Raw genomic sequence first — 57,397 nt, 5'->3', positions numbered from 1 at the left:
GATCAGGACAGGATACCTTCACAGGATATTCAAGCTTTTTTTCATAGATCCACATACATATTCCCCCCTTTAGTACTCAATTTCCCATGGCCACGGATCTTCCAGCCAAGCCCACGGATACTGACTCTGAGAAAAACCAAAATTGGTCATCGGACCATATACGCTCTCAAATTGTCTTTTCATCATCATCAATTGTTGGCTATAGCTGTTAAACTCCATTAACGCTCTTTGGTCTGTGGGATGAGTATCCAAGTACAAATTCAAGTCAATACAGGCAAACTCTACTTCCTGTATTCTTCTGAGCATTTCTACTCTTTCTTTTTCCATAAATTTTCCCCCTTATATTACAGCTAACTTCCGACTACAGGATCATAATAAAAAGGCGGCCATGGTTTTACCAGCTCTGGGAACAGCGTTCCTACCTCCAAGGCTACCGGCAGCGGATATTTGACGAAATAGCATTGATAAGGCACATAGGCTCTAGCAAGAATGACTCTAAGCTTTTCTATTTCTTCATTTAGAGCCGCATCTTCAAACATAGGATCATAGCGTTTCAATTGTGCTTCCCCCTTTAATATTATTTTCTTGCACTACCATAGTATTCAGTTTTTGGAAATTGGAAACTCTATTCCTTAAATTAAAGCTTTTAAGCAAGAAAAAACAGCCTTTTGTATAAAGGCTGTTACTTGTAGTCAAAGTCATCATATAAAGGCAGATTCATGGTTTCATAAGTCCTCTTTGATTCTTCTGCATATTCATCCAGTTTTCTCAGATTTATCAACCAGAGGTAAATCACAAAGGGTATAAACAAGACCATCAGTATTGGAATCTGTGCCATCAATATAAAGTTAAAGATTCCGTGAAGCAGAATAGGCATGATTAAGGATCTACGCAAATAGACTGACCGAAACTCTTCATTCCGAACAAATCGGGATAACGACAAATAATAACCCATTGTCACACCAAACAGCATATGAGCCGGTACTGACAATATGCCTCTGAACAAGCCTACTTGTGGGTTAGCAGAAAATCTAAAAACTACATACATGATATTCTCGATAGTGGCAAAGCCCAGTGCAGAAAAAACGGCGTATACAATCCCATCTAATTTCTCGTTAAATGCACGGTGATAATAAGCATTATGCAGTACCACAGCTCTTTTAAAATATTCTTCAGTAAAGCCTGCTACGATAAATGCAGTGTAAGCTGCTCCCAATACACCTCCAAAAATATTAAAAGAGATTAGGAATCTCTCTACAATAGCTGTAGGAATTACCGATAGGCACCCAAATACAAATACCTTTAGTAAAAGATGAATAGGCTCCCGGTCATAACGATCTGTCAAATATATGGCCAAAGCTAGAGCAATTCCTGGGGCAATGGCAATCATAAACAATCTTGTCATTTACTCTACATCCTTTCATTGAAAGCAGTATATCTAGTATTTGTAAATTGTGTATAATTTACAAACGGTATTTTTTTCAATTGCTCTTTTACTCCTTATGAAACCATTCGCTTTGAAGTATGGCCATTTTTATTGTATCTGTATATTTACCATGGATAAAAAAATCCTCCCGCAGGACACCTTCTACCTTGAAGCCACACTGTTCATAACATCGGATGCCTCTCTCATTATAAGCCCGCACAGTTAGTTCAATCTTATTCAGTCCTAAACGGTTAAAGGCGTATTCTAACAATAATCCAATGGCTTCTTTTCCATAGCCTTTGCTATGATTTTCTTCTTTTGCAATGATGATTCCCATTACAGCCTTTCGGTTTTTCCAATCTATTTGGAACAAATCGATTTGTCCGATATACGCCTCCGTATCTTTATCTGCAATCACAAAACCACATATTTCTTTATTGCCAGGCGTGAGCATCATATCTAAAAATCCCTCTACGTTTTTATCCGTATGGGGAAATAAAAATATATCTGAAAGCATATCGGTTATGTTGGCATTATTTACCCACTGCCTTATGTGTACAAAATCATCCCTTCGATATTCCCTTAAAACAATCCTTTTACCATAAACCTTCGGCATATGATTTACCCCCTTATTCTTTTTACATTACCCCTTCTTTAGGCCGCTACCCGTGAGTGGCAGTACACAAATATCCTCCCTACTAAAGACCCGTTGTTCCATCAATTGCCGGTAGCCTGCTATTACAGTGGCTGAGGTAGGCTCTGTATAGATTCCCATTTGATATAATGTTTGAAGCCCCTCTTTTACTGCCTCATCGGATACCACGATGAAATCCCCTGCAGTCTCTTGAACGGCTTTTAAAATTTGCTCTCTACGAATAGGTGTGCCTACGCTGATTCCCTCGGCGATGGTGGGCAAAATAACACCTGCCTCCATATTATGGTGTGCATGGTATAGGGGTGCACAGTTGGCAGATTGTACTGCATAGATTTTAGGCATTTTTCTACTCTGTCCTAAATCGACCAATTGCTTAAAGCCATAGTATACACCTAGCAGCATAGTACCATTGCCACAGGGCACAATGACCGCATCAGGAGCTTTTTGGCCCAACTGTTCCCAAATCTCAAAGGCTAATGTTTTTGTTCCCTCAAAAAACAGAGGATTATAGCTGTGACTTGCATAATAGGTATGCTCAGCGGCGGACAAAACAGCTTCTGCCGTTTTATCCCTACTGCCTTCGATCTTTACGATCTCTGCTCCGTAGGCAGCTATTTGCTTAATCTTGTTCTCAGAAGTTGCAGCAGGCAAATAGATGCTGCATTTGATTTGGGCTGCTGCACAGTATCCTGCTATAGAAGCTCCCGCATTCCCTGAAGAATCTTCTACTACGTCTTTAATACCCATTTCCTTCATTTTGCTTACCAGCACAGCTGCACCCCGATCCTTAAAGGAGCCGGTAGGAAACATAAAATCGAGCTTAATATATATAGATTTACCGGCTAATTCTCTTTGTATCAACGGTGTCATACCCTCCTGGAAATCAACGATGTTTTCCATATGTTCGATGGGCAGCATGGCTTTATATCTCCAAAGGGATGGATTATCTGTGTCAATTTGAAAAGTCAAGTTATCATAGACTACGTCAAAAAGTCCTCCGCATTCACATTTCCAATGATCTGCAGATATTTCGCAGATGTTTTCACAGCTTATGCATTTATATTTTGCCACAAGATCACATCCTTCTTGGATTTAAAGGTTACATTCATTATTTCCACCTTCCTGTGAAAAATCCTGCTCTATAGACTAATTCTGATTATAAAAGCAAATACTAAAATATATTGCTAAAGGAGGCTCAAATCTATGAAGACACCTAATAACCACGACACCGACGTAAATGGCTATCTCAGTGAGTTAATCCGTAGTGATAAAAAGCATGCTGCTACAAAGGGCTTAAATCTGGTAAATAACAGAGCTAGATTTTGCAGCGAGTGTGTAAATGATGCTGCGGAAAAGTTAGACATTACCGTATAAATCAGTAAAGGAAAGCCCCTTAGGTGCTTCTCATTTTGAAACACCCATGGGGCTCTTAAATGCTTAATATTTTTCATTAATGTAGCTGTCAATAATAGATTTCTTCTTTCCCTCCAAAAACACGCCTTCATTCTTCAAGCGCTCTAAAAGCCAAGTACTCTTAGAATGAAAAATTACATTCTCATAATCCTTCAAAACAATTTCAAACAGCTTATCCTTTAAACCCGGAGATTTCACTTTTACAAAATAAGCCTCTATATTTCTAAAATCCAGAAACTCCAATAGCTTCATAGTTGACCGGTCCTTCTGATAATAGTAGTAATTGGAGTCCTCCAGAAATTTTTCCGCAAGTCTTGGGTGTTTTTGCTGAAGCTTAACATCCTTAGCCTTCATATAACAGTATTTTGCCAGCATATTAAAGTACTGGTAGTTATATAAGCCCTTTTCGAAAGAATCAATCCTTCTTTCAAAGGGTTTTAGGTTTAATTGTTGAATAAAGTTATAGTGCTCCTCTAGAAATTCTCGTTTGGATATATCACCTTTTTTAAACTGGCGGATCAAGGATTCCCTGTGTTTGAAGAATTTATCGAAAACATTTTCCTGCACTCTGTAGACCATTTTTAGCACCTAATTTCGCTTTTAATAAATATCTCATAAAATCCCCTATAAAATAAAATCTTGCTACTATTATACTATTCATATTATGTATACTGCAAATAATATTCTATGATTTCCCAGGGCTGGTTAAAAGTGTTCTCCATTTTCATAGTATCTATGCTTCTCCAATGGCTGAAAAAATAGATCTACTTGTTCATAGCCTGCCCGATGCAAATATTCTGTTATCACCCTTGCTGTTTTATCCTGGACGGACTGGCCCCGATCAAACCAAAGGACTTCTACAAATGGGTACCCTTCTGTAATCTCTCCATCCTGAATAAATGTAGAGGGAATATGTTCTATGGTAAAATAGTCTCTGGGGCACCCTATGATTTCCGTCAGATCATCAATCATTTCTTTACTGATGTTACATACTTTTTCAACGGCTACACCTCTAAACTTGATTTGCGGCATTTTTTCACCTTCCTTAATCTATTTATAGTTTGTCCTATTTTTAAAATACTACAGAGGAGGATTTAGATATGCAGGATTTTACAGGCAAAATTGTTATCGTTACCGGCAGCAACCTGGTAATTGACGGGGGTATGACTGTAAAGATGATTTACGAGCCATAGTCCATTACAGGCAGTCATCGATTAGATATTGGTGGAGTATGTTGCTGCATCGGATTCTTTCCTGACTATCATATTCCACCAGAAGTCTTACCTCCGGGATCTGCAGCAAAATCTCCCATCCTTTATATATACCCTTAATAAAGTCCTTCCTTAAGTCCTGAAGACGATCTAGAAGCGGGCAGTGGTGAATTTGCTCTTTTTCAATTACAAGGGTTAATTTTCCCTTCTCTAAATGAGGTTCAAAAGGATATGATCTGCATTGTATCGGCCGCAGTTCCCGAAAACATCCCTGTTCTTTATCACAATGGAAATAATACAGAAACTTTACCCTAGGAGGAATATAATATATCTTACTGCTGTGTCTTTCTACCTTCAGCCGATGCTCCAGCGCTGTTCCTTGATATACACTTTCAAACTCCTGAGGCATGAGGTAGATCCCTATTCTCTCACCTGTTTCTGTTTTATTCCTGCAGCAATGGCTGTTGCATAAGAGCCCACAATCTTCCTCCAATACCTTCTCCCCCATATATTTATAAGCTTCTAAATAAATTTTATCATAACTCATGCTTTTTCCTCCCAGTAAAGATACCTATATAGATTATACACAAAAACTCCTGTTTGCACAGGAGTCAATAGGTTTGAATTCCATACTCTTCAAATATTTTTCGGATACGCTTCATTTGATCCTCAGTAGGTGGATCTACATGCTCCAATTCATAGGCAAGGCCCATTTCCTGCCACTTGCTAATCCCCATTTTATGGTAAGGAAGCAGTTCTACCCGCTGTATATTATCCAGTGTCTTTAAAAATCTACACAGTTTTTCGATATCTAACGGATCATCGGAATATCCCGGAACCACTACATATCTGATCCATACGGGAATATTTCTATCCCTAAGATGTCTGGCGAAAGCCAAGGTTTTATGATTCTCAACTCCGGTTAAGGCCTTATGCTTTTCATTATCAATATGCTTAATATCCAATAATACCAAATCGGTGTAGGGTAAAAATGCTTCCCCCTTATCAAGATCACAATACCCAGAGGTATCTAAACAAGTATGGATCTCCTCCGCCTTGCATAGCTTGAACAGCTCTCCCAATACCTGCCATTGCAAAGTAGGCTCCCCGCCTGATACCGTAATGCCGCCCTTGGAAAATTTAAAATAGGGTTTATATTTGATCACATCGGCTATGATCTCCTCAACGGTCATAAGTTCCCCCACATTCTTCTTCCAGGTATCACAGTTATGGCAGTATTTGCAGCGCAGGGGACACCCGGCCAGAAATAGAATATATCTGATTCCCGGCCCGTCCACTGTACCGCAGGTTTCTATTGAATGAACCCTCGCTTGGCTTGGCATAATTATCACTCCATGGGAATTACATTTTTTCGTGGAAAGTACGATTAATTACATCCATCTGCTGTTCTCTCGTCAGCTTGATGAAGTTTACGGCATAACCTGAAACTCGAACAGTTAGCTGAGGATATTTCTCCGGATGCTCCATTGCATCCAACAATGTTTCTTTATCAAATACATTTACATTAATATGATGTCCATCCTGACTAAAATATCCGTCCAATAACGCTGCCATGTTATCTACCTGTCTATCTGTATCCTTGCCTAATGCCTTTGGAACAATGGAGAAGGTATAGGAGATACCGTCCTGGCTGTGCTCATAAGGCAATTTAGCTACAGAATTCATTGATGCGACCGCACCCTTTTTGTCACGCTTATGCATTGGATTTGCTCCCGGAGCAAAAGGCTCTCCAGCCTTTCTGCCATCTGGCGTATTGCCTGTCTTTTTGCCGTATACAACATTGGAGGTAATGGTTAATACACTCATGGTTGGTATAGAATTTCTATAGGTCGGGCATTTTCTCAATTTATCCATAAATCGTTTTACAATATCCTTGGCGATTTCATCAGCTCTAGGGTCATCATTACCGTAGGCAGGGTATTCGCCCTCTACAATATAGTCAACGGCTAAACCTGCTTCGTTACGTACTACTTTAACTTTCGCATGCTTAATAGCAGATAATGCATCAGTTACTACTGAAAGTCCTGCAATTCCGCAAGCCATCGTTCTTAGTACATCTCTATCGTGAAGAGCCATTTCAATTCTTTCGTAAGCATATTTGTCATGCATATAGTGGATTACATTTAAAGTATTCACATACAGTTTTGACAGCCAATCCATTAAAACCTCAAATTTCTCCATTACTTCTTCATAATTCAAATATTCGGAGGTAATTGGTTCGAATTTTGGGCCCACCTGCTCTCCCAGCTTCTCATCTACTCCGCCGTTGATCGCGTAAAGCAGCGCCTTTGCCAGATTTGCTCTCGCTCCGAAAAACTGCATTTGCTTTCCTATACGCATTGCAGATACACAGCAGGCAATCCCATAATCATCTCCCCAATATTCTCTCATCAGATCGTCATTCTCATACTGAATGGATGATGTCTTAATAGATACTTTACTACAGAACTTTTTGAAAGCTTCCGGCAGATTTACGGACCATAGTACGGTCAGATTTGGTTCTGGAGCCGGACCTAAATTGTATAATGTATGCAGCATACGATAAGAATTTTTTGTTACCAAAGTTCTTCCATCAATTCCCATGCCTGCGATACACTCTGTCACCCATGTGGGATCTCCGCTGAATAGCTCATTATAGTCCGGTGTTCTTAAAAATCGAACCATCCTAAGCTTCATAACAAAATGATCCATCATCTCCTGGATCTCAGATTCTGTATAAACGCCGCTATTTAGGTCCCGTTCCATATAGATATCCAGGAAGCTTGATATTCTGCCGATACTCATAGCTGCACCGTTTTGCTCCTTAACAGCAGCAAGATATCCAAAATAAAGCCACTGAATCGCTTCTTTCGTATCCTTTGCAGGCCGGGAAATATCAAAGCCGTAGTCTTTCGCCATTTGTGCCAGTTCTTTTAAAGCTTTAATTTGTTCTGCAATTTCCTCTCTCAGACGAATAACATCTTCCGTCATAGCATCCATTTCTAAAGATGCTAACTGTGCTTTTTTATCTGCAATCAAACGGTCAACTCCATATAGTGCTACTCTTCTATAATCTCCGATTATTCTTCCTCGGCCATAGGCATCTGGCAATCCTGTAATTACACCGGTCTTTCTAGCCATTTTCATTTCCGGTGTATATACATCGAATACCCCTTGATTATGAGTTTTTCGATATTTTGTAAAGATTTCTTCGATTTGAGGATCTACTGGATACCCATAGGCTTCACAAGCATCCTTTACCATTTTATAACCCCCATAGGGCATAAGAGCTCTTTTTAATGGTGCATCGGTTTGCAATCCAACAATTGTTTCCAATTCTTTGTCTATATATCCAGGCCCATGGGAAACAATAGATGCAATCGTTGTTGCATCCACATCCAAGGTACCGTTTTTCTTTCTCTCTGCTTCAAACAATTTAAGTACCTGTTCCCATAGCTTTAAGGTTTTTTCAGTAGGCACTGTTAAAAAGCTTTCATCCCCTTCATAGGGTGTATAATTACTCTGGATAAAGTCCCTAACATTGATCTCTTCTTGCCACTTTCCAGCTTTAAAACCATTCCACACCATGATCATCCACTCCTTATATAATCATTTCTATTCATTAATAAGTTTTATTAAATTTAGTATATAAAAAAAACTTCATCTTTATTGTGATCAAAGTCACGCTAATTGAAATTTTTTCTCAATGTATACAGTATACTTTATGGGATAATCTTACATGATTCTTCCATAAAAATCAATAGGTTAACTTATTTTCATAATTTTTTCATATTAATCTGTTATTATCATGATTGCGCAATAAAAAATACCGGTTTATGCTTCCGGTATTTTATTTTTATCATCTTTTTTTTTGCATACCCCCAAAATCTTAGTTAATGCGTTCATCAACCTTTATGTCGGATATGCATTCTTGCCTTATCTGCAACTTTTATCTTTTTAAACTGGTTTTTAGCCTTCTCAATCTCTTCTTCCAGCTTACTTCTACAAGACGGACAATACTTATGGTGAGCGGACAAAAGAAGACACCCGCAACCCTTACATTCGATATGAATGTAATCATTAGGGATTTCTACTAACCGTCCCTCCCGCACAAAATTATTAATAACATGATAGGGAATCCCCAACTCTTGTTCCATTTCAAAAGAGGTTGCTCCAGGATACTCCGCTAAATATTCTTTGATCTTATTAAAAACCTCATCAATCCTTTTAAAGCACTTCGGACAATAATCATATAATGCATTTTCTGCAATGATATCCTTGCATTTTTTGCAGGTTCTGATCTTCGTACCTATATGGGCCTGATTACGCTGTTTCATCATTCACCTCTGCATCCTCTGACTTCTTTGTAGTCTGATCCTCAATACATATATCGTCAAATCTACGACCTTTATAAATATGCATTTTTTGCCTTTATTCTACTATCCTTAAGGGCTTAAAATCCAAGAAATCACAAGAAGTCAAATAGTACTGAACCCCTTTGTGGATTCCTTGCAGGGCACCCCGGAATCCATCACTTCCGTGGAGATGCCCATATACTACCTTTTCAACACCGTAGGCTTCATAAATTTCTGTGAACCCCGAGGGCTCCATTTTATCATTGGTTGGCGGATAATGGGTCATTACAATAATTTTGTTTTTTCCCGTACCTTTAGTACTTTCCAGGGATAGCTTTAATCGCTGCAATTCACGGTTATATACCTTTTCATCTTGCGCATCAAACTTATATGGATTGGCACACAACCAGCCCCTTGTACCGCAAATAGAATAGTCTCCGAATTGAAATGAATTGTTTTGCAAAAAGAACATGTTTTGAAAGAGATGATTCAATTTCGTAACAGATCCCCACCAATAATCATGATTGCCTCTCAACAGTACCTTTTTACCCGGTAGTTGGTGTATCCACTGCAGGTCAATCATAGCTTCCTCCAGCCGCATAGCCCAGGATATATCCCCCGGGACTAGCACTAAATCTTCATCCCTAACCTGTGCTTTCCAATGATATTCAATTTTTTCATGGTGGTTTTCCCAATGAAGACCAAATACACCCATAGGTTTTTCCACGCTGCCGCTCAAGTGTAAATCCCCGATTACATATATTTTCATAGCATCACCTGCTTGCAGTTTTCAAATTTCTTAATTCTTATATGTATTTTTTCCGATTTAAGATACAATAGTATAGACAGATCAAAATTGTTTAGGAGTGGTAGTTTTGACAAAATTAATTTGGAAGCCGGGAACAATGATTTACCCTATCCCTGCTGTTTTAGTGACCTGTGGTGACAGCATAGAAAACTATAATATTATTACGATTGCCTGGACAGGTACTGTATGCACAGACCCGGCAATGACTTATATCTCCCTCAGACCGGAAAGACATTCCTATGGAATCATTGAAAGGACAGGAGAATTCGTCATCAACCTGACTACTGAGGCATTGGTAAAGGCTACAGATTACTGCGGTATCAAGTCCGGCAGAAATGTTAATAAATTTTTAGAGATGAAGCTGACGCCGGAGCCTGCCAGCAAGATAAAAGCTCCTCTTATAGGAGAAAGTCCGGTAAATATCGAGTGTCAGGTTGAACAGATAATGAAGCTGGGTTCCCACCACATGTTCTTAGCAAAGGTTTTGGCAGTAAATGTAGATGATGCTTATATGGATAACAAAAACAAATTTCATCTGGACGCATCTAATCCCATCTGTTATTCCCATGGACAGTATTATGGACTTAAAAAATCCCTAGGGGGCTTTGGTTTTTCCGTTGCAAAAAAGAAAAAGGGTTCTAGAAAATAAGGAGGTGGAAAATTTCCATCTCCTTAATACTAGTCTTGACTTCCCGGAGGAAATGCCTTCGGAATTTTTAATTTTGTTATTTCACCACGATCTACAATGTTAATAATCAACTCTTGTATCACCTCTGGGTGATCGGTAGAAAAATCAGAAAAAAAGATTTCTTTTTCTTCTCCGACCTTTAAAAGCTTTATGGTATCCATTTTTGTAACAGTAGTTTTAGGCTGTGCTTTAGGATAGTTTGCATAGCTGGTTTCTAGCCTTGCTATGGTTTTAATATCCGAGAGATCCTCTTCAGTATTATTTTTTACGGTTACGGCTACGCTAAACTTACCGTAGATTTTCCCCTCATTTTCGCCTTCTTTATACATTTCATCAGAAATCAATCGAATCTCCCTGATTGATAGGTCATACTTGGTTTCCAAAGCTATAAGCTCTTGGTGGAGACGGTTAATATTCTCATCCTTTTCAGCAAGTTCTTCCTCCAGCTTATTCTTTTCCTGCAGCACCTGCTCTTTTTCCTGCTGCAGCTGTATAACCTGATCATTTAATTGGTCAATCTTAGCGCTATTACATCCTGACAGCATTGCAACCATAATCCCACAGATAAAAAGTGAAGCTATTTTTTTCATTTGTTTTCCCCCTACGCAGTTCAGATTCAATTAGTCGAAGGCCTGATATCTTGCTACTACATACTTAATGGTATGAAGCAGCTCCTTTAAGTCACCTACATTTCCCTTTTCCCACAGGGCCTCAAATTTCTCCTGAAATTCTCTTGCCTCACCCTTTCTGCCAATCAAGTTCAGCAGCTGGATATTGTTTACAATGCTGGAAACCGTATTAGACTTGACTTCAAAGAGCTTTTGTGCATTGATAACCTCATCTCGTATTTCCCACATTTCTTCATCTAACCGATGGGCAGCCTCTGCCGCTTTTTTTAAACGTTCTCTGATTTTCTCGGGGATATTTTCTTTATATTTATAGTGCAGGGAGTGCTCAATCGTAGCCCAAAAATTCATGGCCAAGGTTCTAACTTGAATTTCTGCTAATATTTCCTTCTCTCCATAGGCTGTTTGAACAGGATATTGAATAATGACATGATAACTCCTATATCCGCTTTCTTTTTGATTATGTAAATAGTCTTTTTCATATACGATTTTCAAATCCTTACCATCTCTTTGCCGTATAAGATCAATCACTCTATAAATATCATCAACAAACTGGCACATAATCCGAATACCCGCAATGTCTTCGATCTTTTCCTCAATCTGATCGTCAGGTACATTGTATTTTTTTGCTTTTTCAATAATGCTGGATACCTTCTTCACCCGGCCAGTTACAAACTCTATAGGGGAATACTCATTAATTTCCCTTAATTCGTTCCGAATTCCTTTGAACTTAACTTTTAACTCTTCCACAGCTTGCTCATAGGGAATTAATATTTTGTTCCATTGTCGGATTTGCAATTTGATCCCCTCCTACTCCATATTCCAAATACTATTTTACCATTTTTTTTGATAATTGATAACAAGTTTTGGAGCAAAACCAATTTTGATAAGAAAAAAGTCTTCTTCTAAGCTTTAGAGGAAGACTTTTGATGAATGAATTGGGGAGCTCTATCATCCTATTGCTGGTTAATGCTAATCCTTAAACTGTAATCTACACAGTTTATCTTACTATACCCAGATAAACAATCAGTGCGCCAAATAAAATACCTGCAAATCCTAATATCAACAGATCTCTAAATAATCTTCCCTTATCTACATCATCACCTGCAGAAGCCATTGCCAATGCTCCTAGTGTAGATAACGGGGAATTGGTTACCACATGGGCCCCAAGAATAATAGCGGATACCAAGGTTGTTGGTGCAATATTAGCTCCCAGATTTTCAATTAACCCGGGTACAGCTGGTATCAGCGTAGGCATTACTACTCCTGAAGCCGATGAAACAGCAGACATAAGACCACCGATGATCGTCATGATAGGCGCTGCGGTTCTACCGGTCATAAAGGCAGAAAGGGCATCTGTCAAGGTAGTGATTCCCCCGGCAAGGCTTACTACATTTACTAGAACCCCTACACCACAAACCAGCAGCAATGTAGACCATGGAACATTGTAAATCGCATCCTTTTCCTCTGCTGCATGAAGCAACAGCAGCAATGTAGCACCAACAAATCCTGCAAAACCTAAATGGGCTTTAAAAACAATAACAGCGACAACCACCAGTAAGATTACGGCAATGGTCAGCATTTGCTTATTATTAAAGGCCTCTAAGGCAGTCCTCGTTGTTTCTGTTTTAGAGGCAAGCTTGTATCCTCCTAAGATGATGTACAGCACGAGAGCAATCAACAGCTGTGCGATCACCATATTGTAAAAGATGCTCATCCCTACATTTTCCAATCCAATGCCGGCAGAAAGGGTTCCTGCGATAATCCCTGTAGGGGCCAAAGGCGATAGACCTCCTGCATTTGAGCCTGCAATAACCATCCCTGCCATCAGCAGGTGACTAATATGTTCTTCTGAAGAAATACTCATTGCAATCGGAAGCAGCAATGCACAAACTGCAATATTTCCCGGCCCAATGGCTGCTATGATTGTAGCTAATATAAAGAATATGATGGGTATTAATTTCTTATTTCCACCGGATAATCTGGCACTTTTTCTCGCTAACAGTGCCAGTGTTCCATTTACCTTCGCTACACTGAATAATAATGTAACCCCTAGTAAGATGAAGAATAAGGAGTTAGGCCATCCGTTAACCAGTGTTTTAAACTTACCAGCGGGGTCTGAAAGAGGAACGGCCTGCTGTGTTTTCTCATTCAGCTCCGTTACAAAGAATCCTAAAATATAGGCACCTGTAATACTAACCAACCCTGTATTGATACCTCTTTTGAAACCAATAAATATCGCAATGATTAATGCGAGCAATGATACAATTGCTATCATTTTTATTCCTCTCTTTCCTTTTGTATTTCTTTTCACAGGTTCTGCCACTTCATATTTTCATGAATTTTTAAATACATAGCGATTTTTGCCTTTCGTGCCATTTTCTTATGGTGAATCCTTCATTTTTGGGATACTGGTATTATTTTAAACTTATTTCAATGAAAGTATGTACGTGAACTTCGCTTTACCTGGTCTTTATAGATTAATCATTAGCGTTTTTCATAAAAAAAATTCCTCATAGTTCTATGAAGAATTTTTTTATGCTTTTTATATTTATTGAGAATTTGGTATACATAGTTTTTGCCCGATGAGCAGAGCATAGGGATTGATTCTTGGATTTGATTCTGCCAGAGCCTCAACGGTTATATTATATCTTCTCGCAATGCGATAGAAGGTATCTCCCCTTTCTACCGTATATTCGGTAGTGTTCGGCGGGCATTGAACCGGCGGCGTTGCCAGCGGAATACATATGATTTGCCCGACAGCCAAACGGTCCGGATCTATTGCCGGATTTGCTTCTATTAAATCATCTAAGGAGACGTTAAAGAAAAGTGCAATTGCAGATAATGTGTCACCTTGCTTTATTGTATAATAATTTCCTTCAGGACAGGCTGGGTAAATCTGCTGTCTGGGTATGCAAATGCTTTGGCCAATCATTAACCGATTTGGATCTACAAAGGGATTTGCTGAAACAAGGGCTGGTATGCTGGTGTTATATCTTTGCGCAAGATTATAGTAGGTATCTCCTCCCCGTATCACGTAGGATATTGTTCCCGGGGGGCATTGTATGTTATTGGCATTATACATATTTTCACCTCGCAAATTTCGTTTACTATAAGTATATTCTAAAGTTCCGGTTATGTTCTTTGGTCCTCGCAATAAAACCTGAATGACCTAATCATTCAGGCTTATATGCCCCTTTCTCTAAGTTGTGTAAAAGTCTCTAAGGGTAATAATGATGATCGTCCTTACGATTTCCCCCATCTGTTTGTTGGGGATGCTGTATCCCTGCAGTTCGCTGATAATATTTAGATTAGAAACCTCCAGCAGCCTATAGATTTCTTCAGCTCTTCTTCGAATGTTTCTAGGTGGTTCACCAGCAGTGCTATTTTTTAATGTGAATAACACAATGGCTCTTACCATAGAATTGGCTATGCTGGCAGTTACGCCATAACGGTCTAACTCTGCAAATATAGTGGTTTGTTCCCTTATCAAATTCGTGATCCTAATGGATCTTTGTTCAATAGACTCTGGCGGTCTAACGGGTCCTGCCATTCTGGTCAACACAAATTCAATGAGCGCTGTCAGCAACCTTGGGATTTGCGGCATAGGGATGCCATAATTCCGCATCATCATGATAACCCATGAATGTTGATTTCTAAGCTCTCTGTATAAAGCAGATGCCTTTTGTGCTATATTTCCACTATATTTCGCTTCGTTGTTTATTGTAAAGGTTACTACAAAACGAATTAAAAAAGCTGCTGTGTTTCTATCTATGCCAAAGTTCTCTAATTGGCTTTGAAAGCTTACAAACTCTGTTTGAACCTGTTTTGTAAGGTTGTTGATTTGATATTCCGCCTTTACTTCATCAGACTGCTCTGCCAGGATCTTCATGTCCTCAGTTTGAGGAACAATAGCCTGCGGGTATATATAACCGGGCATGTATCCACCATAGTAAGTATAGGGATACATATTATAGCCATAGGAATAATCATTCATCGGAACACCTCCTTTTTCTATTCACTTCCATAATATGAAATGGAGTAGAAAAAGGTACATCTTCCGTGTCAATCTATACAGGTTTATTCATTAGATCTACCTTCGCTGCAAAAACAAAATCGCTTTCTGATAATCCGTCTATTTTGTGGGTATATACCACCAACCTGACTTTCCCCCAACTAAGATAAATATCAGGATGGTGCCCTTGAGCTTCAGCCAGCTCTCCGATCTGATTTGTAAAATCTAAAGCCTGCCGGAAATTTTTAAAGTTAAACTCGCGCTGAATGTGGTGTTCATCAACAACTTGCCAGCCAATATCCAGCTGCCTGTGAAATTCTTTTAGTTCCTCTCCCCTTAATGGCGGTGTGCCTATCGTGCAGGGAATGCATTGTTTCGATGCCAGCTCACTCATTCTAATCCCTCCTCATAAATGTTTATTTATCCCTTTAGTAAACCTATTTTTTCTATATCCATATGAAGACAGTTACTAAAGAATTCTATCTATAGAATTAAAAATACCCTCGGATTTTCATTCATAAACAGTTCCAAGGATAAAGAGCAAGCTGGCTTTGGTGAAGCAGCTTGCTCTTTATCCTTGGAATCATCTGGCCTCCAATATGTGTAGAAAGCCTGACTGGCTTCCTAAGTTTGCAAATAAATAATCGGGCTCATGTTTTCTTAGTTCCTCTATATCATGACTGCCTGTAGCTACAGCTATGGTTTTCACGCCGATTGCCTTTCCACATCCTATATCTAAAGGAGTATCCCCGATCACATAGATATTTTCCGTCTGAAAGGAAACCTTATAATAATCTTTGCTTCTATCAATAGCTTGTTCAATGATTTGCCATCGTTCCAGAGCAGCATCCCCAAAACCGCCTACTGGCAGATATGGATTCAAGCCTTGGGGTGCCAGCTTAATCCGTGCCCCTCGCTCAATGTTCCCTGTACCTAAGGCATGGTATACATGAGAAAATGCTTTTGATTGTTGAAAAAAGTCATTTATCCCTCCGATGGAAACAGCAGCATTGATACTACTCATTTCTTCTGCTAATATTTTACAGTAGGTATCAAAAAACAGATCTAAGTCAAAGCCCCTGATATGGTGGAGGGACAGGGCATCTCTCACAATCCATGCATCCAAGCGCCCTGACATTTCTATGTCTTGAAATCCGTCTTTTATACCAAACAGCTGAAAAAAGGCTCTATCCATTGCTCTTCTGCCACAGCCGTTGCTGTGGATCAAAGTCCCATCAATATCCCAAATGAGTAGCGTATTTTGCAATACAAAAACCTCCCGTTGCATCTATTTCCTTTAATAATTTATTATATCATTTTCGGGAATATTTCCTTGTATTATTTTCATAGACGAGAATAATAAATATAATCTATGATTAGCGTGTCATCTATAGGGGTAATCTATAGATGAGAAAACATTGAAGGAGGAGTATAAATGAAGTTAAGAATTGAATACTGCACCGGCTGAGGTTATCTGCCAAAAGCCATAGGTTTGGCTGAAAGTATTTTAAACACTTTTAAAAACAAGATTGAATCCTTGGAATTGATTCCTTCCTCTGGGGGAGTTTTTGAAGTAACATTAGGAGAAAATCTGTTGTTCTCTAAAAAGGAACTGGGAAGATTTCCTGATACCGGTGAAATAGAAAAAATGCTATAGGAAGGCGTTCTACCCGCCTTTTTATAGCATTTTTTACTTGCAGGATGCTACAAAAGCTTTAAAAATCGATAGGTATTCCGGATATTTGTCGATCATCATTTCCGGATGCCACTGAAGGCCTATTACAAATCGCTCCCCCACAAGCTCCATCCCTTCTATCAGACCATCCGGTGCCAGCATGGTCCCTTTGAAATCCTTGCCTAATTTCTTAACTGCCTGATGGTTGAATCCATTAACGCCCATCCGTTCTTTGCCGAATATTTCATAGAGCCTGCTGCCTGGCTGTATATCCACAGGGTGGGTTGGATGGTATTTAGGCGCGATATTTAATGTATGGTTAAAGCCCTCTGGCCGTTGGCTTTTTAAATCCTGATAAAGGGTTCCGCCTGAAGCTACCGTTAACAGTTGTATCCCCCTACAGATTCCTAATACAGGTAAATTCATTTCATATAGCACTTTTTTTGCTAATGCAACCTCCTGAGCATCCCGGACCGGGTTAGTCTTTCCCAATCCATACCGTGGCAATTCTCCATAATACTGTGGATCAATATCAGAACCACCGGAGAATAGTATCCCATCCAACCTCCCTAAGATGGGTTCTAGGGTTTGGGGATCTTCTACAATTGGTATAATGACAGGGATGCCCCCTGCCCTTTCGATGGCACGGATATAATCGCCAGCCAGCAGCTGCCAATCCTGTCCTGCAAAACCAAGCTCCGTCATTATACCAATATTTTCATTGGTCGAATGGTTGGTACAAATACCGATAATAGGTCTCATCTATTTTCCCCCTTTGTGTCATAAATGCTTAAGTACTTTGAATATTCTATTTATCTCAGCTTAATCCTTCTTTCCTTCATCATCCATGATAAAATGCTTTACAGCTTTTCCGTTTAGATAATCGAACTTTTTTCCCTGGTAGCTGTCTAAAGCTTCCATTCTTTCATCGAGCATATCCTTAATCTTCCACCAGCTGGTTCCCCAGTTGCAAAAAAGGGTGTTCTCTTCCGGTGCCCTGCCGATAATTCTCTGCAGTACAATTTCTGGATTTAGGTACTCAAGAAAGCTTATAACGCGATCTACATATTCCTCAAGACTTATCAGCGTCAACTCTCCCTTCTCATACTGCCTGCCCATTTCTGTTCCCTTAACAATATAGAGAGAGTGCAGCTTAACCTGATCAACACCTAAAGCAGACAACACTTTTGCGCTCTCAATCACATCCTCTGCATGGTCCCAAGGCAGATTTAGGATGAGATGTACACAACTGCAAAAACCGTATTTTTTTATTCTAAGCATTGCATCGATAAATTCAGCCAAACTATGCCCGCGGTTTATTTTTTTCAGTGTATGATAATTCACACTCTGAAGCCCCAATTCAATGGTTATATTTTTATTTGCCCGATAAGACAAATCCTTCAGATACTGAAGATAATCATCATGAATACAATCGGGACGGGTAGAAATAGCAATTTCTACCACATCCTTTAAAAGAGCTTCTTCCATATAGCGCTTAAAATCTCCAAGAGCCAGATAGGTATTCGTAAAATTTTGAAAGAAAGCAATAAATTTTTCCGCCTTATACTTTTTACGTATGTATTCTATATTTTGATTCAATTGTTCAACCACAGAAACCCTATTACACAGACTTTCAAAACCAGCTCCTTCTTCTCCGCAAAATATGCAGCCCTTTATACCGGATACTCCATCTCTATTCGGGCAGGTTACAGGAAGATTTAAAGGGATTTTATAAACTTTTTCCCCGTATTTCTCTTTTAAATATTCTGAATAGGTTCTATATCTAGCCTTCATCTCCATAATACTTCTCCCCTTGCTGCTGTTTTTCCTATTATTATCAGCTTTACATGTCTTCTTATCCCTATTGTGTAAATTTCCTCTAAATCTGATTGTAGAAAATACATGCCACTAAGGGACCTCTCTTTCATCCTTTAGATATCTCTCTTAGTGACTGTAATAAATAAGGTGTATAAAATAAGTGCATCCCAATAGGGATGCACAAAGACTATACCACTTTTTTCTTTATTTTTACGGGAACAATTTCAAAACCGATCTCATCTCGCAAACGTTTTCCCAACTTACTTACAATATTGTTTTCTTCGCTATTTTCCTGAGACTCCCCTAATACAATTGTATCAATATTATGCTTTTCTGTTAAGTCCTTTAAGGTCTCCAGCACATCCTGGGAACGTACAACCGTTAGATTGGCGCCGTAGGATTTAGATTTTTGAAACAGGTATTCTAAGGCATCGCCTTCTTTTGTTTTTCCGAGGAAATTCCAGCCTTCCTTTGCCACATGAATTACGAATAATTCGCCATCAAATTCATCCCTTAATTCGGCACCTCTTTTAATCAGCCTTTCACATGTTTTCTGTTGCGTTACACATACCATAATATTTTTTGGATTCTTCATTTTGAGGCCCCTTTCACCTTTACTCATCTTCTTAATACCCAGATTTTCGTGTTTTATTCTTCAATCTTCTGTGGTCTAGGGTCAATTCTATTATACTACAATGGGCTACGCCTTGCTACAGAATTGATGTATTATACATAATACTTGAAATCATAAGACCACTCTATAATTTTATGGTAAGAAACAAATAATATGCTATACTATCTATTGAAAATGTTTGTTTAAGGAGGTAGAGCATGAAACGTTATACAAAAGTCGTCGAAATGATGGGGTATTATTTTACTAAGGAATTAGAAAAGAAAAAGCATCATAAGAATAAAATCCGCGAAATAAAAGAGGAGACTGTAGCAAAGTTCTTCTTAGAAGGGGACACTGAAATTCTAGTGTATTTTGATGAGAGTGGAAAGGAAATCTTGATCACGCAGGAGAGCGATCCCCAGGAAATAAAAAAATACTTAGGCGAGAAATTCTTAGAAAAATAAGCTGATCCCAAGATCAGCCTATTTTTTAAATCCAAAAAACAATTTTTCAAAATCGTTGCTGCTTTGGTCGGTCTTATACATATCTACATTGGTGATTTGCCAGCCTTCCTCGCTGTCTAAATGATTTTTCGAAAAAATTAATACTTCAACAGGTTCTGCCAGCTTTTCTCCGTTAATTTGCTGCTGATATAAGGCCACCACCCGAAGCTGGCCATAAAGGGTGTGGTCTTCTTCATTAAAGGCCATGCCCGTATCTTTTATTTCAGTGATTTTTACCTCTGAAGTAATTTTTTGTTTCTCTACCAGCTCTCTATTTTCATCATAGTTGTCAAAAATATAGGCCAGTCTAAAATTCACATCAAAAGCTAAGCCTAATCGGCTGGGTTCATAGCTGGAATAGTGAAAGCTCTGCCAGCTCTCAAATACCCATTTCAAGGTATCGGTCATATCCTTCTTCATTTCCTCAATATCTTCATCATGAGTATGATCTGCTATACTTTCAAGTACCTCTCCCGTATATCCGTTTAGCATATAGGTTTGGTTTACCTTTCCATCCTTGTCGGCTATAGTAATCTCCCAGATAGGTTCTTCCTCCGTAGGCTCATGCATTCCCTTTATTTCTATCTCTTTTCCAGCTTCCTTAAGGGCTTTAATTTCCGGCAAATTCATTACAGCCCCAATGGCTTCCTCTTTTGACAGCATCCCTTTTATATCGGTCTGCAGGGTTCCCTGATTTGGTTCTAACCTGTTGCTGCATCCCCCAATGGAGATACTCCATACTAAAATAAAAATTATCCACCAGCGCTGACTCATTTTTTTCTCCTTATTTATTAAGATTTTTTCTGCGAAATTATCTCCTTATCACATAAGAGCTAATATACACATGTCCCGGAAACACTTCGCAGGCTAATCTTTCAAAGAAACCTTCAATACCCTCTTCCAGACAACCGATTGATAAATGCTGCATAGCAATCCCAACATCAATACGATACAGGCAGCTGTCTTCAGAAATTTTTGGTGAAACACCGGACTTGGCATAAATATCAATGCGGCCTTCCCTGAATATGAACCGCCAGGGCTGAAGATTCACTGCGGAAGGCGCCACTCGGACCGCTTCCATGATAGACTTCCACTCCGGATGCTTCTCCATATATTCTACAACACTTCCATTCAAATCATTCCAAAATGCAAACTCTTCTATTTTTTTCCGTTTTGCAAATCCTGCAAAAGTACGAAGTCCTTCACCCCATATTCCTCTTTTTTCCTTTCCAAAGGCAACGAGCACTACAACTTTTTCATCCTTTTTTATTTCTACCACATTCTGAATCAATTTTCTATCAAAAAATCCTCCAATCCAGCAAGTACCAATTCCCAGTTCTGTCAGCTTCAAAACTGCTTCTTCAACAGCAAACCCTACGTTCTCATGATATCCTTCCTTCGTTTCGGAAATTACTGCAAGATAGTGAGGCGCCTTTATTTTTCCATAACTCCCTAGGAAGCCGCTCATAACTGCATGTATCTTTTCTCCATTTTCTACCAGTTCTATTCTCATAGGGATATGGTTATATAAAAGTCCTACTTTTTTTACAATCCTATCTACCTTCATCAGCATTTCTGCCGCTAAGGGCTCCTCCATATATTGGCGTACAGATTTTCTTTGAAAGCACTGTTTATACATTATAACTCCCCCTAATCCTATTCTCAATCCTTAGTTCTACAACAAAAGCCCAGATTCCTTTTTATAAGAAAAAAAGCCTCCACAGCACATCTGCAGAGACTCTTGATATTTTATAATCTTGTTACGTTAGCGGCTTGTGGTCCTCGGTCCCCTTTAATAATTTCAAATTGAACTCTTTGACCTTCTTCCAGGCTCTTAAAGCCTTCTCCTGTTATTGCTGTATAATGTACAAATACATCGGGTTCACCGGGCACTTCGATAAATCCAAACCCTTTTTCATTATTAAACCATTTTACAGTTCCTTCCTTCATTGCTTAAATGCCTCCTATACCTTTCAAAATAAATAGTAGTTAATAAGTTATACTTGATTCTAGTATAACCCAGTTCTCTAAATTTAAACCTATTCCTCAAAATGTTTCATAGTTTTTGAAGGAATTTAGAGTTTATTTTTCTTTCAAAATGAATTCCACAGCATCCTCAGTATCCTCAATGCAAATGTTCAAGTCACAAATATTTATTTCAAAATTCATAATGTGGGAATGCAAGTCTATATTCTTTAAAAAATGAATCGTAGCCTTTTTATTGTATGCCTTTTTGCAGTACCGTATCAATATCCCTCGTGCCTGAGGCAGTTGTATTCTTGAAATTCCTAAAGCCTCAAGGGAAATGAGCTTAAGATTGATACTTCTGTTGGATAGATCAATAAACAGATCGATATCTCCAGTTTCCTGATCCTCTCTTAGAACTCTAGCAGGATAATCGCTATGAATTTGTAAAGTTTGTTCCTTGTTGTTCACTAGTGTTTCTTCCTTCCATGATCATGATTTATCCATTATTGTAATCGTAAAAACAGGGCTTATTCGCCCTATTTTATACTACCGCATATTCTTTCAATTCGTGAGGCAGATTTGAAGGCTCGCAGTGGAGGGAGACAACAAAATCAACACTATGATTTTGGGAAAGCGTTTCGATCTGATCAATGATTTTAGATACATTATCAATGGAAACATCGGCAATTTTTAAAAGACCATCAATAAAAATGACCTCAATATCATGATCCTCTGCTATCACGCCGCATAAAAATCCCAGAAAACTCTTTTCATCGTTTACAGGATATTCATGCAGGCTGATAAAACGAATCGCATGCTTGAGGTCATACATATGGCGGTTGTCATCATCAAGGAACACTACATTGCCTTTTCCGTTGTTCACTAGCTGATTTGCCATGTCTATCATTTTTTTTGTCTTGCCGGTACCTTTTCCTCCGGTAATTAACTTAACCATTTTAATCTCCTCCTTTGGAATTGTTGAGCAATGTTTAATTTTTATTGAATTCAAAATATTCTTTCCTTACAATATTCGCCAACTTTTTTAAAACTCCTTCTCATTTCATAATATTCTATGAGGGAAAATTGCTCACCATTCCAAAGGATTTTAACACTCTCTCTGTTCTTTTAGGTATCTTCTCCTTAGCTGTCCACAGGCCGCATTAATATCGCTGCCCAGCTCCCTGCGGATCGTTGCCTCAATTCCTTTTTGCTTTAGAATTTGTTGAAATTTCTTTATTCCTTCTTTATTGGGCGCTGTATATTCCCTTTCACTGACCTTATTTAAGGGAATAAGGTTTACATGACAAATCAAGGATTTTAATAGCTCACCCAGTTCTCTGGCATGATGTTCCGTATCATTGACATTTTGGATCAGTGCATATTCAAAGGTTATTCTTTTATTAGTTTTTTCAATATAATACCGGCAGGCCTTTATAAGCTCTTGGAGCGGATACCGCTTATTTACAGGCATCATCTGACTTCTCAGCTCATCATTGGATGCATGAAGGGATATGGCTAAGGTAACCTGTGGCTTTTGATCGGCTAGCACCTTAATTTGAGGTACAAGACCGCAGGTCGAGATGGTAATATTTCTTAGGCTAATATTCAGTCCCTCCGGATGATTAATAATGTCTAAAAATTTCATTACTTCCTGGAAGTTATCAAAAGGTTCTCCACTTCCCATCAGTACGATATTCGAAATCCGGTCTCCCAAATCTTTTTGCACTATTAAAACCTGATCCAGTATTTCCCCGGCACTTAAATTCCGAATAACGCCTTCCAGGGTAGATGCACAAAAGCTGCAGCCCATTCTGCAGCCTACCTGGCAGGACACACAGAGGGTATTTCCATAATCATAACGCATCAGCACACATTCAATGATGTTTTTATCCTGCAATTCCATAAGATATTTTCTCGTGCCATCTACCGTTGAAACCAGCTTATCTGCTATATGCATCTGACCTAAATAAGCTTTTCCCTCAAGCTTCTGCCTTAAAGCCTTCGATAAATTCGTCATCTCGTCAAAGGACCGGACGCCTTTATGAATCCACTGAAAAACCTGTTTCGCACGATAGGCCGGCTCTCCAATTTCTTTGAAAAAAAGCTCTAATTCCTCTAGTGTACAGCTTTTCAATTCTTTATGCTGCATCATAAAAAAACTCCTTTGTCGGTTCATTAAGGAAAGCCCTAGTGGTATCCCTCTAAGGCTTTATTCATACTCTTCCTTCTTATCTTGAATTTCTTCATAGGTACTGTTTAATTCTGTTTTATGTATTGTCAAAATCCTTTCCAGCATTGTTTCCATACCTTCCCGAGAATCGGTAAAAGGAAAGGCAATCTCCCAAACAGGATTAAATTCTTCTTCTACTTCTACGATTGAACGGATTTCCTGACCAAAAACTTCTGTATCGTAGTAATCAAAAACTGCTTCATATTCCCAATCTTCCAAGTCTCTATCTGTAGTTAGGCGAAGATGTACTGTTCTTTCACCCTCCTGGTCTGTAAGATAGATGGAATCAATATACTGTCCGCCTTCCATGATCCTATAACTGCCGATTTCTTTTGTCAGATAACCTGTGTCCTGTTCCTTTTCCATTAGCATGACCACCATCGGTTCCATGTTATTTCCCCCTAATCAACATCAAAGTAGGAATCATATTCCTCTAAGACTCGTTCAAATTCATCGTCATCCTCAACAACTACATATTCTTCTTTGCCATCCACTTCTACAATCTTATAAACATAGGCGTCATCTTCTTCTCCTAATGGCGCTAATAAAGCATACTTGTTGTCTTCTAGATTGATGATCTCTACCAATTCAAAATCAACTTTCTGTCCATCTTCATCAAAAAAGCTTATTATCTGCTTATCTGTCATCTTTCTAATCCTCTTTCCCTACTGCCAAAGCAGTTTAATTTGATTTTTATTTACATTATTTCAAAATTACCGCAATTTTATAAGCCATTTATGAAATAACTATGGGTCTATCTCTATGGCTCAAAAGTACTGCTTGGTAATGTATGCTATTCTATTATACCCCATTTTTCGAGTTTTTGTGATAAATTTTACAATCACCCTTTTTGTTTCAATGATTCCTCGGACAAACTTTTCATTTTTGAATTCAAATAAACTCCGCTGATAATGATAGCTGCACTAAACAGCTTAAACATCGTTATTTTTTCATGAAGAATAAGTGCAGAGAGAATAATTGAAAAAACTGGAACCAGATTAATAAAGGCAGCTGTTTTACTGGCACCAATAGCCTTGATAGACATCTGCTGTACTAAATATCCAATCACCGATGCAAAGATTGACATATATAAAACAGCACTCCAACCCTTCCAAGTCACTTCAGGCAAGTAGACTAAAGGTCTTTCCAATAATACGAAAGGAAACAGCAGTATTAGGCATACTAAAAAACTGTAGGAAGTTAAAATCAAGGGTGAATAGCGATGCATTACCTTCCTGCTGATCACCGAGTATACGGCCCAGCATAATACAGCTAAAAGCATCAGAATATCTCCTTTATTGAAAGAGAAATCCGCTAATACAGTAAAATTACCATTGGTTATGGTAAGTACTACACCGGCTAAAGCAATCAAAACTGCTCCCAGTCGTTTCACGCCAAAGCTCTCATTAAGAAAGAAGGCCGCCAGTATGCTGGTAATCAGGGGATTTGTAGCACCAATCATGGAGGAATTTACTGCTGAAGTATATTGTAACGCAGAAAAGAAAAGCACATGATAACCGAACATGCCAATGAGTCCTAATAGAATGATTGGACCCCAGTCCTTTCCCTTTAGGCGCCACTCCTTTTTTTCATAGCCAATCATAATCACAAAAATTACAATAGTAGCAAAAAAAAATCTAAAAAAGGCCAGCGAAAAAGGAGGAAACTCTTTAACACCAATTTTTCCAGCGATAAAAGCTCCTGCCCAAAATATTGTGGACATTATCATCAACCCGTAAGTTTTTTTATGCTCTCCTTCCACATTGATCATCCCCTTTATCAGTTTACATATACTTACCCTGTGGTCAAAAGGTTTACAAAAAAAGTTCCTATTCCATAGGAACTTTAAGGACATTAAGATCTATAATTTGTAAATTGGAGTTCTACACCAAAATCTTTTAATTTTAACATCTGGATAACTTCCTGAAGAACATCCTTATCTTTTCCGGTAACCCTTACCTGATCATCCATGATCTGTGCCTGTACCTTTAGCTTAGAATTCTTTATAGCTGCCACGATCTCCTTACCCTTTTCCTTGGATATTCCTCTTTGTATTTTAATGATTTGTCTTGCCATACTGCCGCCAGCCGGTTCGATTTTTCCGTAATCCAGGGATTTAAGGGGAACATTTCGTTTGACAAGTTTCGTCTGCAGGATGTCCACAATGTTTTTAATACGAAAATCATCTTCAGCAGTTATTTTGATCTCTTCCTTATCCAGATCTATTGTTGCCTTGCTTCCCTTGAAATCATATCTTTGAGCCAATTCCTTTTTTGCTTGGTTTACTGCATTGTCTACTTCCTGAAAGTTTACTTCTGATACTACATCAAATGAACAACTGCTAGCCATAATTTACCTCCTTACAGTAAAGCTTTATCCTTCCTAGTGATTCAATTACTATTGTAATAAATATTTCCAGAAAAAACAATCCTTATCCAGTCTAACAAGCAAATAAAAAACTTTTACCAGCACTCCCCAAGATGTATTTTTATAAGCCTTATTTAAGGAATGCATGAAAACAGTTTTTGATGTCTTTGCATTCATCGGACTTATAAAGACTCCCTCTCGGAATGCTGATAAAAGTTTTTAGCCTTATATTCTATAAAAACCTAATCCTACTCTGCTAGAAAAAGGTCTGCAGATATTCATTCTCCAAGGCATCCATTCTCTCTCCCACAGCTTGGCTGTTCATCTCCGTTCTCAATTCTAAATATATCTTATCGCCTACCTGGGCTCCTGCAGGAATCATTTCAGCAGGTACCACCACTTTGTAATTCCGCTCTGTAAGAATGACCGCCGTATTATCTTGCATTTCTTGCAAAACAGCTAACATATTTTTATCTCCTTTCCGATGTCTTTGCTTTATTTTACCTCAGAAGATAAAAAACATGCAGGTTAAAGAATGAAACGCAAAAAAATAATCATCACTGGCATTATAAGCTGCATAGCTTTCAACAGCCTATAAACCAATAGCATTTCGAAACTCTTTTACAAAGGTTCTGCTGACAGGGATCTCATCCCTGCAGTTTTTCATCCGAACAACAAAAGTATTGTTAAACCATAGGCTTATTTCATCAATGTTTTCAAGATTTATGATAAATGCCCGGTGAGTCCTGAAAAACTTTTCTTTGGGCAGTTTAACCTCCAGTTCTTTCAGATTCAAATGGACAAAAAACCGGCCAAATTCTGTTATAATAACGCTCTGACGCCCCTCAACCGTTACATACAATATCTCTTGAAAATCAATAATTTTAATCTTCTCCTGATCCCATACGGCAATTTTATCCATGAGCTTTAAATTCACAAAACAATCCAACATTTTTTCCTGATTGTAATCATAGGAAGCCAGCTTGTGTGTGCAGCCTTTTCGAAGTCTTTGTATCGTTATGTCCAACCGTTCCTCACTAAAGGGTTTCAATATATAGTCCACTGCATTTGCTTCAAAGGCTTGAACCGCATATTCATCATAGCCCGTTGCAAATACAAAAAAAGAGGTTCTTTTCTCCGAAGAAAACGAAAAGCTGCAGCAACCCCATCCAGGTTTGCCATATGAATATCCAGAAAAACTGCATCGGGCTTCAGTGCTTCTACAAGACCCTCCAGATCCTCACCGTCATAGCCTTCTCCCACAACTTCTATATCCTCATACTTTTCCAGAAGAAATCGCAATTCCCGTAAGGCTGGAACTTCATCATCAATGATAACAACTCGCATTGTTTCTCCTCCCCTCTACAGTGCTGTTGGTATACGAATGGTTACTTTCGTACCTTTTTGAGGCTCACTTTCTATGATTAAGCCCGACCTTTCCCCGTAAATTCCCCTAAGTCTTTTGTCTACATTTCTCATGCCTATCCTTTGATGAGCAGCCGGATGATTGAGCACAGATTTAATCTTTTCAGCACTCATCCCTATACCATCATCGGTTATAGTAATGATCGTTTCTGATTTATCCTTTTTCGCATTTATAGTGATCGTACCGCCGGTTTTCTTTGGCAGTAGTCCGTGCTTTACTGCATTTTCTACAATCGGTTGAATGATTAAGGGCGGCAGCTGGCAGTTTATATGATCTTCTATGTGATAGATAACCTTCATCTTGTGACCAAAACGGGCTTCTTCAATGGCAAGATAGGATTGAATGTTTTTGATCTCGGAGTGAAAATCAATAAAATCCTCTACCTTCTGCAGATTATTGCGAAAATAATTTCCCAGATGGATTAATAGTTTTCTTGCAATATCTGCATCTGTTCTAGTATAAGAAACAATGGTATTTAATGCATTAAACAGAAAGTGAGGATTGACTTGCGCTTGCAAAGCCCTTAGCTCAGCCCTTTCTAAAAGCCTCTCCTTGTTTTCAGCCTCGCTTATTTCCAGTTGCGTTGAAAATAATTGTGCCAGTCCTAAAGCAAGCTGTATGTCCACCGAGTTTATACTATTCTCCCGGTCCTTATACAATAACAAGGTTCCTGCTACTTGATCATTCATTCTAAGAGGAACCGTAATGGCTGCCATCAATTCACAGGCTTCTCTTCGACACCCTATCTCTTCCCTGGTTTGCGATATGGTATATTCCCCTGTACTCAATACTTGCTTGGTACTTCTGTTCATAATCTTATCCTTAGGGCTGTGATGATCCACTCCAGTTCCTATATGGGCTAAAATCACTTCCCCCCTTGTCATCGCCACAGCTGAAACATGATTCACCATATGATAAATAATCTCCACTGCCTTTTGTGCATTGTCAAAATCCAAGCCATGTCTTAAGTAAGGGAGTGTCTTATTGGCAATATCAAGAGCCAGCTGGGCCGTGGAGGCTCCCACCTTATCCTGCTCATGAAAAATATTATCCAAAATAGATATGAAAATAGCTACACCAAAGGAATTTACAGCAATCATCGGAAATGCAATGATGGAAACCAGTTCTTTTGCGGCTTCAAAGGGCTTTGCCAATAGAAGGATCATTAGGAATAAAAAAATCTGACAGACCAATGCAACCACAAAAGCATAGGTTCCTTTATTTTTCATTTTTAGGAAGTGGGGATTCAGCATTCCACTCAAAGTTCCCGCCGCAATAGTTGTTAAAGCACTGGCAGGCGCAACATATCCCCCCATATACAGGCGGTAGAGGGCTACCACTAAACTGGTTCCGATACCGACTTCTGCTCCTCCAAGCAGCCCTCCGGCCACCACGCCGGTAATACTGCTGTTGGCAATGGCATTTTTAATAGGTATGCCGTAATAGGCCCCAATAATACCGAATATTGAAAAAATAATAGTCAAAAAAAACTTATCTTTTGAACTAAGACTATTTTTCAGCAGTATGTTTTTGAAGAGTTTGATTTTAGAAAGCAAAAAAGCAATGACCAAAATCATGGAAACCTTATTGGCTAGCTGTACGATAATATCCAATACCAATTTACTCACCCCTCTTCAATTTCCATTTTATCATATCTCTTTCATTGAAGATACGGGTAATCTAGCTCCTTGGCAAAATCAGGTTTTCCGTAAAAAAAAAGGATCAGACTTGATCCTTTTTCAGATATTATATTAACTGGTCCTCGAAAATGGTTATTGGATAGTCATCTCTTAACTGATTGGCATGCTCCACAACCTTTTTGTTTTGCATATTCTTTTCTAAGTAACTGATAATTTGACCCTTTACTTGCTCATAAGGGATCACCGATGCTTCCTTCTTATCTTCCACTTTGATTATATGATAGCCAAACTGTGTTTTTACCAGATCGCTAACCTGCCCTGACTCCAGTTCAAAAGCCGCATTTTCAAATTCCCGAACCATCTTCCCTCTTTCAAAATACCCCAGATCGCCTCCCTGCCCTCTTGATGGACATTCAGATAATTCAGCGGCCGCCTCTTCGAAGGATTTTCCACTCTTCAATTCTGCTAAGGCTTCCTTTGCACTCTCTTCATCATGGATCAATATATGTCTTGCCCGAACCGATTCTCCTTGCTGAAACTGATTTATATGGGATTCATAATATGCTCTGGCATCAGCCTCTTCTACAGTAACACTCTTCAATAACTGATTAATAGCATATTGCTTTAGCAGATTTTCTTTGAGTGCTTCTAATTCACTTTGATAGGCTGAGTCTTTATCTAATCCCTTATCCTTTGCATCAAGATATATCAATTCTTGCATAATCATTTCATTCAATAAGTACTTCTTTCCCTCAAATGTGTTAAATTGAGCGGCTTGCTCTCTAGGTGCATATTTTAAGGCAATATTTAAATCTTCCTGGGTAATCTTTTTTTCTCCTACTGTTGCTAAAACCTTGTTCTCCATTATAAATCTCCTTTAAAAAATATTTTTCCTTATCATACCATACTTTCCCTGGTAAGTCTATGTTGACGTATTTTTCTTCTCTGTATTCTCTTATAAGATGATCCGGATCTATTTTAGAAGAAAGTTTCTCTTTTGTAAAAACTCCTTCATATGGGGTCTTGTTTCATTCTGCATCTTTTCTGCCATTTGTTCCGTCCACGTATCCGACCGCTTTCCTTTCGTTCTGCGAGTATAATAGTCACTGATTATCTTGTCATAAGCTATGATCTTGTCTATATCCTCTGAATCCTCATATTTTTCCTCTTTATAAACCACAGCCATAGGCAGTCTTGGTTTTTGCTCCGGATCTTGATCTGGATAGCCTAATGCCATACCGAATACCGGATATACATAATTGGGCAGCATGAGCATCTCACTTACTTTCTCCGGATGATTCCGGATACCTCCTATATATACGCCGCCAAGCCCTAGGGATTCTGCAGCGATCATTGCATTTTGTGCTGCCAAAGCCGCATCCACTGTTGCCATAATGAAGGATTCAGTATATTCTCCAACCATGTCAGTTTGATGCATACGGCAGGCATGCTCTAACCGATGCAAGTCTGCACAGAAGACGAGAAAAACGGCACAACTCTCTATGTAAGGCTGTTCTCCACATAAAGCTGCCAATCTCTTTTTTGTTTCCGATTCCCGAATGCCAATGATGCTGTAGGCTTGAACAAATGTAGAGCTCGATGCCCACTGAGCTGCTTCAATGATCTCACTTAAACATTCCTTTGAAATATCCCTAGTAGTAAATTTGCGGATAGACCGGTGCGCCTTTAGTAGCTGAATAACTTCATTCATAATGTTCCCCCATTTTTTATTATAATTAGGCTTATTATACCCTAAATGCTGCTGATATGATAATAAAATTTGTATTAATTCAGCTTTTTTCTTTGTCTCTCCCAGATATCATTGTAAAAAGTCAGCATACAGCCTGCAGTTGTTCTTGCTGCTAAGGGCAGGGTACATTTTGCAGTCCGATAATATCTTAGCTCTGTATCGGGTATTTCCTTAAATTTTTTGTAAACCTTTAAGGCGACTCTAGCATTAAAGCGGATATATTCTTCAATTGTATGAAGCCGATAAGTCCCATGCTCCACTTTGAACTCGTTACAATATTGGTAGGTTCTTTTCACAAAATTCTCATATTGTCTATGGTTGTCCAACAGCCTTATATTTGCATGCTGTGGTATCGTCATATCCTGTATGATGTGCAAGGCTGCTCCTAAATAAAAAAAGGATTTTTCAGGTTCCTCTAAGCCCCAGAGGTCAAGAGCTTTTTGATAATACTCCTGTCCTAGCTTCATGGCATTCTGCGCACCGTACATTCCCTTTTTTTTATGAGGATTGTAGAAATGCCCGCTGCTTTTAAAGTCCTGATCTGCCCAAACCGCCCCATCATTCATTGGCATAATGAATTTCCCCAAAAAATCATAGGCATTGGTGTAATGATCATTTCTTAATATTTTCAAGGCCTGAATATTGAGAAACTTATGAACCTTGCATTGGGTTTTTATAACAGCTTTCTTAAAGGGATTTAAGATCAGGAAGGATGCCCTTAAAAGGTTCCCATAGGTTGACTCAAGTACGTTCATATGCTCACCTCATCTATGCTTATTTTAAATTAGTATTTGTCATTTTTATAAGAATAGACAAAAAACTTCTAGGGTCTCCTAGAAGTTTAAGGTTTTCAGTTATGGCTTTCTTATTTTGTAATATCTACCTTCAATGCATTGTTAAAACGGTTAAAATAGTTGAACACGCCTATGACGCATGCAATTTCGATAATTTCACCTTCATCAAAGTGTTCCTTGAGACGATTCCAAAGGGCTTCGTCTACATTATTAGAATCTGCCGTCATTCGCTCTGCAAATTCTAAAGCCACCTTTTCTCTCTCCGTAAATAATTCCGGATTATCTTCCTTATCTGCCATCGCATAAATGGCTTCTTCTGACACCCCGAACTGTTTTGCCAAAACAGTATGAGATGCCAGTCAGTATTCACATTGATTCATTTGAGATACCCGAACACCCACCATTTCCTTTAAACGAATATCTACTGTTCCTGTATTCAAGATTGTAGAAAAGTGCTTATAAGCTGTTTTCAAAAGTTCCGGCCGATGGGCTAATGTTCTAAACATATTAGGGATATTGCCCCGCTGTCGTAAAAAAGCTTCAAATATCTGCTGACTCTCCTGATCTACCTCTTGTGGTGTCAGCGGCTTTATTCTTGCCATGAATATTCCTCCTTTATTAATTAAATATTATTTACGTCTATGCTAAACTGCTTGCTAAAGATGCCATTGGGTTTACGATACAACCAAAATGTCATATAATAAAGGGTGTCCATGACGAAACTAGGAGGTTCTTATGCTTCATATAAAACAGCTATTGATATTCCTTTTGTTGACCTTCACCCTATTATTTTGTATCATTCAGTGGAAAATTATCGTCACACCTTATCAGGTAAAACCGGTGCCGTCAGACGCAATCATTGTGCTAGGCGCCCATCTTTGGGGAGATCAGCCCAGTCCTCTGCTCCAGTATCGTCTGGATCAGGCTATGGAGCTTTACCATACGGGTTATGGAAAAAAAATCATTGTCAGTGGAGCCCAAGGGGATGATGAAGTCACTACAGAAGCCAAAGCAATGGCCGCCTACCTTACCCGACAGGGAATACCCACAGAAGATATACTCCTTGAGGAAAATTCCTACAATACCTTTCAAAATCTGAAGTATAGCAAAGAAATCATGGAAAAAGCAGGCCTTCGTCATGCTATCGTTGTCACAAACACCTTCCATTTGCACCGGGCCCTTCGTATAGGGAAATACTTAGACATCGAAATCAGCGGCAGCGCTGCAAAAATGCATCCCTATATCAGCACTAAGATCAAGTACCATGTACGGGAGTTCTTCAGTGTTTTAAAATTTTTACTATTACGACGCTAATTTCAATAAAAATGGGTGCCCTTGCAGCACCCTTTAAATTTTTTTCCCTTTCTCCGCAAGAAAATTTTTCAATTTCTCTACCGATGTATTCATTACCAGTTCTTCCGGCATATCGATTTTGCGAAACATCTCCAATACGGTGTCAAATTTGCCTACATCATAGCTTATATGCGCATCACTTCCTACTACGACTCTGCAGCCCAACTCCTTTGCTTTTAATGCAATTGCTGTGCAGTTGTCTTTGCTGCCCTCCCTCACATGAAAAGAACTGTTATTCACTTCAATCAGCACATTCTTTTCTTTTGCAGCACGAACCAGATGATCCACATCGATTGGATAACGGGGATTTCCCGGATGTCCGATAATATGAATATATTTGTTTGACATTGCTCCAATTAGAGCCCTTGTATTTGCTTCTCTGGTTCCCGGTTCTATACAAGCGTCGTGGAGACTTGCAATTACGAGATCCAACCTTTCCAGTATATCATCCTCCAGGTCTATATTTCCTTCTTCATCAAGGATATTGACCTCCGCACCTCTCAAAATCTCTACCCCGTTAATGACTCGGGGAATCACCTTAAGATTCCAAAAATGATAGATATGGCAGGTTCCGGGAAGCTTAGGAGCATGGTCTGTAAGTGCCATTAGCTGCAAACCTTTATTTTTAGCTGCTTCTGCCATTTCCTGAATGGTGCTGTAGGCGTGACCGCTGGTTATACTATGGGTATGGGTATCTAATACAAATTTCAAGCCAAACTCCCCCATTCCTTTATTTTAACAGTCTATTTTCCAATGCTTCCCTTAAATCTTCATATCCAGGCTTACCTAATAATGCGAACATATTTTTTTTATACTCTTCCACTCCCGGTTGGTCAAAAGGATTTACTCCCAGCAGGTATCCGCTGATTCCGCAGGCTTTCTCGAAGAAGTAAACTAACCTTCCGAAGTTATAGGCATCTGCCTCCGGAATACGGATAATCAAATTTGGAACCTGTCCGTCGGTGTGGGCCAGCAGGGTACCTTCAAAGGCTTTCCGGTTGACAAAGTCCATCGTTTTTCCGCTGATAAAGTTAAGTCCGTCCAGATTGTCCGGATCTTCTAAAATGCTAATCTCTTCCTTTGACTTTTCAACCCAGATCACAGTCTCGAAAATATTTCTTGTCCCGTCCTGTAAAAACTGTCCCATGGAATGTAAATCTGTAGAAAACTCAACAGAAGCTGGGAAAATTCCTTTCCAATCCTTGCCTTCACTTTCTCCGTAAAGCTGCTTCCACCATTCCGCAAAAAAACGAAGGGCTGGTTCATAGGCAGCCAGTACTTCTATGGCCTTTCCTTTTCTGTAAAGAATACTTCTAACAGCAGCATATTGATAGCAGGGATTCTCCATAAGTTCTTCCTTTTTGTACTCCTGGCAGGCATCCTGTGCACCTTTCATGATACTTCTGATATCAATGCCCGCAGCAGCTATTGGCAAGAGTCCTACAGGGGTTAAAACAGAGTATCTGCCTCCCACATCATCAGGAATAATAAAGGTTTCATATCCCTTATCCTCTGCAAGCTTTCTTAAGGCCCCTTTGCTTTTATCTGTAATGGCATAGATTCTCTTGCTAGCCTCTTCACCGTACTTTTCCTCCATAAAGGCTCTTAGCAATCGAAAGGCAATAGCAGGTTCTGTAGTTGTTCCCGATTTTGATATGACCACCAGGCTAACTTCCTTGTCCTTGATCAAATCTAATAATTGTCGATGATATGTACCGCTGATATTTTGGCCTGCAAAGAAAATTTGCGGTGCTTGCCTTTGGTCCCCAGGCAGAAGATTATAAAAAGAGTGGGCCAGCATTTCGATTGCAGCTCTTGCACCAAGATACGATCCTCCAATTCCTATTACGATTAGGACTTGTGAATCTTTTTTGATTTTTTCTGCAACCCTTACTACCCGTTCAAATTCCTCTTTATCATAATTCAGCGGGTAATCCACCCAACCCACATAATCATTGCCTGCCCCTTTTTTCTCATGGAGCAGCCGATGCATCTGCGCCACAGGCTCCTTTAAGTAATCCAGCTCATGGGTTCCGATTTGTGATTTCGAATAATCTAATACAATCCTATTCATCCTATCCCTCCTATATAATTTCTCACAGTATTTCCCTTTGCATGTGACCCCTACTGGTGTACGCCTAAAAATGCAGCCCCAATAATTCCCGCTTCATTTCCCAGCTGGGCTAATGTAATGTCCCCATAGTCAACACTTTTACAAAAGGTTAGCTTTTTTACCGCTTCTCTCAGCGGTATCAAAAGAGCATCCCCAGCCTTCGATACTCCGCCGCCGATTGTAATACAGTCTGGATCCAGCATATTATGGATATTCGCAATACCGATAGCCAGATATTTAATCGTTCGGTCTACGACCTCTATAGCCAGCCGATCTCCCTTTTGTGCACAGTCAAAAATCGCTTTGGCCGTGATATTTTCGATATTCCCCTCTACCATATCTAAAAGCTCTCTGCCCTGAGCACCCTCTCGTAAACGCTTCTGTGCATAGCGGATCATGGCCGTAGCAGAAGCAAAGGTCTCCAAACAACCATTTCTTCCACAGTTGCACGCATAGAAGTTTTCACCAACGATCGTATGCCCGATTTCCGAGCCAGCCCCATGGCTTCCGCTATAAGCCTTGTGATTGATAATAATTCCGCCGCCTACTCCAGTACCAAGGGTTAAAAAAACAGAGTTGGCTAATCCCTTTGTAGATCCGGATACACTTTCAGCCAATGCGGCTACAGTCGCATCATTCTCGACAAAAACCGGTTTGTTAAAATGATCCCGGAGCATCTTTCCTATCGGTACATCATACCAGGATAAATTGGTACAGTAGATAACCTTCCCCGTTTGTTGTTCTGCAATCCCTGGAATTCCGATTCCTATAGAATGGATCTCACTTACAGATCTATTTATCTGCATCATGCCTTCCTCGATTTGTTCAATAATATCCTGAACGATGGATTGATATGGCCTGCTGGGAATTGTGGCTCTACTATTTTGAAACAGGATATGTCCTTCCTGATTGACAATACCAACTTTAATGTTGGTACCGCCTAAATCCACACCGATCAACATTCCTAACCCCCCTTAATATGTAAATGATCATCACTATTATAGCACATCACCATAAAGCGATAAAGAATTCATTGTTAATTAGACCATATGTAAAGGAGCAGATGTTTACTGCTCCTTAATAGTTTTTATTACTAGTAACCCTTTTCCAGATCTACCACATTTAACAAAGGAGCTCCCTTCTGAAAACGGGATAGATTTTCATATATGATCATAAATCTTCGCTCGTTTCGCATTTCTGAAACCCATGAATTATGGGGTGTAATCATTACGTTACCTAAATCCCATAAAGGATTTTCCGGCGGCAGCGGTTCTTCTTCAAATACGTCTAAGGCCGCTGCTCGAATTTTTCCTCTTTCCAATGCCCTTATCAAAGCCTCTTGTTCTACAATACTGCCCCTAGACACGTTAATAAAATAAACCCCTTCTCTCATAGCCTCAATCCGTTTCTGATTGATCAGATGGTGAGTACCCCCAGTATAGGGTATCGTCAATACTACAATATCACATTTTGCTAACATTTCATCCAATTCTTCTATGGGATAGCAGCGCTGAAAATACGCTGTTTGGGTCCCCTTGGTATTGACACCCAGCAATGTGGCGTCAAAGCCCTGCAGCCGCTTTGCAGCCTCATGAGCAATGGTTCCCGTACCGACAAAGCCAATGGTCTTCCCATAAAGCTCCAGAATATTGGTATCAATCCTCCACAGCTTGTTTTGCTGTTGCAGATACAGCCCTCTGCTGTTTTTTAACATCTCCAGTATTTTCATGACAATCCACTCGCCTATAGGGATGCTATATCCCCCACGGTTATTGGACAGAATAATCCCACTATCCTGAATATATTCCAAAGGCACCTGATCGATTCCAATGCTGGAAAGCTGAATAAGCTTTAATTGCTTCATTTGACGCAAATCTAGCCGTGAAAAAGGGTTGTAGCACACCAGGACGTCAGCATCTTCTGTAGTTTTGTTTACCTCAATCTCATTCTCGTGGACATAAAGAATCTCATACCCTAACTGTCGAATACGATTCATTTTTTCCTGACCATAATCATAGGTAAATAGTACCTTCACAGGGATCCTCCTCTCACAAACCTAAGTGTATATCTATAGTTTTATAAGGGTGAATTTTTTTGTTGCTGACCTCTTCTCCGATTTCTTTGAATAATCGCTTTTACGGGTATTACCTTACCTCCAATGATATCTACAGGTACTACTTCGATATTCAGCTGCTTCATCATTTTATAAAGGACAAACTTTTCTCTGTCCCTTACAATATTCATTACGCTGCCCTCTCGATGCATTCTCCCGGTTCTTCCGGCCCGATGGAGATAATCCACTTTATTTAAGGGCAGATCCATATTGAAAATATGGGTAACATTTTGAAAATCCATACCCCTTGTAAATAGGTCTGTCGTTACCAGTATTTTTAACTTTCCGTTATTAAAGGTACTGAGCAAGTGCTGCCGGTCCTGATTCTTCGTTCTTGTCTGAATACCGCCTACAGAAAATCCCATTGATTTCAACTCTTTTACAAAGCGATCTACATTCTCATTCTTATTGATAAAAACCAAAGATTTCTGGGGTTTTAAAACCTGCAGCAATTCCTCTAGGGTTTCCATCTTCGTAGGAGATTTGCTGATAATATATTGATGTTCAATTTCTGCTGGAACCGGCTTTGCATGGTCTAAATGGATAAACTCCGGTTCCTGCATGAGCTGCAGCAGGATTTCTTTTGCTTCTTCTGATAAGGTAGCAGAGAAGCTCAGCAATTGTCTATCCTTTAGTGTTGTTTTTACAATAGCCATTACCTTTTCCCGCAAACCCTGCTCTAATATCTGATCCACTTCATCAAAGGCAATACCGCGTACCCCATGCATTTTAATCTTATTCAGTCCGATGATATGCATCAGTCTTCCTGGAGTCGCTATGATGAGCTGGGGTTTTTGCTTTAGCTTATCCAACTGTCTATTGATATCCATCCCTTCTAAAATGGTATCTACTAGGATTTCTGTACCCTGTATAATTCGTTTAGCCTCCCTTTGGATTTGAAGACTAAGCTCTCGACTAGGCGCTAATACTAACATTTGCAGTTCCCTTTTTTGCGGATCAATCTTATGTATCATGGGAAGCAAATAAGCAAAGGTTTTTCCCGTTCCGGTTTTCGCTTTTCCAACTACGTCTTTTCCCTGCATAATTAAAGGAATGGCTTCATTCTGGATTTCTGTCGGCTTGCAGATGCCTTCCTTCGATAGATTATCTAATATAAAAGAATTCAATTGAAATGATTCAAAATTATTTTTCACGTCAAACTACTCCTTTTTCATTAATGGGTATAGTATACCCCATAAAAGATGATCCCATTGCTGGGATCTCGACCAAAACAATGATTTAAAGACAAGGATTGCCCGAAGCATAAGCTGTGGGCAATAGGATGCCTCCCTCATTTAAAATAAAGACCCTGGCTACACTAGCCCCTCAATATTCGATGCATAGCTGCTATCTAAATCTTTCTTCCAGAATCATTTTACCCTTATGATAGAATTCGTCCATGTGGCTTTTAGGTACAAAAACCCCTCCTGTCGCCCAGGCAATATGGACAGGTTGAGTTCCTAACCATGCCGGTTTCTCGTGGGCTTCTACCAACAGGCGTATCGGTCCAAGAAAGGCAGCAGATGCCGATGGTTCAATCTGAGTATTTTCTTGATCCTGCAGAAGGGTAAGGATTGGGTATAATTCTTTATCAGCCACCGTATATACTCCTTCAATCCATTTCCCAACCAATTTAGTGACAAGAGCAGAAGGTGCCCCCACTGCCAATCCATCGGCATCTGTAATGTTATCAATACCAAAATCCTGCACTTTTATTTTTTCATTTTCCCCTGTCATCAGACCCATCAACATGCAGGGGGAATGGGTTGGTTCTGCAAAATAACAATGAACATGGTCGCCAAAAACCAGTTTTAATCCAAAGGTTATTCCTCCAGGAGCACCCCCGACACCGCATGGTAAATATACAATCAGGGGATGTGCCGCATCTATAACGATATTTTGTTGTTCTAACTGCTTCTTTAGACGACAAGCAGCTACGCTGTAGCCAAGAAATAATTCAACAGATTGTTCATCATCTACAAAATAGCTTTTAGGATCTCCTTCTGACTGCCTGCGTCCCTCTTCTACGGCTTTGCTATAATCTGAGGCATACTCTATGACCCTTACGCCTTTTTCCCGCAACAGCTTCTTTTTCCAAGCCTTGGCATCGGCAGACATATGTACAGTTACACGGAACCCCAAGGCTGCACCAATGATCCCGATGCTTAGACCTAAATTACCCGTTGATCCTACAGCAATGGCATATTGGCTAAAGAATTCTCTAAATTCTGCAGAAGCCATTTTACTGTAATCATCGCTTAGAAAAAGCATATGGTTGTCAATAGCCAACTTTTCTGCATGTTTCAATACCTCATAAATGCCTCCTCTTGCCTTAATAGAACCTGCAATGGGCAGTTGATTATCACATTTGATCAGCAGCTGTCCTGGTATTGTAAAGTTCCAATAATGCTCCATAGCTCTTTTCATACTGGGAATCTCAAGCAAGGGAGACTCAATCATTCCCTCAGTAGTAGAGGTTTCCGGAAACAATCTCATCAACAATGGGGCAAATCGCTGCCACCGCGCTTCTGCATCCATAATATCCTTATGAGATAATGGCAGACTTGGCAGCAACTCTTCTACAGAAGTCAATTCCGTGTTATTCCAAACTACTTTTTCATACTTTCTTAAATGGGTCAGAAGCGGATACTTCTTTTCCCATTCTTCCATCCTTTTGCCTAAAACGATATGGTCGTTCATGTCATTCTCCTTTTCAGCACAAATTTTCAGCCCAACTTAGCGATTCTAAGCTACTCCTGCTCCTCGCCGATTTCTTCAATATATAAATCGATATTTTCTCCAAGAATATTGGCTAAGCCAACAAACTCACATCCTATTTGGTATCCTTGATTTATTTTTTTACATCTCACAATCCTTAAGACACAGTAAAACATTTTCTCTTCATCAATTTGTATCTTGGTATTAAAATAGTGGTCTACTGGTAAAGCCCTGCTGCTAAGGAAGCCGATTCCCCTCTTGGATATATTGGTTACCGCTATATCCTCGCTGATGGATATCTTTTCAGCCTCACCGGATTTATATAAAGATTCTATTGATAAATGCATATGCACGGGGACTCTCTTACTCATTCTTTTCTCTTCCATAATAATTTCCTCCTGTTCCTCTCACATTTTTATGCAATATACAAGCTTCTGTTTATTAGTTTTATTCTATACAACTTCCTAAGCTCCTCTATTCTTTTATATTTTAAACGAAAAACCACCAATTATTTAGTACCTTTTTTCTGTTCAAGGAATAAATTAATAGTATCAGCAAGAAAAGAGGTGATTTGTGTGTCATTTTCCGATCGAGAACTATTAGCCAGAATCATAAAATGTGAAGCAGGCGGTGAAGGAGAAAATGGTATGAAGGCCGTTGCAACTGTCGTTATGAATAGAACACAAATCGGTTTTGGTGAATATCATCGTGTATGTCAAGGGGATATACGAAAAGTAATCTATCAGCAAGGCCAGTTTGATTGTGTGCGCAGCGTACTTCGGGGAGTTCCAAATCCACAAACCATATGGGCAAATCCCCCTGAGCAGATTCATTATGATATCGCCGATTGGGCCCTTGCTGGAAACAAGTTATTTACAGTAGGGTGGTCTCTGTGGTACTTCAATCCTTTTCAGCCAGTCTGCCCTGAAATATTCCCCAGAAACGGTGTAGGTATTTTCCAAGTCCGTGTGGGAGACCACTGTTTCTATAATATGACGGAGCTATATGCACAAACTTAGATAAATGTTTGTCTTATTCACTTTGCTTTTTATAATTAAGACTAAGCCACTAAGGTTGTTTTAATTCCATATCATTACCCATAAATTCATTTTTCAAGGAGGATTATTATGTATTGTAATGATTATGCCAATGCCAATTATGGCGGTGCGATGCAGCCCGGTACAGCAAAGATACCTGCCACCCCCTCTTTACCATGGATGCCGCCTGCATCAACCATTCCTGCTGCACCTTCCTTACCTTGGATGCAGCCAGTATCCGCTATGCCTACTGCACGTACCATGCCCATGATGCCTAACATCCCTATGGGTCCCGGCATGCCAACTACCCCTTATGTGCCTTCTTTGCCTATGATGCCTAATATGCCTATGACACCGGAAATGCCTATGACACCGGAAATTCCTACAGTACCCTTGACACCGATTCCACCGGAATCACCCCTGCAGGACACCTCCCCTTCTCCTACAATGCCAAGGGGACCTAGCCTTGTCATTCAACCCGGTCCTCCAATACAGGAAGACATCAATTATACCCAGGGTTTCCTAAAAACTATAATTGGTAGATTTGTAAATGTAGATTTTCTTATTGGTACTAATATGTTTGTTGATAGACAAGGTACCTTAGAGGCAGTGGGTATCAGCTACATTGTATTGAGAGAACCTCAAACGAACCGTTTAGTCATGTGTGATATTTACTCTATCAAATTCGTAAACATATTGAACTAGCCCCTTGAAGACTGTTGTACAGAGTATAACAGTCTTTCATTTATCAGAATAATATCTCCGATACAGGTACTTATTGCAGCAAGTACGCAATGTTACTTAAACAAAAACGATAAAATATTAGAAACAGGGAAATAACTGCTGGTTTCACTGTTTATTTTTTTAGAACCATATTGTATATACTATATTTATTCAATGAATCATCTATACAAAGTTTTTCTTTCCCATTATAATTACTAGTGGATGCATTATCCTGATAATATATTGGAGGATACTTATGATCAAGCACCTGCGCAATATTTTTTTAACCGGCTTATTTGTTTTAGTTCCCATTTTTGTTACCTTAAGCATCGTAATCTGGCTGTTCAATCGAATTGATGCTGTTTTCCGTGAACCATTGGAGGCTTTTTTAGGCTTTCCCTTAGTAGGAATTGGTGTTGTTCTTACAGTCCTCATCATATTGGCTACAGGCTTTATATCCACAAACTTTCTAGGCAAAAAAATCATTCACTTCACTGAGGCTGTCTTTAAAAGAATTCCACTTGTCAATACAGTCTATCTCTCTATGAAACAGTTGACAGATACACTTTTTATCAATCAAAAAAATGCCTTTAAGTCTGCAGTTTTAGTTGAATATCCCTCTAAAGGCATCTATGTAATTGGTTTTATTACTGCAGATGCACCAAATGAAATCCATCTAAAAACGCAAAAGGAAATGAAAAGTGTTTTCATCCCTACTACGCCGAATCCCACCTCCGGCATGCTGGTGATGATCCCCGTGGAAAATATACACTTCCTTGATCTATCTATTGAAGCTGCAGTTAAGCTCATCGTATCCGGGGGCATTTTGCTTCCGGAGCATCATAAAAAAACTGAAGAATAACACACAAGCCTGGCTTGCAGTCAGCAGCCAGGCTTATTATTATAGAATAGCAACTTTATACTTTTTCAACCACATATTGATCTGGATAAGATAAGCAAACAGTTGAGGCCCTGCCATCAGCTGGCCAAACCAAGGCCTGTCAAATAGAATCTGTCCTTTCTGAATCATAGCTTCCATTAGCTTTCCATCAATTAGCTGATGAATGGGCTCATTTGGGCTGGAAAGAATCTCTAATAGGATCTTTTTTACTGCCTCCATATAGTTAGGATTATGGGTTTTAGGATAGGGGCTCTTTCTTCTATAGAGAACATCTTCCGGCAGCATCCCTTTTAGTGCGCGGCGCAGAATACCTTTTTCAATATTGTCACAATATTTCATTTCCCAGGGAATATTCCACACATATTCCATGAGCCTATGGTCGCAAAAGGGTACTCTTACTTCCAAACCTGTACCCATACTCATCCGATCCTTTCGATCCAATAATGTTGTCATAAACCAGGTAATATTAAGATAGAATATCTCTCTTCTTCTCGCATCCTCTAAACTCTCTCCTGGCAGCAGGGGCACTTCCTGAATAGTTTCCTCATACCGCCTGGTCAAATAAGCTTCACCCTTCATGCTTTCCTTTACTTCCGGTTTCAGATATTTGAGTCGATCCTGTAGGTTTCTTGCCCATGGAAAGGTCTTAGCTTCAAAAGCTTCTTTACTTCGGAACCAAGGGTAGCCGCCAAACATTTCATCTGCACATTCTCCGGAAAGGGCAACAGTGGCTTCTTTTTTGATTTCTTTGCAAAACAAATATAACGAAGAATCGATATCTGCCATTCCCGGTAAGTCTCTTGCCTCTGTAGCTTTTTCCAGCGCCTCAACCAACTGAGGCGTATCTATATAAATACTATGATGAATTGTATCTAAGTGCTTTGAAATCATCTGAACATAATCGGCGTCTGAATTAGGCTGAAATTCGCTGGCCTTGAAATGACGGTCATTATCTACATAATCGATAGAGTAGGAATGTAACCGATCCATTCCACTTTCTTTAAAGGCTGCAGCTGCAAAAGCTGTTATGGCACTTGAATCTACTCCGCCAGATAAAAAGGTACATACAGGAACGTCTGCAACTAACTGTCTTATTACTGCATCCTTTAATAGTTCATATATCTTCTCAACGGTTGTATCGAAGTCATCGGTATGGGGCTGACTCTTTAAGCTCCAATATTTCCACACTTTCAGTCCGTTCCGGTCAAATATCATGCATTGTCCGGGTCTAAGTTCTTTCATTCCCTTATAGACACCATGACCCGGAGTTCTAGCGGGTCCAAGTACAAATACTTCGGCCATGCCTTCCTCATCTATTTCCGCCCGTACGGAAGGATGCGCCAGTATCGATTTTGGTTCGGAAGCAAATAAAAGCCCTTCTCCCTGATGCATGTAGAACAAAGGTTTTACCCCTAAACGATCTCTGGCTAAAAATATCCTTTGCTCCCTTTCACTCCATATGGCAAATGCGAATATGCCATTAAATTTTTCAACACATTCTGGTCCCCATTCCATATAAGCCGTTAACAGCACCTCTGTATCGCTGTTGGTATGAAAGGAGTAACCCCGATTTTCCAGATCCCGTCTCAGTTCTAAGGTATTATAAAGCTCTCCATTGTATATAATGACGCAAGGATACTCTCCCCAATACCGGATCATTGGCTGTCCGCCCCCCGTTGGATCAACTACAGCCAGTCTTCGGTGTCCTAAAGCAGCATGTTGCCCTAGCCATGTTCCCTCGGTATCAGGCCCTCTATAAGAGAGCAAATCCGTCATTTTCTTTAGTACAGCGTGCTGCAGTGAACAGTCGTCATCCCAGCTAATCCACCCTGTTATTCCACACATAACGCTTCCTCCCTGCTTCTAAATATTTGTCATAGCTCATAGTGATAAAAATAATGTTGATTTAAACCATACTGCATCATATTACTCTTGGAAAAAAATCGTGCTTGTTTTATAGAAAAAAACAAAACAACCCCTGTAGGCTAACTTCTGGCTTACAGAGGGTATTATATTATTGAAAAGCTCTATTTATATAACATCTGTATACGATAAAGATAGTATTTTTCTTCCCGCATCATATGATCCGGCATCAGCGCAGTAAATACACCGGTTGCCAGAACCACACACTGTTCTCTCGTTGTTTTGATTTTTTCCAGATAACTAATGAAAGCTTCAATTTCCTTTGCTACCTCTTCATTGAAATATCCCAATGATCCATCCTGCAGTCCTGTTCTTTCAAATATCTGATACAATTCTACTGCCTTTTTGAACAGCTTATCAAAAGTCTTTACAAAGTATTTGGCCTTTTCAATCAGCATAGCTTCCACCGGATCTAATTCAGCGGCTACTGCCGAGGCATGGCCTGATGCATCGGGCAGCCATATGTTATGCAATCGTATGTTCTCTAATGCGATATTCATTGGTATTGTTCCCTGGGCCATGCAGAGTACTCGATAGTATTCCATGGCCTCGTTTATCATGTGGTTTATAAAGGACGGCGGCAATCCAATTTCTATTCCGCAAGTCATGAGCCGGTATACTATGGATCTCTTAAATTGTATAAAATTCAACAAAACAGTCATGTTCTTCTGAATGAGGTTAGCCTCATCAGCCGGCGAGGATTTGTCCGTATATCCTTTTGCCTCCAGATTGAGGCTTTCAAAAATCTGCATGTAATACTGCGCCTGTCCTATGTACTCAACTTCCCGAGGGGACAGCGTGGTAAACTGAAACTCAGCGTGATCCCGCATAATCTCCGTCCAGAAAATGATCTCTTCTCTTAGATTCAACATAAAATACCCCCTTATAAATGCCATTTGTATATTATATGTTGAAGGTCTTGTCTAACAATACCAAAATTTCTCTAGCCACAGACAATTCTTAAAATATCAAATTTGATAAGGGCAAATGCTTTTCTTGATTTGTTGTTTTTATGGTAATCCAGGACTTTATTCCTATTGTATGTCACATCTAGTTAAATATTGTAAAGATTTGTAGGGTTTTGGTTGACAATGGAATCGCTTTCCATATATATTTATTATATATTAAATAAAAAATAGTTCTTAGCTACCAGTAATCATTCCGTATTTTAAAGGCAAAAATTTCAAAAAAGATGTAGCTCATTGGAAAAGGCAAACTTATTGAAAAATAAGGACGCAAAGCCACGGGTCTAAAGTACTGTACTATGATCGCCGGGTTTCCGTAAACATCCTTATATTCTTTTCTTATTTGTCCAATCCTCGATTTGAGCAACTCAATAAAAAAAGGAGAGAATAGCATGCTAAAAAGGATTACTTTACGTACAAAAATCATTTTACTGCTCATCGTACTAACCGTATCTTCTGTATCTACAGTGGGATATATGGCTGCCAGAAGTCAGATGAACAATCTTAAAGGGAATCTTATCAATAGTGCCACAAATCTTGCCAATACCCTCAGTCACGAAATCAATCTATTTTTGACTCAAAATGTTACAGTTATAGAAGGTGTTGCCTCCCTGCCGGATGTCCGCAGCTTTAATACTGAAGATCAGCGCCTTACCTTGGAAGCCCTATCCAAAAGCCATACCAGTTTTGCCGTAATATTTACAACAGATGCTAAGGGCTTACAGGTAGCGCGGTCCGATGGCAAAGCACAATTTGATGATCTCAGCAGCCGGGAATATATGCAAACAATCCTCTCTACAAAAAAAACAGTTATTAGTGATGTAGTCATATCAAAGACTACAGGAAAGCCTGCGGTGGTAATTGTAGCTCCCATCTTAGGCTCGGGTGGAGAGTTTATAGGAACGGTTGGAGGTACTTTAGATCTCTCAAGCATTGAAGAAATGCGTAAAAGAATTATTATGGGCGAAAAAGGATATGCATTTATCACAGACAAAAAAGGACAAATTTTGGCCCATCCAGATACAGCGATGGTAGATGCCCAAGAAAATGTATCAGATATTCCGGTAGTTGCAAAAGCATTACAAGGACAAGCAGGTCATGAGGATTACATATACAAGGAGAATCATATCTTCGGTGCCTATACCACGGTTCCTATTGTGGGATGGCCTGTAGTAGTACGCCAACCCTATGAGGAAGCTTATGCATCTGTACAAGCTACAAAAAAGGAGACTGCTGCCCTAATAGGCGTTGTGCTTTTAATATGTGTGTTGCTTGGCTATGCATTTTCAGTTTACCTGCTTAAACCCATTAAGGTATTATTAGAGGCATCCAGAGAGTTTGCTAAAGGAAACCTATCTTATAGTTTTTCTATTCATACTCAGGATGAAATCGGAAATCTAGCGGAATCCTTCCACCAAATGCGTGACAGTCTCAAGGATTTAATTAAAAAAATCGTCCTGGCCTCTGAGCAAATTAGTGCCACTTCAACGTCCGTACTGGAATCCTCACAGCAGACAAATATTGTTGCCACACAAATTGCCGAAGCAATCAGCCAACTGGCCTTAGGCAGTGACGAACAGGCAAAAAGTGTCCAAAGCAGTTCTGAATCCGTTCGCAGTATCGTGAATTCTATCGATCATATAGCAAAAATCAGTGCAGAATCCTTTGAGTCTGCATCCGATGCAGAAAGCTTTGTTTCCCACGGCGTAAAAACCGTTGAGGAGCAGGAACAAAAAATGAAAGAAAGCAGCGATACTGTACGTCATGTTGCTGATGCCATCCTGTCTCTTAATGAAAAATCTTTACAAATCGGTGAAATCATTGAAGTAATTCAGGGCATCTCATCTCAAACAAACCTGCTTGCTCTAAATGCAGCTATCGAGGCAGCCAGGGCAGGGGAGCACGGCAAGGGATTTGCTGTAGTTGCCGATGAAGTAAGAAAGCTAGCGGAAGAATCGCAAAAATCCACAGAAAAGATACAGGAATTAATCAAAGACATACAAACTGCCATCAATGCAGCAGTACGGGAATCAGATTCTGCCGCAGAGACTATCCTTCAGCAAGAAAAGAATACACGAAATACAACGGAGGTTTTCAGAAAGATCAAGGACAATGTTCATCGCATTACCCTGCAGGTTAAGGATATTACCACTGCTACACAGTCCGCAACGGCAGAAGGTAAATCCATTGCTTCAGAAATTGACAGTATTTCTGCAATCTCTCAGGAAACCGCGGCAAGCACAGAAGAAGTTGCAGCCTCTACGGAAGAACAAACCGCATCCTTGGAGTACATTAATACATCTATCGAGGAACTAAACGAGCTGGCTAAGCAGTTAAAGGCATCTGTTAACAGCTTCAAACTATAAGGAATAGAAGACGCGTACCTGCAGTACGCGTCTTTTGCTTACAATACGTCTTTAACAATCCTTAATCCATTCTTATAACAGATCTTTTCAATCTCATTTCCGCTAAATTTGTTTTTTTCCAATTCTGCAACCAGCTTATCCAACTGACTTATATCAGTGATTTCCAGTTCCGGACTGGTACCGTCAAAATCAGATTCAAGACTGATGATGCCTATTTCCATCATCCTGCCCGTTTCTGCCAGGAGAAGAATCCAATCGTCAGTCAGCTTTTGGCAATGGTTGGAAAGACCTCTGGCATTAAAATGAAAAGTAGTAGAAAGCTTGCTTAAAATCCTTGAAAATACTTAAACTTAAAATATCCTTTGTTTTGTCATCCCACAGTCCATGTATAGGTCATTATATGATAATCGGGCTGAAGAAACTTTTCAAACTGTTCAGCAGCAATAGGCGGACTTATTAAATAACCTTGAATCTGATCGCAATGATGTTCTTTTAGATAGAACATTTGATCCTTGGTTTCCACGCCTTCTGCCACTAGTTTTATGCCCAGGTTGTGCGACATGGCAATGATAGCAGATACAATGGCTTGACTATCCTTATCAGAAGTAATATCCCGAATAAAGGATTTGTCTATCTTCAGCGTATCTAAGGGCAATTGATTGAGCAGGCCCAGAGAAGAATATCCTGTACCGAAATCGTCAATAGACAGCTGGATCCCAAGCTTTTTAAATTCCTTTAAGGTTTTAATCGTCATTTGAGGGTTTTGAATGGCACTGCTTTCCGTAATCTCTAATTCCAGGTATGCCGGGTTTAGCCCCACTTCAGTGAGGCAATGGGTGACCTTCTGCAATAAATTTTTCTGCTGGAATTGTACTGCCGATAAATTTACGGAAATGCATATGCCCTTTAACCCCTTATCCTGCCAATCCTTATTCTGCTTGCAGGCAGCCCACAGCACAAAATCCCCGATGGGCTTGATGAGCCCTGTTTCTTCCGCCAAAGGGATAAACTCGCTAGGAGACAGAAAGCCTAACCGCGGATGCTGCCATCTCACCAAGGCCTCTGCACCGATCACTTTTCCTGAGCACAGATCTAATTTTGGCTGGTAATATACTAAAAATTCTTCCCTCTCTAAGGCCTTTCTCAGCTCATTTTCCATAGTCAGCCGCTGCAATGCCTTATCATTCATTTTGGGAGTGTAGAGCCGATACTGATTCCTTCCCTCCTGCTTTGCTTGATACATAGCAGTATCTGCAAATTTCAGCAGGCTGTCTGCATCCTGACCGTCGGTGGGATACAGGCTGATTCCAATACTAGTGCTAATATGTAAATCATGGGACTTAATCTGAACAGGAGTTTCCATCCTGCGGAGTATTTTCTGCGCCACCTTGATCACATTCTCTACGCTTCCTATATCCTCCAGAATGATTGCAAATTCATCTCCTCCCAGTCTTGAAACCGTATCACCGTTCCGAATACTATTTGTCAGCCGCTTTGCTACCATTTGAAGCAAAGTATCCCCAACGGGGTGTCCCAGTGTGTCATTGATGCGTTTAAAGCGATCTAGATCCAGCATCATAATGGCGATCATCTTACCACTTCTATGGGCGTGGGTTAGTGCCATAGAAAGACGGTCACGAAGCAAAGACCGGTTGGGCAAGCCTGTCAGTGCATCATGATATGCCTGATACTTAATACGCTCCTCCCGTTGAAACCGCTCCGTAATATCATTAAAAACTGACACGTATTGAACTGTCTTTCCTTCTTCGTCCCGAATGGCCGATATCGTAAGCCATTCCGGATAGGTTTCACCGTTTTTTCTTCTGTTCCATATCTCTCCCTGCCACTGTCCTGTGATTTTTATATCTCTCCACATATCCCTATAAAATTCATCATCATGTCTTTCTGACTTGAGAATCCTAGGGTTTTTTCCCAAGGCTTCCTCCTTGCTGTAACCGGTAATTTTGCTAAAGGCTGGATTCACCCATTGAATCTTACCTTCTACATCGGTCACAACAACACCTTCAATGGTACTTTCAAACACTTTGGCCGCCATACGCAGCTGTTCGTCATTCCGCTTTGACTCTGTTATATCAATGAGTGTACCAATCACTGCCGGTGATCCCTTATATAATATTTTACTGCCTAATACCTTAATATAGATAACGGTTTTATCCTTTTTAACACCTCTGAATTGGTATTGTATACTTTCAATTTCCCCCTCTATCCGCCTTCGAATATTTTCAGCAACTAGTTCGTAATCTTCCGGTAAAACAATCTCTCTTACCGCCTTAAACAACATTTCCTCCTGTTTATATCCGAATATTTCTGCCATTTGACCATTTACATATGCAAACAGGCCATTTTGTATAATATATATCCCTACAAAGGTACCCTCTACAATACTGCGATACATTTCTTCTGTTTCTTTTACTGGGGATTCCATATTTGTACGCTCGGTTATATCTACTAAATATTCCTCCCAATAATAAACACTATTATTTTTCTCCCTAATCACACTTAGACTATGTACCCATCTCACTTGGCCTGAAGCAGTTTGAATACGATATTCCTGTTGAAGATAGGTTTGATCGGACAACATAAATTGCAGCCTGTTCTTCTGTACCGATTCGAAATCATCGGGATGAACGATGCTGGAAAAACGAATCTTCTCCTGCACCAAATCCTCTGCTGTATATCCATACTGTATAATATTGGGAGATACATAGGATATAGCCATGGTTTCCCCTGATCTCCATTTTAGAACGGTTATAGGACCTTTATCCAGGTCACCTATTCTCTCACCCATATATTGCTCTCCTTGTATCTTCAGATTCCATAACTACCATAAAATGATACCTTTCTACACAATTCTACAGTCTTTTATTTTTTCCTTCTAAAATATACCCTTGAATTGCAGAATTAAAATCAAGAAAAAAAAATCAGCCTAAAAGGCTGATTCTTAACCTATATGCGCTCTACCTTAATGCCGGTTTCATGATCATTAAGATCCTGTTTTTCAAAATCTCCATCTCTAACCTCTTCAATGGATACCGCCAGCGTTTCATGCATAATATATTCCTTGTGAATATCCACTGCTTTACGGATAAATTCATCTCCATTGAAATATATCTTGATTTGATCCATCATTTCATAGCCATTGGTTTTACGCATCTGCTGCACCTTAGAGATAAATTCTCTGGCAAAGCCCTCGTTGATGAGTTCCTCAGTCAAGGTTGTATCCAGAATAACGAAGAGATTGTTGGCCATCTCTACTGTAAAGCCTTCCTTCGCAGATATGGTAATTAACACATAGTCCTTTAAAATCTCCGTATCTTCTCCATTTAGCTTCAGCACGATGCTCTCTCCAGCCTCAAGCTTAGGTACCACTACTGATGCATCCAGTTCCCCTAAGATTTTTCCTAACTCCTTAATTTTGGGCCCTAGGATAGATCCAGCAACCTTAAAATTAGGCTTCAGACTAAAATTCATATATTCCTGAAGATTCTTCTCAAAGATAACATCTTTAACATTAAGCTCTTCTTCTATTAACTCTACCAGGTCAGAAATAAGAGATTCATATTTGCCGTCAATAAGAATCTTTTGGATAGGCTGTCGCACTTTTATTTTAGCCTGTGCTCTTGCAGCTCGCCCCAGTCCTACAAGATCTCTTACTAAATCCATTCTCTCTTCTACCGCAATATCAATCATCGCAATATCTGCCACCGGGTAATCTGCCAAATGTACAGAAAGCTCCCCTGTCAGGTTACGGTACATCTCATCGGATAAGAAGGGAGCAAAAGGTGCTACCAGTTTCGATACGCCAATAAGAATTTCATAGGTAGTATTATACACAGCCTTTTTGTCATCATTTAGCTCAGTTGCCCAGAAACGACGTCTTGCCCGTCGAATATACCAGTTAGATAAGTCTTCGTTTACAAACTCCTGAATCTTTCTAACAGCTTTCGTCAAATCGAAGACCGCTAATTCTGCTTCAACTGCTTTCAGCAAGCTATGATATTTGGATAAAATCCATCGATCCAGTTCCGGTCTTTCGGAATATTCAACAAAGAATTCTTTGGGGTCAATTTCATCGGTGTTTGCATATAGCGTAAAGAAGTTGTATACATTTCGAATTGTACCAAAGAACTTGCTTTGTATTTCTTTTAGCCCATCTATATCAAAGCGTGTCGGTGTCCATGCCGGAGATACATATAACAGATACCATCTGAGAACGTCAGCTCCATACTGATCGAAAAGCTGGAAGGGATCTACTGTATTTCCCTTGGACTTAGACATCTTTCTGCCTTCTTTGTCAAGGATCAGGTCGTTTACCAATACATTTTTATAGGGTGATACGCCCTTCACAAAGGTAGAAATCGCCAGTAATGAATAGAACCAGCCTCTGGTTTGATCTATTCCTTCGCAAATGAAATCCGCCGGGAACAGTTCATCAAAGTTTTCACTGTTTTCAAATGGATAATGATGCTGAGCAAAAGGCATCGCTCCACTGTCAAACCAGCAGTCGATTACCTCTGTGACGCGGGTCATGGTCCCTTCGCATTTATCGCATCGCAGATGAATATCATCCACATAGGGTCTGTGCAGCTCAATACTATGGTCGATGGTTTCTACAGCTTTTTCGATCAACTCGGCACGGGAACCCACCGATTGTGTGTGTCCGCATCCGCATCGCCATATGTTTAACGGTGTACCCCAATAACGGTTTCTGGACAGTGCCCAGTCATTTAAGTTTTCAAGCCAATTTCCGAAACGTTTTTCTCCTACATAATCCGGGTACCAAGATACAGATTTATTGTTGGCAATAAGCTGCTCTTTCATCTTCGTCACTTCAATATACCAGCTTGGCTTTGCATAATACAAGAGCGGTGTAGAGCATCTCCAGCAGTGAGGGTAGTTATGATCCATCTTTTCCTTTTTAAATAACTTTCCTTCTCCGTGAAGCCATTTAATAATATCTACATCACAGTCCATAACAAATCTGCCTTCCCATGGCGTTGTGATATATTTACCTTCTTCATTTACCGGCTGCAGCACAGGAAGATCATATCTTCTGCCGATCTGGTAGTCATCTTCTCCAAAGGCTGGAGCAATATGAACGATACCCGTTCCATCCTCTGTCGTTACAAACTCTCCCACGGTTACAAAGAACGCTTTTTTCTCTGCCTTCACAAAGGGCATGAGCTGCTCGTATTCGATATACTCCAAAGCCTTTCCAGGAGTTTCCTCTAAAATCTCATACTCTCCGTCAATTACCTTGGATGCCAGGTTTTTCTCTAAAATGTATACCTTCTCATTGAATTTTACCTTTACATAGGTATGGTCCGGGTGCACTGCCAGAGCCACGTTGGAAGCAAGGGTCCAAGGTGTAGTAGTCCATACGAGGAAATATTCTTCTGCATCCTTCCTTTTAAAAGTTGCAATTACTGTATTGGACTTGATTTCTTTATACCCCTGAGACACTTCGTGGGAAGCCAAACCGGTTCCACATCTTGGGCAGTAAGGAAGAATCTTATGTCCTTCATAAATATAGCCTTCTTTAAAATATTTGTCCAAAATCCACCATACAGACTCAATGTAGTCGTTATCCAATGTGATATAAGGGTTATCTAAGTCAATAGAATAGCCCATCCTTCTGGTCATTTCTCTCCATTGCTTTTCATAAGAGAATACAGATTCACGGCATTTTTCATTAAAGGCAGCAATTCCATAATCCTCTATATCCTGCTTACTGGTCAGCTTTAATTGCTTCTCTACCTCGATTTCTACCGGTAGACCATGGGTATCCCATCCGGCCTTACGCTTTACCTGATGACCTGTCATTGTCTTATATCGACAAACAGAATCCTTAAGGGTTCTGGAAATAACGTGATGGATTCCCGGTCTGCCATTGGCTGTTGGCGGCCCTTCGAAAAAAACAAAGGATTTTTTCCCTTCACGGTTTTGAATACTTTTTTTTAAAATATCTACTTCATCCCAAAAACCCGAAATCTCATTTTCCCGCTGGGCTACCGGGAGTTCTGATAAAGGTTTGAACTTTTTCATTCTATTCATCCTTTCGTTGCTTATTGATTAAAATGTAAAAGTCCCTAAGTCAATGACTTAGGGACGAATAAACCGCGGTACCACCCTGATTATAAGATAGATTGCCTACCTTATCACTCTATGCATGTAACGTATGCCTACGGGATTCCCTACTGTCATTCAGGCATCCGGCTCTGAGGTGATCTTCATAAAAGGCCGTGTTAATAATCTTTCACCCTAGGATTATCTCTCTGTAAACCGTCTCTCTTATTACTGTCCTCTTCATCGCATTTATAAACACCATTTTACATAATATTGTAACTGTTCTATCCGTAAACTGTCAAGGAAATTTCATCAATTTAATTGCTTTTCTTCTAATTTTTGCATATTTCAAAAATAATTGAAAACAACACTCAGCAAAAGACTTGTCTGCTTTTTTCCCAAATGTCATATTCTATGAAAAAATAATCCTTGTCTACATTTTTAAAAAACTACTGTACATCAGATGGTTTTTTATAAATCCTGTCAATGGTTCCTCCTCCAAGACAGATTTGATCCTGATAGAAAACAACGGCTTGTCCAGGAGTAATAGCTTTCTGAGGTTTTGCAAATATTACTTTTGCCCGATTTCCATCCTCAATACAGACGATAACCTCCTGGTCTGGCTGACGGTATCTAAATTTCGCAGTACAGGTAATCCTATTCTTAAGATGCTTTTCTGTTACCCAATGAAGCGCTGTAGCCTCTAACCCATAGGAAAACAGCAGAGGATGATTTTCACCCTGTACTACATATAATACATTATTTTCCAGATCCTTATCTGCCACAAACCATGGTTCCCCTGTCCCGGTGCCTCCAATACCCAATCCTTTTCTTTGCCCTAAGGTATAATACATTAGCCCTTCGTGCCTACCTTTATATTCTCCCTCAAAGGTTCTAATCTCACCCGGTTGAGCAGGAAGATAGTTGCTTAAAAACTCCTTGAAATCTCTTTCCCCGATGAAACAAATCCCTGTGCTGTCTTTTTTCTTAGCCGTTGCCAGACCTACCCTTTCCGCCATTTCTCTCACTTCGGCTTTCATCAGATGTCCTATGGGAAACATAGTCTTAGAAAGCTGCTGCTGTCCCAAAGTACAAAGGAAGTAGGTTTGATCCTTATTATGATCTTTTCCCCTAAGCAGATGATATTCATCCTCCCAAAATCCAATCTGTGCATAGTGGCCTGTTGCCAAATAATCTGCTCCAATCTTCATTGCATAATCTAAAAATGCCTTAAATTTGATTTCCTTATTGCACATCACGTCTGGATTGGGGGTGCGTCCTCTTTTATACTCCTCTAAAAAATAAGTAAATACTTTATCCCAGTATTCTTTTACGAAATTAACTGTATAATAGGGAATACCTATTTGATCACAAACCTTGCGTGCATCTGCATAGTCTTCCTCTGAAGTGCAAAAGCCTTCATCGTTCTGTTCTTCCCAATTCTTCATGAAAACACCTATAACATCATAACCTTTCTCTTTAAGCAAATAGGCAGCTACCGAGGAATCGACACCCCCAGACATGCCGATAACTACTTTAGTATTCTTAGGAGGCTTTTCCATATTGCTAACTTCATCCTCTCTTTCATTTATGATTTACGCGTCTACACCAAGATGTTGTTTTGTAGGGGACAACCTATGTGTCTGCCCGCTTTTTCGGGACGACACATAGGTATCCTACATTTATCTTTCATTTTACTGGCGTAAATCTATAGCTCTTGCATGTAGATCAGGATTTTTTAAACAATATATTTTTTAAGATACCCACCGTAACTAAAGATATACCTACATTTTTCCTATAAAACCCTATACCTGCTTCAGACAATCGCTTCTGCTGATCGTACAGGTAAATATGAAGGGAATGATCATATGAGAAATAAAAATATACGCTTATTTGCCTTAATGTTGTTGATACAGGTAATGATTTATTTTGGCCTGAAATTTGATTATTATCGGGAACTATATCACTATAGAAAGGGAATCGCACAGATTTCTATTTCAGATGTGGACTTATCTCTTATTCCTGATGGCATATACAAGGGATTTTATGAGGTAGTCTGGGTAGGCGCCGAGGTACAGGTCACCGTTAAAAATCATAGGATTGAAAAAATTGATTTGCTTCATCATAAGCATGATAAAGGTATCTCTGCTGAAATAATACCTAGCAGGGTCGTGGATGCACAATCCCTGTGGGTAGACGTAGTATCCGGTGCTACTTCCAGCAGCAAGGTCATTCTGAAAGCTATAGAAAACGCCCTGGTTGGTGCAAAAGAATGAAAAATAGAACAAGCCGTACAATAAAGCTCTATTTTGAATAAAAATGATAAAAAGTTCATCATACTATCCTTGTAGACAAGATTGAGGCTTACGCAATCTAGAGGCAGGGAGGATGATGAAATGGTTTCTGATAAAAATATTCATGTATATAACGAAGTTGGACAGCTTAAAAGTGTTTTACTCCATTGTCCTGGAGAAGAGATAGAAAACATTGTGCCTGATTATTTAAGAAGATTACTTTTTGATGAAATTGCATACTTAAAGCAAGCCAAAAGGGAACATGACCAATTTGCTCAGCTGCTGCGAGACGAAGGCGTTGAAGTACTGTATTTAACCGATCTTATGTCTGAGATCCTTCAAGCAAAAGAAGTAAGGGATCGGTTTCTAAGGGAATTTATAAAGGAGGGCCGAATTGATACAGAGGGTTTAACGGAATCCCTGTTAGAATATTTTAGCGGCATTCCAGACCGAGAATTGATATACAGATGTATCGCAGGTGTACGAAAAGAACAATTGCATCATATTCACAAAAAATCTTTAGGTGATATGATCAAAAACGCCTACCCCTTTTATCTTGATCCCATTCCCAATTTATATTTTCAACGGGATCCTTTTGCCTCAGTAGGCAGCGGTATCACACTAAATGTAATGGCAGCGGATACCAGAAACCGTGAAACTTTATTTCCTAAATATATATTTAACCTGAATTATTCATCATAATTTATCCAGCATTGCTTCGTGCCGCATAGTTACAGTAGTTTTGCATTATTATTGGTTTCACTTAAAAAGTGAAACCAATACAATAGAAAAAGAGTTTCAACTTTGTTAAAATGAAGTCACC

At 39.6% G+C, this 57,397-nt stretch carries 67 protein-coding genes, 1 riboswitch and 1 other annotated feature (1 of these 69 cut by a window edge); of the genes, 10 read left to right on the top strand and 57 right to left on the bottom strand.

The window, feature by feature from the left end:
• The 6 genes from BUB56_RS09235 to thrC form a co-directional block, all read right to left on the bottom strand.
• A protein-coding gene (locus BUB56_RS09235) for a manganese catalase family protein (RefSeq protein WP_110941027.1) crosses the window boundary here: on the bottom strand, positions 1-55 show its 5' end (the start). Its footprint begins 518 nt before the window's first position; the window shows 55 of its 573 coding nt (coding positions 1-55); it begins with the start codon at positions 53-55; its stop codon lies beyond the left edge, outside the window.
• Positions 56-69: 14 nt separating this feature from the next.
• Positions 70-327, bottom strand: a complete 258-nt coding sequence (locus BUB56_RS09230; RefSeq protein ID WP_110941026.1) for a spore coat protein CotJB — start codon at positions 325-327, stop codon at positions 70-72.
• 23 nt (positions 328-350) lie between these two features.
• The gene (locus BUB56_RS09225; RefSeq protein WP_242946271.1) at positions 351-557 is read right to left on the bottom strand and encodes a spore coat associated protein CotJA; all 207 of its coding nucleotides are present in this window, start codon (positions 555-557) and stop codon (positions 351-353) included.
• A gap of 125 nt (positions 558-682) precedes the next feature.
• Complete coding sequence (locus BUB56_RS09220; protein WP_110941025.1) at positions 683-1,405, bottom strand: PrsW family intramembrane metalloprotease; 723 nt, start codon at positions 1,403-1,405, stop codon at positions 683-685.
• 88 nt (positions 1,406-1,493) lie between these two features.
• Positions 1,494-2,042: a GNAT family N-acetyltransferase gene (locus tag BUB56_RS09215; RefSeq protein WP_110941024.1), complete on the bottom strand. Its 549-nt coding sequence runs from the start codon at positions 2,040-2,042 to the stop codon at positions 1,494-1,496.
• 27 nt (positions 2,043-2,069) lie between these two features.
• Positions 2,070-3,152, bottom strand: a complete 1,083-nt coding sequence (gene thrC / locus BUB56_RS09210) for a threonine synthase (RefSeq protein WP_110941023.1) — start codon at positions 3,150-3,152, stop codon at positions 2,070-2,072.
• A gap of 132 nt (positions 3,153-3,284) precedes the next feature.
• Between thrC and BUB56_RS19390 the strand changes: the two genes are divergently transcribed.
• A complete protein-coding gene (locus tag BUB56_RS19390) occupies positions 3,285-3,455 on the top strand; it encodes a hypothetical protein (RefSeq protein WP_190014362.1) in 171 nt (56 codons plus the stop codon).
• Between the two features lie 63 nt (positions 3,456-3,518).
• Here the strand turns inward: BUB56_RS19390 and BUB56_RS09205 are convergent, their stop codons facing one another.
• From BUB56_RS09205 to BUB56_RS09175, 7 genes are all read right to left on the bottom strand, one after another.
• On the bottom strand, positions 3,519-4,073 hold the full coding sequence (locus tag BUB56_RS09205; protein ID WP_110941022.1) for a DUF6648 family protein: 555 nt from the start codon (positions 4,071-4,073) through the stop codon (positions 3,519-3,521).
• Positions 4,074-4,199: 126 nt separating this feature from the next.
• Complete coding sequence (locus BUB56_RS09200; protein ID WP_110941021.1) at positions 4,200-4,526, bottom strand: DUF1904 domain-containing protein; 327 nt, start codon at positions 4,524-4,526, stop codon at positions 4,200-4,202.
• A gap of 165 nt (positions 4,527-4,691) precedes the next feature.
• The gene (locus BUB56_RS09195; protein ID WP_110941020.1) at positions 4,692-5,252 is read right to left on the bottom strand and encodes a hypothetical protein; all 561 of its coding nucleotides are present in this window, start codon (positions 5,250-5,252) and stop codon (positions 4,692-4,694) included.
• Positions 5,253-5,316: 64 nt separating this feature from the next.
• A complete protein-coding gene (gene pflA, locus BUB56_RS09190; RefSeq protein WP_110941019.1) occupies positions 5,317-6,048 on the bottom strand; it encodes a pyruvate formate-lyase-activating protein in 732 nt (243 codons plus the stop codon).
• Positions 6,049-6,067: 19 nt separating this feature from the next.
• Complete coding sequence (pflB, locus tag BUB56_RS09185; RefSeq protein WP_110941037.1) at positions 6,068-8,296, bottom strand: formate C-acetyltransferase; 2,229 nt, start codon at positions 8,294-8,296, stop codon at positions 6,068-6,070.
• 314 nt (positions 8,297-8,610) lie between these two features.
• Positions 8,611-9,045 carry a hypothetical protein gene (locus BUB56_RS09180; protein ID WP_242946270.1) on the bottom strand — a complete coding sequence of 145 codons (435 nt, stop codon included), beginning with the start codon at positions 9,043-9,045 and terminating at the stop codon, positions 8,611-8,613.
• Positions 9,046-9,136: 91 nt separating this feature from the next.
• Positions 9,137-9,829, bottom strand: a complete 693-nt coding sequence (locus BUB56_RS09175; protein WP_110941018.1) for a metallophosphoesterase — start codon at positions 9,827-9,829, stop codon at positions 9,137-9,139.
• Positions 9,830-9,935: 106 nt separating this feature from the next.
• Between BUB56_RS09175 and BUB56_RS09170 the strand changes: the two genes are divergently transcribed.
• Positions 9,936-10,517 (top strand): flavin reductase family protein, encoded by a 582-nt coding sequence (locus tag BUB56_RS09170; RefSeq protein WP_110941017.1) that lies wholly within the window; start codon positions 9,936-9,938, stop codon positions 10,515-10,517.
• Positions 10,518-10,546: 29 nt separating this feature from the next.
• Here BUB56_RS09170 and BUB56_RS09165 read toward each other — a convergent pair whose 3' ends face one another.
• From BUB56_RS09165 to BUB56_RS09135, 7 genes are all read right to left on the bottom strand, one after another.
• Complete coding sequence (locus BUB56_RS09165) at positions 10,547-11,146, bottom strand: coiled-coil domain-containing protein (protein ID WP_110941016.1); 600 nt, start codon at positions 11,144-11,146, stop codon at positions 10,547-10,549.
• A gap of 30 nt (positions 11,147-11,176) precedes the next feature.
• Positions 11,177-11,980, bottom strand: coding sequence for a GTP diphosphokinase (locus tag BUB56_RS09160; RefSeq protein WP_110941015.1), 804 nt, complete (start codon positions 11,978-11,980; stop codon positions 11,177-11,179).
• 202 nt (positions 11,981-12,182) lie between these two features.
• Positions 12,183-13,460 carry an SLC13 family permease gene (locus tag BUB56_RS09155; RefSeq protein WP_190014357.1) on the bottom strand — a complete coding sequence of 426 codons (1,278 nt, stop codon included), beginning with the start codon at positions 13,458-13,460 and terminating at the stop codon, positions 12,183-12,185.
• A gap of 273 nt (positions 13,461-13,733) precedes the next feature.
• Positions 13,734-14,267, bottom strand: coding sequence for a LysM peptidoglycan-binding domain-containing protein (locus tag BUB56_RS09150; protein ID WP_110941013.1), 534 nt, complete (start codon positions 14,265-14,267; stop codon positions 13,734-13,736).
• A 117-nt stretch (positions 14,268-14,384) separates the two neighbouring features.
• On the bottom strand, positions 14,385-15,179 hold the full coding sequence (locus tag BUB56_RS09145) for a hypothetical protein (protein ID WP_110941012.1): 795 nt from the start codon (positions 15,177-15,179) through the stop codon (positions 14,385-14,387).
• Between the two features lie 73 nt (positions 15,180-15,252).
• Positions 15,253-15,591 carry a 4a-hydroxytetrahydrobiopterin dehydratase gene (locus BUB56_RS09140; RefSeq protein ID WP_110941011.1) on the bottom strand — a complete coding sequence of 113 codons (339 nt, stop codon included), beginning with the start codon at positions 15,589-15,591 and terminating at the stop codon, positions 15,253-15,255.
• 189 nt (positions 15,592-15,780) lie between these two features.
• Positions 15,781-16,464, bottom strand: coding sequence for an HAD family hydrolase (locus tag BUB56_RS09135; RefSeq protein WP_190014355.1), 684 nt, complete (start codon positions 16,462-16,464; stop codon positions 15,781-15,783).
• Positions 16,465-16,632: 168 nt separating this feature from the next.
• Between BUB56_RS09135 and BUB56_RS09130 the strand changes: the two genes are divergently transcribed.
• The gene (locus BUB56_RS09130; RefSeq protein WP_110941009.1) at positions 16,633-16,854 is read left to right on the top strand and encodes a SelT/SelW/SelH family (seleno)protein; all 222 of its coding nucleotides are present in this window, start codon (positions 16,633-16,635) and stop codon (positions 16,852-16,854) included.
• Between the two features lie 33 nt (positions 16,855-16,887).
• On the opposite strand, the gene BUB56_RS09125 is transcribed toward BUB56_RS09130, so the two are convergent.
• From BUB56_RS09125 to BUB56_RS09115, 3 genes are all read right to left on the bottom strand, one after another.
• On the bottom strand, positions 16,888-17,634 hold the full coding sequence (locus tag BUB56_RS09125) for a gamma-glutamyl-gamma-aminobutyrate hydrolase family protein (RefSeq protein WP_110941008.1): 747 nt from the start codon (positions 17,632-17,634) through the stop codon (positions 16,888-16,890).
• A gap of 60 nt (positions 17,635-17,694) precedes the next feature.
• Positions 17,695-18,672 carry a tRNA modification radical SAM protein MnmL/YtqA gene (locus BUB56_RS09120; RefSeq protein WP_110941007.1) on the bottom strand — a complete coding sequence of 326 codons (978 nt, stop codon included), beginning with the start codon at positions 18,670-18,672 and terminating at the stop codon, positions 17,695-17,697.
• Positions 18,673-18,877: 205 nt separating this feature from the next.
• Positions 18,878-19,285, bottom strand: coding sequence for a universal stress protein (locus BUB56_RS09115; RefSeq protein WP_110941006.1), 408 nt, complete (start codon positions 19,283-19,285; stop codon positions 18,878-18,880).
• 236 nt (positions 19,286-19,521) lie between these two features.
• On the opposite strand from BUB56_RS09115, the gene BUB56_RS09110 reads away from it, so the two are divergent.
• Positions 19,522-19,767 carry a hypothetical protein gene (locus BUB56_RS09110; protein ID WP_110941005.1) on the top strand — a complete coding sequence of 82 codons (246 nt, stop codon included), beginning with the start codon at positions 19,522-19,524 and terminating at the stop codon, positions 19,765-19,767.
• An 18-nt stretch (positions 19,768-19,785) separates the two neighbouring features.
• On the opposite strand, the gene BUB56_RS09105 is transcribed toward BUB56_RS09110, so the two are convergent.
• The 19 genes from BUB56_RS09105 to BUB56_RS09015 all read right to left on the bottom strand — a co-directional run bounded on the left by BUB56_RS09105 (position 19,786) and on the right by BUB56_RS09015 (position 32,583).
• Positions 19,786-20,580, bottom strand: a complete 795-nt coding sequence (locus BUB56_RS09105; protein WP_110941004.1) for a PepSY domain-containing protein — start codon at positions 20,578-20,580, stop codon at positions 19,786-19,788.
• 37 nt (positions 20,581-20,617) lie between these two features.
• Positions 20,618-21,445 (bottom strand): nitroreductase family protein, encoded by an 828-nt coding sequence (locus BUB56_RS09100; RefSeq protein ID WP_110941003.1) that lies wholly within the window; start codon positions 21,443-21,445, stop codon positions 20,618-20,620.
• A gap of 110 nt (positions 21,446-21,555) precedes the next feature.
• Entirely contained in the window at positions 21,556-21,756 is a 201-nt protein-coding gene (locus BUB56_RS09095; RefSeq protein ID WP_110941002.1) for a cold-shock protein, read from the bottom strand.
• Between the two features lie 132 nt (positions 21,757-21,888).
• A complete protein-coding gene (locus BUB56_RS09090) occupies positions 21,889-22,242 on the bottom strand; it encodes a hypothetical protein (protein WP_110941001.1) in 354 nt (117 codons plus the stop codon).
• A gap of 73 nt (positions 22,243-22,315) precedes the next feature.
• A complete protein-coding gene (locus tag BUB56_RS09085; protein ID WP_110941000.1) occupies positions 22,316-22,729 on the bottom strand; it encodes a hypothetical protein in 414 nt (137 codons plus the stop codon).
• Positions 22,730-22,879: 150 nt separating this feature from the next.
• Entirely contained in the window at positions 22,880-23,923 is a 1,044-nt protein-coding gene (gene rlmN / locus BUB56_RS09080) for a dual-specificity RNA methyltransferase RlmN (RefSeq protein ID WP_110941035.1), read from the bottom strand.
• 60 nt (positions 23,924-23,983) lie between these two features.
• Complete coding sequence (locus tag BUB56_RS09075) at positions 23,984-24,394, bottom strand: DUF6762 family protein (RefSeq protein ID WP_110940999.1); 411 nt, start codon at positions 24,392-24,394, stop codon at positions 23,984-23,986.
• An 11-nt stretch (positions 24,395-24,405) separates the two neighbouring features.
• Positions 24,406-24,651, bottom strand: coding sequence for a DUF1292 domain-containing protein (locus tag BUB56_RS09070; RefSeq protein ID WP_110940998.1), 246 nt, complete (start codon positions 24,649-24,651; stop codon positions 24,406-24,408).
• Between the two features lie 194 nt (positions 24,652-24,845).
• A complete protein-coding gene (locus tag BUB56_RS09065; protein ID WP_110941034.1) occupies positions 24,846-25,733 on the bottom strand; it encodes a DMT family transporter in 888 nt (295 codons plus the stop codon).
• 125 nt (positions 25,734-25,858) lie between these two features.
• Positions 25,859-26,353 (bottom strand): YajQ family cyclic di-GMP-binding protein, encoded by a 495-nt coding sequence (locus BUB56_RS09060; RefSeq protein ID WP_110940997.1) that lies wholly within the window; start codon positions 26,351-26,353, stop codon positions 25,859-25,861.
• A 274-nt stretch (positions 26,354-26,627) separates the two neighbouring features.
• Positions 26,628-26,837, bottom strand: coding sequence for a hypothetical protein (locus BUB56_RS09055; protein WP_110940996.1), 210 nt, complete (start codon positions 26,835-26,837; stop codon positions 26,628-26,630).
• A gap of 126 nt (positions 26,838-26,963) precedes the next feature.
• On the bottom strand, positions 26,964-27,434 hold the full coding sequence (locus BUB56_RS09050; RefSeq protein WP_190014352.1) for a LytR/AlgR family response regulator transcription factor: 471 nt from the start codon (positions 27,432-27,434) through the stop codon (positions 26,964-26,966).
• Positions 27,419-27,718, bottom strand: coding sequence for a LytR/AlgR family response regulator transcription factor (locus tag BUB56_RS09045; RefSeq protein WP_110940994.1), 300 nt, complete (start codon positions 27,716-27,718; stop codon positions 27,419-27,421). The genes BUB56_RS09050 and BUB56_RS09045 overlap by 16 nt, the downstream gene beginning before the upstream one ends.
• A gap of 15 nt (positions 27,719-27,733) precedes the next feature.
• A complete protein-coding gene (locus tag BUB56_RS09040; RefSeq protein ID WP_110940993.1) occupies positions 27,734-29,416 on the bottom strand; it encodes a LytS/YhcK type 5TM receptor domain-containing protein in 1,683 nt (560 codons plus the stop codon).
• A 127-nt stretch (positions 29,417-29,543) separates the two neighbouring features.
• The gene (locus tag BUB56_RS09035; protein WP_110940992.1) at positions 29,544-30,302 is read right to left on the bottom strand and encodes a peptidylprolyl isomerase; all 759 of its coding nucleotides are present in this window, start codon (positions 30,300-30,302) and stop codon (positions 29,544-29,546) included.
• Between the two features lie 108 nt (positions 30,303-30,410).
• A complete protein-coding gene (nfsA, locus tag BUB56_RS09030) occupies positions 30,411-31,148 on the bottom strand; it encodes an oxygen-insensitive NADPH nitroreductase (protein WP_110940991.1) in 738 nt (245 codons plus the stop codon).
• A 74-nt stretch (positions 31,149-31,222) separates the two neighbouring features.
• Entirely contained in the window at positions 31,223-31,942 is a 720-nt protein-coding gene (locus BUB56_RS09025) for a zinc dependent phospholipase C family protein (protein ID WP_110940990.1), read from the bottom strand.
• A 110-nt stretch (positions 31,943-32,052) separates the two neighbouring features.
• Positions 32,053-32,280: a carboxymuconolactone decarboxylase family protein gene (locus BUB56_RS09020; protein ID WP_110940989.1), complete on the bottom strand. Its 228-nt coding sequence runs from the start codon at positions 32,278-32,280 to the stop codon at positions 32,053-32,055.
• 60 nt (positions 32,281-32,340) lie between these two features.
• Positions 32,341-32,583, bottom strand: coding sequence for a carboxymuconolactone decarboxylase family protein (locus BUB56_RS09015; protein ID WP_110940988.1), 243 nt, complete (start codon positions 32,581-32,583; stop codon positions 32,341-32,343).
• Positions 32,584-32,716: 133 nt separating this feature from the next.
• Here BUB56_RS09015 and BUB56_RS09010 point away from each other — a divergent pair, with 133 nt between their 5' ends.
• On the top strand, positions 32,717-33,295 hold the full coding sequence (locus BUB56_RS09010) for a YdcF family protein (protein ID WP_110940987.1): 579 nt from the start codon (positions 32,717-32,719) through the stop codon (positions 33,293-33,295).
• Between the two features lie 33 nt (positions 33,296-33,328).
• Here the strand turns inward: BUB56_RS09010 and BUB56_RS09005 are convergent, their stop codons facing one another.
• The 7 genes from BUB56_RS09005 to BUB56_RS08975 form a co-directional block, all read right to left on the bottom strand.
• Positions 33,329-34,045 (bottom strand): phosphatase, encoded by a 717-nt coding sequence (locus tag BUB56_RS09005; RefSeq protein WP_110940986.1) that lies wholly within the window; start codon positions 34,043-34,045, stop codon positions 33,329-33,331.
• A 19-nt stretch (positions 34,046-34,064) separates the two neighbouring features.
• A complete protein-coding gene (locus BUB56_RS09000; RefSeq protein WP_110940985.1) occupies positions 34,065-35,408 on the bottom strand; it encodes a glucose-6-phosphate isomerase in 1,344 nt (447 codons plus the stop codon).
• Positions 35,409-35,458: 50 nt separating this feature from the next.
• Positions 35,459-36,409, bottom strand: coding sequence for an ROK family protein (locus BUB56_RS08995; protein WP_110940984.1), 951 nt, complete (start codon positions 36,407-36,409; stop codon positions 35,459-35,461).
• Between the two features lie 131 nt (positions 36,410-36,540).
• Complete coding sequence (locus BUB56_RS08990) at positions 36,541-37,482, bottom strand: phosphoglycerate dehydrogenase (protein ID WP_330392595.1); 942 nt, start codon at positions 37,480-37,482, stop codon at positions 36,541-36,543.
• 41 nt (positions 37,483-37,523) lie between these two features.
• Positions 37,524-38,714: a DEAD/DEAH box helicase gene (locus tag BUB56_RS08985; protein ID WP_110940982.1), complete on the bottom strand. Its 1,191-nt coding sequence runs from the start codon at positions 38,712-38,714 to the stop codon at positions 37,524-37,526.
• A gap of 193 nt (positions 38,715-38,907) precedes the next feature.
• Positions 38,908-40,260, bottom strand: a complete 1,353-nt coding sequence (locus BUB56_RS08980; RefSeq protein WP_110940981.1) for a D-serine ammonia-lyase — start codon at positions 40,258-40,260, stop codon at positions 38,908-38,910.
• A 50-nt stretch (positions 40,261-40,310) separates the two neighbouring features.
• The gene (locus BUB56_RS08975; protein WP_110940980.1) at positions 40,311-40,664 is read right to left on the bottom strand and encodes a PilZ domain-containing protein; all 354 of its coding nucleotides are present in this window, start codon (positions 40,662-40,664) and stop codon (positions 40,311-40,313) included.
• Between the two features lie 189 nt (positions 40,665-40,853).
• Here BUB56_RS08975 and BUB56_RS08970 point away from each other — a divergent pair, with 189 nt between their 5' ends.
• Entirely contained in the window at positions 40,854-41,297 is a 444-nt protein-coding gene (locus BUB56_RS08970) for a cell wall hydrolase (protein WP_110940979.1), read from the top strand.
• A 137-nt stretch (positions 41,298-41,434) separates the two neighbouring features.
• Here the strand turns inward: BUB56_RS08970 and BUB56_RS08965 are convergent, their stop codons facing one another.
• Positions 41,435-41,614, bottom strand: a complete 180-nt coding sequence (locus BUB56_RS08965) for a hypothetical protein (RefSeq protein WP_110940978.1) — start codon at positions 41,612-41,614, stop codon at positions 41,435-41,437.
• A 12-nt stretch (positions 41,615-41,626) separates the two neighbouring features.
• Positions 41,627-41,788, bottom strand: a complete 162-nt coding sequence (locus tag BUB56_RS19385; RefSeq protein WP_190014350.1) for a hypothetical protein — start codon at positions 41,786-41,788, stop codon at positions 41,627-41,629.
• Between the two features lie 506 nt (positions 41,789-42,294).
• Between BUB56_RS19385 and BUB56_RS08960 the strand changes: the two genes are divergently transcribed.
• The gene (locus BUB56_RS08960; protein WP_110940977.1) at positions 42,295-42,900 is read left to right on the top strand and encodes a DUF502 domain-containing protein; all 606 of its coding nucleotides are present in this window, start codon (positions 42,295-42,297) and stop codon (positions 42,898-42,900) included.
• Between the two features lie 39 nt (positions 42,901-42,939).
• On the opposite strand, the gene asnB is transcribed toward BUB56_RS08960, so the two are convergent.
• Together asnB and BUB56_RS08950 are read right to left on the bottom strand one after the other, a co-directional pair.
• On the bottom strand, positions 42,940-44,784 hold the full coding sequence (gene asnB, locus BUB56_RS08955) for an asparagine synthase (glutamine-hydrolyzing) (RefSeq protein ID WP_110940976.1): 1,845 nt from the start codon (positions 44,782-44,784) through the stop codon (positions 42,940-42,942).
• Positions 44,785-44,966: 182 nt separating this feature from the next.
• The gene (locus BUB56_RS08950; RefSeq protein WP_207650420.1) at positions 44,967-45,734 is read right to left on the bottom strand and encodes a DUF2935 domain-containing protein; all 768 of its coding nucleotides are present in this window, start codon (positions 45,732-45,734) and stop codon (positions 44,967-44,969) included.
• Between the two features lie 328 nt (positions 45,735-46,062).
• A riboswitch (cyclic di-GMP riboswitch) is annotated at positions 46,063-46,146 on the top strand.
• Between the two features lie 73 nt (positions 46,147-46,219).
• Here BUB56_RS08950 and BUB56_RS08945 point away from each other — a divergent pair.
• A complete protein-coding gene (locus BUB56_RS08945; RefSeq protein ID WP_110940974.1) occupies positions 46,220-48,193 on the top strand; it encodes a methyl-accepting chemotaxis protein in 1,974 nt (657 codons plus the stop codon).
• A gap of 38 nt (positions 48,194-48,231) precedes the next feature.
• Here the strand turns inward: BUB56_RS08945 and BUB56_RS08940 are convergent, their stop codons facing one another.
• The 4 genes from BUB56_RS08940 to mnmA form a co-directional block, all read right to left on the bottom strand.
• Complete coding sequence (locus tag BUB56_RS08940; protein WP_190014348.1) at positions 48,232-48,414, bottom strand: membrane dipeptidase; 183 nt, start codon at positions 48,412-48,414, stop codon at positions 48,232-48,234.
• A 149-nt stretch (positions 48,415-48,563) separates the two neighbouring features.
• A complete protein-coding gene (locus BUB56_RS08935) occupies positions 48,564-51,002 on the bottom strand; it encodes a sensor domain-containing protein (RefSeq protein WP_110940972.1) in 2,439 nt (812 codons plus the stop codon).
• 158 nt (positions 51,003-51,160) lie between these two features.
• Complete coding sequence (gene ileS / locus BUB56_RS08930) at positions 51,161-54,259, bottom strand: isoleucine--tRNA ligase (RefSeq protein WP_110940971.1); 3,099 nt, start codon at positions 54,257-54,259, stop codon at positions 51,161-51,163.
• Between the two features lie 56 nt (positions 54,260-54,315).
• Positions 54,316-54,533: a binding site (T-box leader), on the bottom strand.
• Positions 54,534-54,729: 196 nt separating this feature from the next.
• Complete coding sequence (gene mnmA / locus BUB56_RS08925; RefSeq protein WP_330392600.1) at positions 54,730-55,872, bottom strand: tRNA 2-thiouridine(34) synthase MnmA; 1,143 nt, start codon at positions 55,870-55,872, stop codon at positions 54,730-54,732.
• Between the two features lie 276 nt (positions 55,873-56,148).
• On the opposite strand from mnmA, the gene BUB56_RS08920 reads away from it, so the two are divergent.
• Positions 56,149-56,556, top strand: coding sequence for an FMN-binding protein (locus BUB56_RS08920; RefSeq protein WP_110940969.1), 408 nt, complete (start codon positions 56,149-56,151; stop codon positions 56,554-56,556).
• A 120-nt stretch (positions 56,557-56,676) separates the two neighbouring features.
• Entirely contained in the window at positions 56,677-57,276 is a 600-nt protein-coding gene (locus BUB56_RS08915; protein WP_110940968.1) for an arginine deiminase family protein, read from the top strand.
• The last annotated feature ends 121 nt before the right edge of the window (positions 57,277-57,397 follow it).

Origin of the sequence: Geosporobacter subterraneus DSM 17957 (assembly GCF_900142145.1) — a bacterium.
In the GTDB taxonomy this organism is placed as follows: domain Bacteria; phylum Bacillota; class Clostridia; order Peptostreptococcales; family Thermotaleaceae; genus Geosporobacter; species Geosporobacter subterraneus.
This window is presented reverse-complemented; position numbering and strand designations above follow the sequence as displayed.

Bases quoted from the DNA above. Each gene is read 5' to 3' on its own strand.
- BUB56_RS08940 (WP_190014348.1), bottom strand. From the start codon at position 48,414: ATGGAAATAGGCATCATCAGTCTTGAATCTGATTTTGACGGTACCAGT.
- BUB56_RS19390 (WP_190014362.1), top strand. From the start codon at position 3,285: ATGAAGACACCTAATAACCACGACACCGACGTAAATGGCTATCTCAGT.
- BUB56_RS09025 (WP_110940990.1), bottom strand. From the start codon at position 31,942: ATGAACGTACTTGAGTCAACCTATGGGAACCTTTTAAGGGCATCCTTC.
- BUB56_RS09125 (WP_110941008.1), bottom strand. From the start codon at position 17,634: ATGAGACCTATTATCGGTATTTGTACCAACCATTCGACCAATGAAAAT.
- BUB56_RS09200 (WP_110941021.1), bottom strand. From the start codon at position 4,526: ATGCCGCAAATCAAGTTTAGAGGTGTAGCCGTTGAAAAAGTATGTAAC.
- BUB56_RS09220 (WP_110941025.1), bottom strand. From the start codon at position 1,405: ATGACAAGATTGTTTATGATTGCCATTGCCCCAGGAATTGCTCTAGCT.
- BUB56_RS09115 (WP_110941006.1), bottom strand. From the start codon at position 19,285: ATGAAGAATCCAAAAAATATTATGGTATGTGTAACGCAACAGAAAACA.
- BUB56_RS09155 (WP_190014357.1), bottom strand. From the start codon at position 13,460: ATGATAGCAATTGTATCATTGCTCGCATTAATCATTGCGATATTTATT.
- pflA (WP_110941019.1), bottom strand. From the start codon at position 6,048: ATGCCAAGCCAAGCGAGGGTTCATTCAATAGAAACCTGCGGTACAGTG.
- BUB56_RS08915 (WP_110940968.1), top strand. From the start codon at position 56,677: ATGGTTTCTGATAAAAATATTCATGTATATAACGAAGTTGGACAGCTT.
- BUB56_RS08995 (WP_110940984.1), bottom strand. From the start codon at position 36,409: ATGTTGATCGGTGTGGATTTAGGCGGTACCAACATTAAAGTTGGTATT.
- BUB56_RS19385 (WP_190014350.1), bottom strand. From the start codon at position 41,788: ATGACAAGGCTAGGTCCCCTTGGCATTGTAGGAGAAGGGGAGGTGTCC.
- BUB56_RS09060 (WP_110940997.1), bottom strand. From the start codon at position 26,353: ATGGCTAGCAGTTGTTCATTTGATGTAGTATCAGAAGTAAACTTTCAG.
- BUB56_RS09000 (WP_110940985.1), bottom strand. From the start codon at position 35,408: ATGAATAGGATTGTATTAGATTATTCGAAATCACAAATCGGAACCCAT.
- BUB56_RS09020 (WP_110940989.1), bottom strand. From the start codon at position 32,280: ATGGCAGATAAGGAAGATAATCCGGAATTATTTACGGAGAGAGAAAAG.
- asnB (WP_110940976.1), bottom strand. From the start codon at position 44,784: ATGTGTGGAATAACAGGGTGGATTAGCTGGGATGACGACTGTTCACTG.
- BUB56_RS09070 (WP_110940998.1), bottom strand. From the start codon at position 24,651: ATGACAGATAAGCAGATAATAAGCTTTTTTGATGAAGATGGACAGAAA.
- BUB56_RS08950 (WP_207650420.1), bottom strand. From the start codon at position 45,734: ATGTTGAATCTAAGAGAAGAGATCATTTTCTGGACGGAGATTATGCGG.
- BUB56_RS09165 (WP_110941016.1), bottom strand. From the start codon at position 11,146: ATGAAAAAAATAGCTTCACTTTTTATCTGTGGGATTATGGTTGCAATG.
- BUB56_RS09035 (WP_110940992.1), bottom strand. From the start codon at position 30,302: ATGGAGAACAAGGTTTTAGCAACAGTAGGAGAAAAAAAGATTACCCAG.
- BUB56_RS08935 (WP_110940972.1), bottom strand. From the start codon at position 51,002: ATGGGTGAGAGAATAGGTGACCTGGATAAAGGTCCTATAACCGTTCTA.
- BUB56_RS09150 (WP_110941013.1), bottom strand. From the start codon at position 14,267: ATGTATAATGCCAATAACATACAATGCCCCCCGGGAACAATATCCTAC.
- BUB56_RS09195 (WP_110941020.1), bottom strand. From the start codon at position 5,252: ATGAGTTATGATAAAATTTATTTAGAAGCTTATAAATATATGGGGGAG.
- BUB56_RS09205 (WP_110941022.1), bottom strand. From the start codon at position 4,073: ATGGTCTACAGAGTGCAGGAAAATGTTTTCGATAAATTCTTCAAACAC.
- BUB56_RS09120 (WP_110941007.1), bottom strand. From the start codon at position 18,672: ATGGAGATGAAGGCTAGATATAGAACCTATTCAGAATATTTAAAAGAG.
- nfsA (WP_110940991.1), bottom strand. From the start codon at position 31,148: ATGAATGAAGTTATTCAGCTACTAAAGGCGCACCGGTCTATCCGCAAA.
- BUB56_RS09145 (WP_110941012.1), bottom strand. From the start codon at position 15,179: ATGAATGATTATTCCTATGGCTATAATATGTATCCCTATACTTACTAT.
- BUB56_RS09140 (WP_110941011.1), bottom strand. From the start codon at position 15,591: ATGAGTGAGCTGGCATCGAAACAATGCATTCCCTGCACGATAGGCACA.
- BUB56_RS09065 (WP_110941034.1), bottom strand. From the start codon at position 25,733: ATGATAATGTCCACAATATTTTGGGCAGGAGCTTTTATCGCTGGAAAA.
- rlmN (WP_110941035.1), bottom strand. From the start codon at position 23,923: ATGCAGCATAAAGAATTGAAAAGCTGTACACTAGAGGAATTAGAGCTT.
- BUB56_RS09045 (WP_110940994.1), bottom strand. From the start codon at position 27,718: ATGCGAGTTGTTATCATTGATGATGAAGTTCCAGCCTTACGGGAATTG.
- BUB56_RS08945 (WP_110940974.1), top strand. From the start codon at position 46,220: ATGCTAAAAAGGATTACTTTACGTACAAAAATCATTTTACTGCTCATC.
- BUB56_RS08920 (WP_110940969.1), top strand. From the start codon at position 56,149: ATGAGAAATAAAAATATACGCTTATTTGCCTTAATGTTGTTGATACAG.
- BUB56_RS08975 (WP_110940980.1), bottom strand. From the start codon at position 40,664: ATGGAAGAGAAAAGAATGAGTAAGAGAGTCCCCGTGCATATGCATTTA.
- BUB56_RS09095 (WP_110941002.1), bottom strand. From the start codon at position 21,756: ATGAAGGAAGGAACTGTAAAATGGTTTAATAATGAAAAAGGGTTTGGA.
- BUB56_RS08960 (WP_110940977.1), top strand. From the start codon at position 42,295: ATGATCAAGCACCTGCGCAATATTTTTTTAACCGGCTTATTTGTTTTA.
- ileS (WP_110940971.1), bottom strand. From the start codon at position 54,259: ATGAAAAAGTTCAAACCTTTATCAGAACTCCCGGTAGCCCAGCGGGAA.
- BUB56_RS09015 (WP_110940988.1), bottom strand. From the start codon at position 32,583: ATGGCAAGAATAAAGCCGCTGACACCACAAGAGGTAGATCAGGAGAGT.
- BUB56_RS09100 (WP_110941003.1), bottom strand. From the start codon at position 21,445: ATGTATAAACAGTGCTTTCAAAGAAAATCTGTACGCCAATATATGGAG.
- BUB56_RS09085 (WP_110941000.1), bottom strand. From the start codon at position 22,729: ATGGTTAAGTTAATTACCGGAGGAAAAGGTACCGGCAAGACAAAAAAA.
- BUB56_RS09215 (WP_110941024.1), bottom strand. From the start codon at position 2,042: ATGCCGAAGGTTTATGGTAAAAGGATTGTTTTAAGGGAATATCGAAGG.
- BUB56_RS09105 (WP_110941004.1), bottom strand. From the start codon at position 20,580: ATGAGTCAGCGCTGGTGGATAATTTTTATTTTAGTATGGAGTATCTCC.
- BUB56_RS09180 (WP_242946270.1), bottom strand. From the start codon at position 9,045: ATGATGAAACAGCGTAATCAGGCCCATATAGGTACGAAGATCAGAACC.
- BUB56_RS09230 (WP_110941026.1), bottom strand. From the start codon at position 327: ATGGAAAAAGAAAGAGTAGAAATGCTCAGAAGAATACAGGAAGTAGAG.
- BUB56_RS09055 (WP_110940996.1), bottom strand. From the start codon at position 26,837: ATGTTAGCTGTTTTGCAAGAAATGCAAGATAATACGGCGGTCATTCTT.
- BUB56_RS09175 (WP_110941018.1), bottom strand. From the start codon at position 9,829: ATGAAAATATATGTAATCGGGGATTTACACTTGAGCGGCAGCGTGGAA.
- BUB56_RS09110 (WP_110941005.1), top strand. From the start codon at position 19,522: ATGAAACGTTATACAAAAGTCGTCGAAATGATGGGGTATTATTTTACT.
- BUB56_RS08980 (WP_110940981.1), bottom strand. From the start codon at position 40,260: ATGAACGACCATATCGTTTTAGGCAAAAGGATGGAAGAATGGGAAAAG.
- BUB56_RS08965 (WP_110940978.1), bottom strand. From the start codon at position 41,614: ATGCCGGGACCCATAGGGATGTTAGGCATCATGGGCATGGTACGTGCA.
- BUB56_RS09010 (WP_110940987.1), top strand. From the start codon at position 32,717: ATGCTTCATATAAAACAGCTATTGATATTCCTTTTGTTGACCTTCACC.
- BUB56_RS09075 (WP_110940999.1), bottom strand. From the start codon at position 24,394: ATGGAACCGATGGTGGTCATGCTAATGGAAAAGGAACAGGACACAGGT.